The organism is Nocardioides sp. (assembly GCF_964228225.1).
Classification (GTDB): Bacteria; Actinomycetota; Actinomycetes; order Propionibacteriales; family Nocardioidaceae; genus Nocardioides.
The window spans coordinates 57550-109753 of sequence record NZ_CAXQZB010000052.1 but is presented as its reverse complement, the minus strand read 5'-3'; the positions used below and the strand labels follow the sequence as shown (position 1 = coordinate 109753).

49 protein-coding genes, 1 pseudogene and 1 riboswitch are annotated in these 52204 nt (G+C 72.6%); of the genes and pseudogenes, 9 read left to right on the top strand and 41 right to left on the bottom strand.

Annotated features, from left to right (window positions below; genetic code table 11):
- From ACERUJ_RS13625 to ACERUJ_RS13540, 18 genes and pseudogenes are all read right to left on the bottom strand, one after another.
- Positions 1-206, bottom strand: a pseudogene (locus ACERUJ_RS13625) (DNA-directed RNA polymerase subunit beta); the annotation flags it as partial.
- A gap of 115 nt (positions 207-321) precedes the next feature.
- Positions 322-3819 carry a DNA-directed RNA polymerase subunit beta gene (rpoB, locus tag ACERUJ_RS13620; RefSeq protein WP_370249173.1) on the bottom strand — a complete coding sequence of 1166 codons (3498 nt, stop codon included), beginning with the start codon at positions 3817-3819 and terminating at the stop codon, positions 322-324.
- A 313-nt stretch (positions 3820-4132) separates the two neighbouring features.
- On the bottom strand, positions 4133-5023 hold the full coding sequence (locus ACERUJ_RS13615) for a J domain-containing protein (protein ID WP_370249171.1): 891 nt from the start codon (positions 5021-5023) through the stop codon (positions 4133-4135).
- Complete coding sequence (locus ACERUJ_RS13610; protein ID WP_372715309.1) at positions 5020-5727, bottom strand: hypothetical protein; 708 nt, start codon at positions 5725-5727, stop codon at positions 5020-5022. Before ACERUJ_RS13610 ends, ACERUJ_RS13615 begins: the two co-directional genes overlap by 4 nt.
- A 44-nt stretch (positions 5728-5771) precedes the next feature.
- Complete coding sequence (locus ACERUJ_RS13605; RefSeq protein WP_370249168.1) at positions 5772-7058, bottom strand: MlaD family protein; 1287 nt, start codon at positions 7056-7058, stop codon at positions 5772-5774.
- On the bottom strand, positions 7055-8512 hold the full coding sequence (locus tag ACERUJ_RS13600) for an MCE family protein (protein WP_370249167.1): 1458 nt from the start codon (positions 8510-8512) through the stop codon (positions 7055-7057). Before ACERUJ_RS13600 ends, ACERUJ_RS13605 begins: the two co-directional genes overlap by 4 nt.
- Positions 8512-9684, bottom strand: a complete 1173-nt coding sequence (locus ACERUJ_RS13595; protein WP_370249164.1) for an MCE family protein — start codon at positions 9682-9684, stop codon at positions 8512-8514. Before ACERUJ_RS13595 ends, ACERUJ_RS13600 begins: the two co-directional genes overlap by 1 nt.
- Positions 9684-10679 (bottom strand): MCE family protein, encoded by a 996-nt coding sequence (locus ACERUJ_RS13590; RefSeq protein WP_370249162.1) that lies wholly within the window; start codon positions 10677-10679, stop codon positions 9684-9686. Before ACERUJ_RS13590 ends, ACERUJ_RS13595 begins: the two co-directional genes overlap by 1 nt.
- Before the next feature lies 1 nt (position 10680).
- The gene (locus ACERUJ_RS13585) at positions 10681-11745 is read right to left on the bottom strand and encodes an MCE family protein (protein ID WP_370249161.1); all 1065 of its coding nucleotides are present in this window, start codon (positions 11743-11745) and stop codon (positions 10681-10683) included.
- Entirely contained in the window at positions 11742-13037 is a 1296-nt protein-coding gene (locus ACERUJ_RS13580) for an MCE family protein (protein ID WP_370249160.1), read from the bottom strand. The genes ACERUJ_RS13585 and ACERUJ_RS13580 overlap by 4 nt, the downstream gene beginning before the upstream one ends.
- 7 nt (positions 13038-13044) lie before the next feature.
- Positions 13045-13872: an MlaE family ABC transporter permease gene (locus ACERUJ_RS13575; protein ID WP_370249158.1), complete on the bottom strand. Its 828-nt coding sequence runs from the start codon at positions 13870-13872 to the stop codon at positions 13045-13047.
- A 7-nt stretch (positions 13873-13879) separates the two neighbouring features.
- Complete coding sequence (locus ACERUJ_RS13570) at positions 13880-14659, bottom strand: MlaE family ABC transporter permease (protein WP_370249156.1); 780 nt, start codon at positions 14657-14659, stop codon at positions 13880-13882.
- 8 nt (positions 14660-14667) lie between these two features.
- Entirely contained in the window at positions 14668-15624 is a 957-nt protein-coding gene (locus tag ACERUJ_RS13565) for an ABC transporter ATP-binding protein (protein WP_370249155.1), read from the bottom strand.
- Between the two features lie 395 nt (positions 15625-16019).
- On the bottom strand, positions 16020-16412 hold the full coding sequence (gene rplL / locus ACERUJ_RS13560) for a 50S ribosomal protein L7/L12 (RefSeq protein WP_370249154.1): 393 nt from the start codon (positions 16410-16412) through the stop codon (positions 16020-16022).
- Between the two features lie 64 nt (positions 16413-16476).
- The gene (gene rplJ, locus ACERUJ_RS13555; RefSeq protein ID WP_370249152.1) at positions 16477-17160 is read right to left on the bottom strand and encodes a 50S ribosomal protein L10; all 684 of its coding nucleotides are present in this window, start codon (positions 17158-17160) and stop codon (positions 16477-16479) included.
- 268 nt (positions 17161-17428) lie between these two features.
- The gene (locus ACERUJ_RS13550) at positions 17429-18145 is read right to left on the bottom strand and encodes a GntR family transcriptional regulator (protein WP_370249149.1); all 717 of its coding nucleotides are present in this window, start codon (positions 18143-18145) and stop codon (positions 17429-17431) included.
- A 98-nt stretch (positions 18146-18243) separates the two neighbouring features.
- Positions 18244-20790 (bottom strand): ABC transporter permease, encoded by a 2547-nt coding sequence (locus ACERUJ_RS13545; RefSeq protein WP_370249148.1) that lies wholly within the window; start codon positions 20788-20790, stop codon positions 18244-18246.
- The gene (locus ACERUJ_RS13540) at positions 20787-21590 is read right to left on the bottom strand and encodes an ABC transporter ATP-binding protein (protein ID WP_370249146.1); all 804 of its coding nucleotides are present in this window, start codon (positions 21588-21590) and stop codon (positions 20787-20789) included. The genes ACERUJ_RS13545 and ACERUJ_RS13540 overlap by 4 nt, the downstream gene beginning before the upstream one ends.
- Before the next feature lie 180 nt (positions 21591-21770).
- Between ACERUJ_RS13540 and ACERUJ_RS13535 the strand changes: the two genes are divergently transcribed.
- The 4 genes from ACERUJ_RS13535 (at position 21771) to ACERUJ_RS13520 (ending at position 25341) form a co-directional block, all read left to right on the top strand.
- A complete protein-coding gene (locus tag ACERUJ_RS13535; RefSeq protein ID WP_370249145.1) occupies positions 21771-22229 on the top strand; it encodes an SRPBCC family protein in 459 nt (152 codons plus the stop codon).
- A gap of 55 nt (positions 22230-22284) precedes the next feature.
- A complete protein-coding gene (locus tag ACERUJ_RS13530) occupies positions 22285-22911 on the top strand; it encodes an alpha-ketoglutarate-dependent dioxygenase AlkB (RefSeq protein ID WP_370249143.1) in 627 nt (208 codons plus the stop codon).
- A gap of 63 nt (positions 22912-22974) precedes the next feature.
- Entirely contained in the window at positions 22975-23829 is an 855-nt protein-coding gene (locus ACERUJ_RS13525; RefSeq protein WP_370249141.1) for an aldo/keto reductase, read from the top strand.
- A gap of 150 nt (positions 23830-23979) precedes the next feature.
- Positions 23980-25341: an MFS transporter gene (locus ACERUJ_RS13520; protein WP_370249140.1), complete on the top strand. Its 1362-nt coding sequence runs from the start codon at positions 23980-23982 to the stop codon at positions 25339-25341.
- Here the strand turns inward: ACERUJ_RS13520 and ACERUJ_RS13515 are convergent.
- Positions 25331-25891: a LemA family protein gene (locus ACERUJ_RS13515; protein ID WP_370249139.1), complete on the bottom strand. Its 561-nt coding sequence runs from the start codon at positions 25889-25891 to the stop codon at positions 25331-25333. The genes ACERUJ_RS13520 and ACERUJ_RS13515 overlap by 11 nt on opposite strands.
- Positions 25892-25964: 73 nt before the next feature.
- Entirely contained in the window at positions 25965-27734 is a 1770-nt protein-coding gene (locus ACERUJ_RS13510; protein ID WP_370249137.1) for a DUF2207 domain-containing protein, read from the bottom strand.
- Positions 27735-27843: 109 nt separating this feature from the next.
- Between ACERUJ_RS13510 and ACERUJ_RS13505 the strand changes: the two genes are divergently transcribed.
- Positions 27844-28221, top strand: a complete 378-nt coding sequence (locus tag ACERUJ_RS13505; RefSeq protein ID WP_370249136.1) for a DUF3253 domain-containing protein — start codon at positions 27844-27846, stop codon at positions 28219-28221.
- A gap of 98 nt (positions 28222-28319) precedes the next feature.
- On the opposite strand, the gene ACERUJ_RS13500 is transcribed toward ACERUJ_RS13505, so the two are convergent.
- The 21 genes from ACERUJ_RS13500 to ACERUJ_RS13400 all read right to left on the bottom strand — a co-directional run bounded on the left by ACERUJ_RS13500 (position 28320) and on the right by ACERUJ_RS13400 (position 48286).
- On the bottom strand, positions 28320-29024 hold the full coding sequence (locus ACERUJ_RS13500; RefSeq protein ID WP_370249135.1) for an SRPBCC family protein: 705 nt from the start codon (positions 29022-29024) through the stop codon (positions 28320-28322).
- A 4-nt stretch (positions 29025-29028) separates the two neighbouring features.
- The gene (locus ACERUJ_RS13495; protein WP_370249134.1) at positions 29029-29883 is read right to left on the bottom strand and encodes a xanthine dehydrogenase family protein subunit M; all 855 of its coding nucleotides are present in this window, start codon (positions 29881-29883) and stop codon (positions 29029-29031) included.
- A complete protein-coding gene (locus ACERUJ_RS13490; protein ID WP_370249133.1) occupies positions 29880-32270 on the bottom strand; it encodes a xanthine dehydrogenase family protein molybdopterin-binding subunit in 2391 nt (796 codons plus the stop codon). Before ACERUJ_RS13490 ends, ACERUJ_RS13495 begins: the two co-directional genes overlap by 4 nt.
- Positions 32267-32737: a (2Fe-2S)-binding protein gene (locus tag ACERUJ_RS13485; RefSeq protein WP_370249131.1), complete on the bottom strand. Its 471-nt coding sequence runs from the start codon at positions 32735-32737 to the stop codon at positions 32267-32269. Before ACERUJ_RS13485 ends, ACERUJ_RS13490 begins: the two co-directional genes overlap by 4 nt.
- Positions 32738-33028: 291 nt before the next feature.
- On the bottom strand, positions 33029-34264 hold the full coding sequence (locus tag ACERUJ_RS13480) for a transcriptional regulator (RefSeq protein WP_370249129.1): 1236 nt from the start codon (positions 34262-34264) through the stop codon (positions 33029-33031).
- Between the two features lie 104 nt (positions 34265-34368).
- On the bottom strand, positions 34369-35490 hold the full coding sequence (locus ACERUJ_RS13475; protein WP_370249128.1) for an XdhC family protein: 1122 nt from the start codon (positions 35488-35490) through the stop codon (positions 34369-34371).
- The gene (locus ACERUJ_RS13470; RefSeq protein WP_370249127.1) at positions 35483-36640 is read right to left on the bottom strand and encodes a VWA domain-containing protein; all 1158 of its coding nucleotides are present in this window, start codon (positions 36638-36640) and stop codon (positions 35483-35485) included. Before ACERUJ_RS13470 ends, ACERUJ_RS13475 begins: the two co-directional genes overlap by 8 nt.
- Positions 36637-37542 carry an AAA family ATPase gene (locus ACERUJ_RS13465; RefSeq protein WP_370249126.1) on the bottom strand — a complete coding sequence of 302 codons (906 nt, stop codon included), beginning with the start codon at positions 37540-37542 and terminating at the stop codon, positions 36637-36639. The genes ACERUJ_RS13470 and ACERUJ_RS13465 overlap by 4 nt, the downstream gene beginning before the upstream one ends.
- 29 nt (positions 37543-37571) lie before the next feature.
- Positions 37572-38189: an NTP transferase domain-containing protein gene (locus ACERUJ_RS13460; protein ID WP_370249125.1), complete on the bottom strand. Its 618-nt coding sequence runs from the start codon at positions 38187-38189 to the stop codon at positions 37572-37574.
- 20 nt (positions 38190-38209) lie between these two features.
- On the bottom strand, positions 38210-38905 hold the full coding sequence (locus tag ACERUJ_RS13455; RefSeq protein WP_370249123.1) for a hypothetical protein: 696 nt from the start codon (positions 38903-38905) through the stop codon (positions 38210-38212).
- A complete protein-coding gene (locus ACERUJ_RS13450) occupies positions 38902-39456 on the bottom strand; it encodes an RNA polymerase sigma factor (RefSeq protein ID WP_370249121.1) in 555 nt (184 codons plus the stop codon). Before ACERUJ_RS13450 ends, ACERUJ_RS13455 begins: the two co-directional genes overlap by 4 nt.
- Before the next feature lie 148 nt (positions 39457-39604).
- Positions 39605-41230: a chaperonin GroEL gene (groL, locus tag ACERUJ_RS13445; protein WP_370249119.1), complete on the bottom strand. Its 1626-nt coding sequence runs from the start codon at positions 41228-41230 to the stop codon at positions 39605-39607.
- Positions 41231-41458: 228 nt separating this feature from the next.
- Entirely contained in the window at positions 41459-42358 is a 900-nt protein-coding gene (locus ACERUJ_RS13440; protein ID WP_370249116.1) for a RimK family alpha-L-glutamate ligase, read from the bottom strand.
- A gap of 29 nt (positions 42359-42387) precedes the next feature.
- A complete protein-coding gene (locus ACERUJ_RS13435) occupies positions 42388-42795 on the bottom strand; it encodes a hypothetical protein (RefSeq protein ID WP_370249115.1) in 408 nt (135 codons plus the stop codon).
- Complete coding sequence (locus ACERUJ_RS13430; protein WP_370249113.1) at positions 42792-43634, bottom strand: TylF/MycF family methyltransferase; 843 nt, start codon at positions 43632-43634, stop codon at positions 42792-42794. Before ACERUJ_RS13430 ends, ACERUJ_RS13435 begins: the two co-directional genes overlap by 4 nt.
- An 11-nt stretch (positions 43635-43645) precedes the next feature.
- On the bottom strand, positions 43646-44548 hold the full coding sequence (locus ACERUJ_RS13425) for an SGNH/GDSL hydrolase family protein (RefSeq protein ID WP_370249112.1): 903 nt from the start codon (positions 44546-44548) through the stop codon (positions 43646-43648).
- Positions 44549-44638: 90 nt separating this feature from the next.
- The gene (locus ACERUJ_RS13420; RefSeq protein WP_370249111.1) at positions 44639-44917 is read right to left on the bottom strand and encodes a MoaD/ThiS family protein; all 279 of its coding nucleotides are present in this window, start codon (positions 44915-44917) and stop codon (positions 44639-44641) included.
- Between the two features lie 62 nt (positions 44918-44979).
- Entirely contained in the window at positions 44980-46272 is a 1293-nt protein-coding gene (thrC, locus tag ACERUJ_RS13415; RefSeq protein ID WP_370249109.1) for a threonine synthase, read from the bottom strand.
- 11 nt (positions 46273-46283) lie between these two features.
- A riboswitch (SAM riboswitch) is annotated at positions 46284-46427 on the bottom strand.
- Between the two features lie 113 nt (positions 46428-46540).
- On the bottom strand, positions 46541-47389 hold the full coding sequence (gene otsB / locus ACERUJ_RS13410; protein WP_370249108.1) for a trehalose-phosphatase: 849 nt from the start codon (positions 47387-47389) through the stop codon (positions 46541-46543).
- Between the two features lie 59 nt (positions 47390-47448).
- Complete coding sequence (locus ACERUJ_RS13405; RefSeq protein ID WP_370249107.1) at positions 47449-47973, bottom strand: LytR C-terminal domain-containing protein; 525 nt, start codon at positions 47971-47973, stop codon at positions 47449-47451.
- A gap of 10 nt (positions 47974-47983) precedes the next feature.
- On the bottom strand, positions 47984-48286 hold the full coding sequence (locus tag ACERUJ_RS13400; protein WP_370249106.1) for a DUF3263 domain-containing protein: 303 nt from the start codon (positions 48284-48286) through the stop codon (positions 47984-47986).
- Between the two features lie 148 nt (positions 48287-48434).
- Between ACERUJ_RS13400 and ACERUJ_RS13395 the strand changes: the two genes are divergently transcribed.
- The 4 genes from ACERUJ_RS13395 to ACERUJ_RS13380 all read left to right on the top strand — a co-directional run bounded on the left by ACERUJ_RS13395 (position 48435) and on the right by ACERUJ_RS13380 (position 52182).
- Positions 48435-49877: a trehalose-6-phosphate synthase gene (locus ACERUJ_RS13395; RefSeq protein ID WP_370249105.1), complete on the top strand. Its 1443-nt coding sequence runs from the start codon at positions 48435-48437 to the stop codon at positions 49875-49877.
- Positions 49874-50572, top strand: a complete 699-nt coding sequence (locus tag ACERUJ_RS13390; RefSeq protein ID WP_370249103.1) for a M15 family metallopeptidase — start codon at positions 49874-49876, stop codon at positions 50570-50572. The genes ACERUJ_RS13395 and ACERUJ_RS13390 overlap by 4 nt, the downstream gene beginning before the upstream one ends.
- 104 nt (positions 50573-50676) lie before the next feature.
- On the top strand, positions 50677-51861 hold the full coding sequence (locus tag ACERUJ_RS13385) for an alpha/beta fold hydrolase (RefSeq protein ID WP_370249102.1): 1185 nt from the start codon (positions 50677-50679) through the stop codon (positions 51859-51861).
- 60 nt (positions 51862-51921) lie between these two features.
- A complete protein-coding gene (locus ACERUJ_RS13380; RefSeq protein WP_370249101.1) occupies positions 51922-52182 on the top strand; it encodes a hypothetical protein in 261 nt (86 codons plus the stop codon).
- Positions 52183-52204: the final 22 nt, after the last annotated feature.

The following is a 52204-nucleotide window of genomic DNA, read 5'->3' as shown; positions in this document are numbered from 1 at the left end:
CGCACGCGCTTGTACTTGCCGCAGTAGCACTCCCAGTCCCGGGTGGGACCGAAGATCTTCTCGCAGAAGAGGCCGTCACGCTCGGGCTTGAGCGTGCGGTAGTTGATGGTCTCCGGCTTCTTGACCTCGCCGTGGCTCCAGGTGCGGATGTCCTCCGCGGTGGCCAGGCCGATCTGAAGCTGGTCGAAGAAGTTCACGTCGAGCACGGTGGCTGCAACCCTTCGTAGTTACTCAAAGCAGATAAGAGATGGCGGAGGTCGATGCCCCCGGGACCCCGGCCGGCGCGGTGTGCACCGCGGCGCGGCCGGGATCGTGGGCGGGTCAGACCTCTTCGACCGAGCTGGGCTCGCGGCGGGAGAGATCGATGCCGAGCTCCTCGGCGGCGCGGAAGACGTCCTCCTCCGCGTCGCGCATCTCGATCGTGGTGCCGTCCTGCGAGAGCACCTCGACGTTGAGGCAGAGCGACTGCATCTCCTTGACGAGCACCTTGAACGACTCGGGGATGCCCGAGTCGGGGATGTTCTCGCCCTTGACGATGGCCTCGTAGACCTTGACACGACCGGGGACGTCGTCGGACTTGATGGTGAGCAGCTCCTGCAGCGCGTAGGCCGCGCCGTAGGCCTCCATCGCCCACACCTCCATCTCGCCGAACCGCTGGCCACCGAACTGGGCCTTACCGCCCAGCGGCTGCTGCGTGATCATCGAGTACGGGCCGGTCGAGCGCGCGTGGATCTTGTCGTCGACCAGGTGGTGCAGCTTGAGGATGTACATGTAGCCCACCGAGACCGGGTCCGGGAACGGCTCGCCGGAGCGGCCGTCGAAGAGCCGCGCCTTGCCGGTCTCGTCGATCATCCGCACGCCGTCGCGGTTGGGGATCGTGGCCCCGAGCAGACCGGTGATCTCGTCCTCGCGGGCACCGTCGAACACCGGGGTCGCGACCGGGGTGTTGGGCTCGGCGGTGTCGGCGTGGATCTTGATCAGCCGCTGCTTCCAGTCCGCGTCGTCGGGCGCACCGGAGAGGTTGAGGTCCCAGCCCTGCTTGGCCAGCCAGCCCAGGTGCAGCTCGAGGATCTGGCCGATGTTCATGCGTCGCGGGACACCGAGCGGGTTGAGGATCACGTCGACCGGGGTGCCGTCGTCCATGAACGGCATGTCCTCGATCGGCAGGATCTTGGCGATGACGCCCTTGTTGCCGTGGCGGCCGGCGAGCTTGTCGCCCACCGAGATCTTGCGCTTCTGCGCCACGTAGACGCGGACCAGCTGGTTCACGCCCGGGGGCAGCTCGTCGCCGTCCTCGCGGTCGAAGACCCGCACGCCGATGACGGTGCCGGACTCACCGTGGGGCACCTTCATCGAGGTGTCGCGGACCTCGCGCGCCTTCTCACCGAAGATCGCGCGCAGCAGCCGCTCCTCGGGGGTCAGCTCGGTCTCGCCCTTGGGCGTGACCTTGCCGACCAGGATGTCGCCCGTGGTGACCTCGGCGCCGATGCGGATGATGCCGCGCTCGTCGAGGTCGGCCAGCATCTCCTCGGAGACGTTGGGGATGTCGCGGGTGATCTCCTCCGGACCCAGCTTGGTGTCGCGGGCGTCGACCTCGTGCTCCTCGATGTGGATCGAGGTGAGGATGTCCTCCTGCACCAGGCGCTGGCTGAGGATGATCGCGTCCTCGTAGTTGTGGCCCTGCCACGGCATGAACGCGACGAGCAGGTTCGTGCCCAGCGCCATCTCGGCCTGGTCGGTGCACGGACCGTCGGCGATCGGGCTGCCGACCTCGACGCGGTCGCCCTCGACCACCAGCGGGCGCTGGTTGATGCAGGTGCCCTGGTTGGAGCGGCGGAACTTGGCCAGCTTGTAGGTGGTGTAGGTGCCGTCGTCGTTCATGGTCTCGACGAGGTCGGCGGAGACCTCCTTGACCACACCGGCGTGCTCGGCCACCACGACGTCGCCGGCGTCGACGGCGGCGCGGTACTCGATGCCGGTGCCGACCAGCGGGGCGTCGGACTTGATCAGCGGCACGGCCTGACGCTGCATGTTGGCGCCCATGAGCGCGCGGTTGGCGTCGTCGTGCTCGAGGAACGGGATCAGTGCGGTCGCGACCGACACCATCTGGCGCGGCGAGACGTCGATGTAGTCGACCTCGGCGGCCGCGACCTCGGAGACCTCGCCGTGGCGCTGGCGCACCAGCACGCGGTCGTCGACGAAGCGGCCGGCCTCGTCGAGGGTCGCGTTGGCCTGCGCGATGACGTAGCGGTCCTCGTCGTCGGCGGTGAGGTAGTCGATCTGGTCGGTGACCCGGCCGGCCTCGACCTTGCGGTACGGGGTCTCGATGAAGCCGAACGGGTTGATCCGGCCGAAGGAGGCCAGCGAGCCGATCAGACCGATGTTCGGGCCCTCGGGGGTCTCGATGGGGCACATGCGGCCGTAGTGCGACGGGTGGACGTCGCGGACCTCCATGCCGGCGCGGTCGCGGGACAGACCGCCGGGGCCGAGGGCGTTGAGACGACGCTTGTGCGTCAGGCCCGCGATCGGGTTGGTCTGGTCCATGAACTGGCTCAGCTGCGAGGTGCCGAAGAACTCCTTCAGCGCCGCGACGACGGGGCGGATGTTGATCAGCGACTGCGGGGTGATGGCCTCGACGTCCTGGGTGGTCATCCGCTCGCGGACCACGCGCTCCATGCGCGCCAGGCCGGTGCGCAGCTGGTTCTGGATCAGCTCGCCCACCGTGCGCATGCGCCGGTTGCCGAAGTGGTCGATGTCGTCGGCCGCGACCTCGAGCTCACCGTGGGGGGTCTCGATGCTGGCCCGGTCGTCGTGCAGCGCCACGATGTAGCGGATCGCGGCGACGATGTCGGCGATCGTGAGGGTCTGCTGGTCGAAGGCCTGCTCCGCGCCGAGCTTCTTGTTGATCTTGTAGCGACCGACCTTGGCGAGGTCGTAGCGCTTGGGGTTGAAGTAGTAGTTCTTCAACAGGGTGAGGGCGGCCTCGCGCGTGGGCGGCTCGCCGGGACGCAGCTTGCGGTAGATGTCGAGCAGCGCGTCGTCGGGACCCTGGGTGTGGTCCTTCTCCTCGGTGAGCTGGATGGACTCGAAGGAGCGGAGGTCGGCCATGACCGCCTCGTAGTCGTACTCCTCGCCGAGCTCCTCGGCCACGGCCTGGAGGGCCTTGAGCAGCACCGTGATGTTCTGCTTGCGCTTGCGGTCCAGGCGCACGCCGACCATGTCGCGCTTGTCGATCTCGAACTCGAGCCAGGCGCCGCGGCTGGGGATGATGCGAGCGGTGAAGACGTCCTTGTCGGACACCTTGTCCAGGCTGCGCTCGAAGTAGACGCCGGGGCTGCGGACCAGCTGGCTGACCACGACGCGCTCGGTGCCGTTGATGACGAAGGTGCCCTTGGGGGTCATGAGCGGGAAGTCGCCCATGAAGACCGTCTGGCCCTTGATCTCACCGGTGTCGTTGTTGGTGAACTCGGCGGAGACGTAGAGGGGCGCGGAGTAGGTGAAGTCCTTCTCCTTGCACTCCTCGATCGAGTACTTGGGGTCGTAGAAGACCGGGTTCTCGAACGAGAGCGACATCGTCTCGGAGAAGTCCTCGATCGGGGAGATCTCCTCGAAGATCTCCTGCAGACCGGACTTCGGCGAGACATCCTCGCCGGCGGTCTGACGCGCCGCGACCTCGGCCTTCCACGCCTCGTTGCCGATCAGCCAGTCGAAGCTGTCGGTCTGGAGGGAGAGGAGCTGGGGAACCTCGAGGGGCTCGGAGATCTTCGCGAACGAGATGCGGCGGTTGGTGGCGGAACTGGCGGAGCTGCGCGCGGCCAAGAGACGTCCTTCGACTTCAAACGCGGTGGAGAGCGTCTACCCACCCCGGCTTCGGCCACCGGGCAGGCCGAAGAGTATTTGAGGGCAAACGCAAAGCGCCACGTTACCCGACGCGGGCGCGCGCATCAACCCCGCGGCGCTGGTGTTCGCTGGACGTGTCGGAATCATGACCCTCGCGGGCGACAGGGTCAAGCACCGAGGGGTGCCCCCGCGGTGCGGCCCGCGCCACACCGCGTCCCGTCCCGGGGCCGTCGGACCGCCGTCGGACCCGCGTCGGACCCGCGTCGGACCCGGGGCCGGACCCGGGCCGGCGTCAGTCGGTGCAGGCCCCGCCGTCCTGGGTGACCAGGCAGCCGACCAGCCAGCGGTCGCCGCTGCGCACCATCTGCAGGGTCACGAAGTCCTTGTACTCCACCGTGCGGGTGGAGTTCTGGGTGGGCCGGTTCACGAACACCAGCACGTCGACGCGGTCCGGGCCGGTGCGCACGATCGAGGAGGCCACCAGGCGGGTGGTCACGATCGTCCTGCTCTGCGGTGCCAACTCGGTGATGTAGGCGTCGAAGTTGCGCGTGTACTCCTCGGCGTAGGCCGGGGTGAGGTAGGAGACGGCCGCGGCCCGCGAGGCGTCGAGGTCGCGGTAGTCGTAGGACAGCACCGGCACGACGGCGGCCTCGGCGGCCGCCCGTGCCGCGGTGACCTCGGCGGCGTCGGGCAGGGTCGAATCGGTCTCGGCGGTGTCGGGACGCAGGACCACCGCGACGACGGTGAAGGCGAGCAGCACCACCGCCACGGCGGCGGCGATCACGGCACGACGCGGGGCGGCCGGGGCCGCGTCCCCGGTCGGCTCCGCCGCCGGCTCATCGGTGGGCGGGGCGGGCTTGTCCAGCCGGATCGCCTCGGTCGGGGCCGGGTCGCCGGAGGCCGTGTCCGCGGCCGGCCCGGGCCCGGCGGCGAGCGGCACGTCGGCCGACGCCTCGGGTCCGGCGGGCTCGGCGGGCTCGGCGGGCTCGGCGGGGGTCAGGGTCGCGTCGTAGGCGGCGCGGGCCTCGGCGTCGAGCAGGACCTCGGCGGCCTGCGTGGCGAGCCGGAAGCGCCGGTCCGCGGGAGTGCGACCGGCCGTCTCGGCCTGCCAGGCGGCCTCGATCTCGGCGGTGGTGGCGCTCGGCGCGACCCCGAGGACGTCGTACCAGCTCGGGCCGTTCATCGGGCGCCTCCGGTGGCCTGGCCGCTCGGGCGCGGGGAGGCCGGGCCGCTCGGCTGGCCGGTGGGCTGCTGCGTCGACTGCGGCGTCGGCTGCGGCGTCGGCTGGGGGGTGGGCTGCGGGGTCGCGCCGCCGGTGCTCTCGGGCACGCCGGTGACGGGCACGAAGCCGTCGACCAGCCAGCTGCCGTCGGTGCGCACGAGGTCGACCTGCCAGCGGAACGGCGTCGGGTCGAACTCCACCCGGCCCTCCTGGCGGGAGTCGGGCACCGAGGCGGTGAGGGCTCCGGCCACGAGCACGGTCGCGGTATCGGCGTCGAGGCTCTGGGTGCCGGTGGCGAAGATCTTCACCGTGCGTCCGGCGCCGGCCTGCGCCACGCTCTGCTCCGCCAGGGGCAGGCCCTGGTTCTCGAAGTCGACGGCGAACTTGGGGGTGATCACCTCGCGGACCCGGTCGGCGTAGGCGGTCAGGGTGCCGTCCTCGCCGAGGTCCTCGGGGCCGTAGGTGTTGATGCGCAGCACGAACTGGTCGGCCTGGCGCATCACGGTCTCCCGCAGGGCGGGGTCGTCGGCGGTGCCGTCGGCGTCCGGGGAGACCCCGACCAGCGAGGCGACCCGGTCGACGGGACCGCCCGACGCCGTCGCCACGAGCACGCCCAGCACCACCAGGCAGGCCAGGGCCACGACGGCCGCGACCGCCGTGACCACCACCGGCCCGCGCGGGGCCGGGGACGCAGGACCGCCCGGTGCCGCTACTTCCCCGCCGTCAACGGCTCGAGGTACAGCCACGTCCATGCATCCTTCCCGAACGACCGGGGGGCCACGCTATCGGGAGCGTCCAAGCCGGCCGGCTGCTGGTCGTCACCCCAGGCGAGGTCGCCGGTCTCGGGGTCGTAGCTGGCCACGACCTGCTCGCCGTAGTCCGGGCCGACCCGCGGGATGTTCTGGGCACCGCGGGCGTTGGTGACCGCGGCGGGCTCCGTGCAGCGCGCGTCGAGGTTCATCGGCCGGTTGCTGCCGTCCGACGGCGGCCGCCGGTCGGTGCCCTTGTAGCCCTCGTAGCACACGGCCTTGTTCGTGATGATCATGCCGAAGTGCGCGTCGTAGAGACCCGTCACCGGGTCCTTGGAGACCACGCTGAAGCCGCCCTCGACCACGTAGGGGTAGATCACGAAGACCTGCTGGATGCCGGGCAGGTACTTCGTGACGACCTCACCGGTGGTGACCAGGTTGTTCAGCAGGGCGCTGAGGTCGACCTTGTTGTCCTCGAGGAAGCCGCGCAGCTGGTTGGCGGCGAAGGACCCGTTGTCGATGACGTTCTCGAGGTCGCCGTTCGCGCCGGCCAGGGTGTCGCTGAACAGCGAGAGCTGGTCGGCGAAGGTGCGCAGCGAGGACTCGCTGGCGATCTGGCCGTCGAGCACGACGTTGCCGTCCTGGATCAGCTTGGTGGTGATGTCGAGGTTGTCCGAGGCGGTCTCGACGAAGCTGCTCGTGGTGTCGAGGATCGTCTGCAGGTCGTCGCCGGTCCCGGCGAAGGCCTTGCCCAGCTCGTCGACGGTGGTCGCGAGGGCGTCCTTGTCCACCGAGCTGACGGTGTTCGACAGGTTCGTGAGCAGCGTGGTGGTGGGCAGCGGGGTCCGGGTGTTCTCGACCGGGATCTGCGACCCCTCCTCCAGCACCGGGCCGTCGGCGACCTGGGGCTGCAGCTCGACGAACTGCTCACCGACCGCCGAGCGGTTGCCGACCACCGCGAGGGTGTCGGCCGGGATGTCGTCGTGGCTGTTCTCGATCGCCAGCACGACGTCCACGCCGTCGGCGGTGAGGACCATGTCCGAGACCTGGCCGACCGCGACGCCGCGGTAGGTGACCTCGGCGCCGGTGAACACGCCGCCGGACTCGCTGAAGTGGGCCACCACCCGGTAGTCGGTGTCGAGGAAGAGCTTGTCGAGCCGCGCGTAGCGCGCGCCGACGTAGGTGACGCCGAGCAGGGTGATGACGACGAAGACCAGCAGCTGGATCTTGGTCCGACGGGTGATCATCGCAGCACCATCCCGGGGATCATCAGGCCCACGAGGGCCGGGTCGTAGAGGTCCATGAGCTCACCCACGGTGTAGCTGCGGGTGGTCGACGTGCCGGTGGCGGCCGCGCCGGTCGCGGGCCGGTTCAGCAGGCCGCCGAGGCCGCCCGTCAGTCCCCCGGTCAGGCCGCCGACGACGCCGCCGAGCCCCCCGGTGCCGCCCTGGCCGCCGGAGGCACCGAGCCGGCCGCACAGCAGCGGCAGGCGCGGGCTGATGTTGTCGCAGACCGAGCCGATGATGCCGGCCGGCAGCGCCTGGCAGGTGCGGAAGGAGGGGTTGTTCACGCACGCGGCGATCGCGTCCTGGGCGTCCTCGCACAGTCCGGTGACGTCGATGCTGCCCAACGGGCTGTCGGCGGGGATCGCCGAGAGCGGGTCGCACGGGATCCCGGGCAGGTCCGGCGGGTCGGTGAGGTCGATGTCGAGCTGCACCGAGAGGTTGGTGTAGTCGCCCATCTGGAGCCGGTCGGCGACCACCGGGTCGCGGCCGACCACCTCGTCCACGAAGGGGTAGGTGAGCGCGACGTTGAAGGAGTCCACGAGGTTCTGGCCGGAGTCGGCGAGCTGGGTGAGCACCGGCTCGAGCTGACGGATCGTCTCGATCGTCGACTCCTTGGAGCGCTCGATCACCCGGGTGCCGATGCCGCCGAGCTTCTCCAGCGCCTGCAGCATCTTCACCAGGTCGCCGCGCTGGGCGTCGAGGGAGTCCAGCGCGCTGGGCAGCTCGTCGAGGGCGTTCTCGATGCTGCCGATCTGTCCGCGAGCGGTGACGGCGAGCCGGTTGAGGGCCTCGATCGCGTTGACGATGTCGGCCTTGTTGCGGTCGAGCTGACCGGTGAACACGGCCAGCTGGTTGAGGGCCGACTTCGCGGCCTCCTCGCGGCCGCCGAGCGCCTTGTTGAGCTCCTGGGCGATCGTCTTGACCTTGGCGATGCCACCGCCGTTGAGCACCAGGCTCAGCGCGCTGAACACCTCCTCGACCTCCGGGTTGCGCCCGGTGCGCTCGATCGGGATCACGGCGTCGTCGGTCAGGCGCTCGGAGGACGCGCCGGTCTCCGGGGCGGACAGCGACACGAACTTCTCGCCGAGCAGGCTGGTCTGCCGGATGGTGGCGACGGCGTTGGCCGGCAGGTCGACGTCGTCGCGCAGGGTCAGCTCGACCTTGGCGGTGTAGCCGTCCAGCTCGACGTCGGTGACCTGGCCGACGCTGAGGTCGTCGACCTTGACCGAGCTCTTGGGCACCAGGTCCAGCACGTCGTTGAAGTAGACGGTGACGTTGATCGGGTCGTCGCCGACGTCGGTGCCGCCCGGCAGGGGAAGCTGGTAGACGTCGACGCCGCAGCCGCTGAACGCCAGGGTGCCGACGAGCAGGGCCAGGCCGGCCCGCACGCCGCGACCGGGGATCCGTGCGCGCATCACTTGCTCCTCCCGAGGATGCCGCCGAGGCTGGGATCGGACTCCGCGGTGACGGAGGTGCCGGTGCCGGGCCCGAACGGGCTGGTGCGCGGCAGGCCGAGGCTGTCGACGAGGTCGCACAGCCGGCCGTTGGGGTCGTTCGCCGCGAGCAGCGAGCACAGCAGGAGCGTCGGGTTGTTCGCGATCTCCTTCTCGAGGTTGCCGATGTTGGCGTTGGTGTCGAGGGTGCCGGTGTCGGGGTTGTAGGTCAGCGCGAGGTTGTTCAGCGCGACGGGGGCGGTCCTCAGCACCTCGGCGAGGTTGTCGCGCTGGCGCACGAGCACCTGCACGACGCGGTTGAGGCCGGTGATGTTCTTGCCCAGCAGGTCGCGGTTCTCGGCGACGAAGCCGCCCACCTCGTCCAGCGCGACACCGAGGTTGCGCAGGGCGGTGGCGAGGTCGTCGCGCTCGTCGGCGAGCAGCCCGGAGACGCGGCCGAGGGAGTCGTTGAACTGCTGCACGGTGTCGTCGTTGTCGGCCAGGGTGGTGATGAACTGCTGCAGCTCGGCGGTGGCGCCGAACAGCTCGTCCTTGTTGTCGTCGAGGGTCTGGCTCAACGTCGCGAAGTCACGCACGGTCTGGTTGAACTTCTCGCCCTGACCGCTGAAGTTGGCCGCCGTGACCTGCAGCAGGTCGGTGAGCGCGCCGGTGCGGTTCGCTCCGGTCGGGCCGAGCGCGACGGTGAGGCGGTCGAGGCTGGCGTAGATGTCGTCGAGCTCGAGCGGCACCTCGGTGCGGGCCATGTCGAGGCTGGCGTTGTCCTCCAGCTCCTCCCCCGACTTGTAGGCCGGGGTCAGCTGGATGTAGCGGTCGCCGACGATCGAGGGCGCGATGATCACCGCGGAGGCGCGGCTGGGGATCTTCACGTCGGCGTCGTAGGTCATCTCGACCCGGACCTTGTCGCCCTCGGGCACGACGGAGTCGACGGTGCCGATGCGCACTCCCAGCACCCGCACGTCGCTGCCCTCGTAGAGCGAGACGGTGCGCGGGAAGTAGGCCGTGAGCTTCTTCTGGCCGCCGTCGCCCCCGCCGAGCAGGACCACGGCCGCCCCGATCACCAGGGCGACGATCAGCAGGGGCGCCGCCACGCGGCGCAGCGTGCCGGTGAGCGCGTTCGTCGATGCGGTGGCCATCAGCCAGCTCCTCCGGTGAGGCTCGGGATCGGCGGCAGGTTCGAGATGTAGGTGTCGAACCACGGGCCCGTGCCGAGGGTGTTGGTGAACACCCGGTAGAACGGCGCCATCAGGCGCAGCGACCGGTCGAGGTTGTTCTCGTTCTTGTTCAGGACGTCCAGGACGCTCTTGAGGTCGGCCAGGGCCGGCTTGAGGTCCTCGCGGGAGTCGCGGGCGAACGCCGTGAGCTCGGTGGAGATCTCCGAGGTCGCGACCAGCAGCTGGTGCACCTGCTCGCGGCGCTGCAGCAGCGCCTCGAAGAGCACGTCGGCGTCCTTCATCAGCGAGATCAGGTCGGTGTCGCGGTCGTCGAGCACCGAGGTGACCCGCTTGAGGTTGACGAGCAGGGAGTTGATCTGGTCGTCGCGCGCCGCGAGGTTGCGCGAGAGCCGGGAGACCCCGTCCAGGGCGCCCCGGAACTCCTCGGGCGTGTTGCGCGACAGGTCGGCCAGCGTGGTGAGCGACCGGGCCAGCTGGTCGGTGTCGATGCCGGTGGCCGAGGACTCACCGATCGTGTCGGCGAGGCCCTCGAAGGCGTCGACGACGTCGAACGGCGAGGAGGTGCGCTCCACGGGGATGACGTCGTCGGGCTCGAGCTCGCCGTCGCCGGCGGGCTGCAGCGCCACGAACATCGCCCCGAGCAGGGTCTTGATCCGGATGGCGGCACCGGTCTGCGCGCCGAGGTCCTCGTCGTTCTCCATGCGGAACCCGACCCGCACGACGCCGTCGACCAGCTCGATCGTCTCGACCTTGCCGACCCGCACGCCGGCGACCCGGACCTCGTCGCCCGTCTTGAGGCCGCCGGCCTCGCTGAACTCGGCGTAGTAGACGTCGCCGCCGCCGATGATCGGCAGCTTGCCGGCCTGCAGGGCCACGGCGATCAGGAGCACCAGGGTGAGGATGCTCGCCGCCCCGATGATGATCGGGTTGCGCTCGCGGAAGGGCTTCATCGCCATCTCAACTCCTCGCCAGGTCGCATCGCTCGCCACCGATGAAGCCCGCGGGCGGCGCGATGTCCACGCGGCGGCCCGGGAGCTGGATGGTGCCCTTGAAGTCGCACAGGTAGAAGTTGAACCACGAGCCGTAGATCGCCGTGCGGCCGACCTTCTCGAGCTTGATGGGCAGCACCTGCAGCGCGCGGTCGATCTCGGCCTTGCCCTGGTCGAGGTTGCGCGCCAGGCGGCGCAGCTGGGCGATGTCGCGCACGAACGGCGCGCGGATGTTCTTCACCAGGTCGGCGGTCTGCACCGAGAGGTCGGTGATCTGGTCGAAGGAGTCCAGGATCGCCTCGCGGTCGTCCTTGAGACCGGACACCAGGTTCTTGAAGCTGATGATCAGCGCCGACAGCTCCTCGTCGCGGTCGCCGATGCGCTCCAGCACGACGTTGAGGTTGTCCAGCAGCTGACCGATCACGGCGTCGCGGTCGGCAAGGGTCGAGGTGACCGAGGCGGTGGAGGAGAGCAGGCTCTCCAGCGTGCCGCCCTCGCCCTGGAAGACCTGGACGACCTCGAAGGACAGCTTGTTGAGGTCGTCGGGGCTCAGCGCCTCGAACAGCGGCTTGAAGCCGTCGAAGAGCACGGTGAGGTCGAGCGCCGGCTGGGTCTGGCTCACCGGGATCGTCGCGTCGGCCGGCAGGACGTCGGTGTCGCCGATCCCCTGGGTGACCGAGAGGTAGCGCTGGCCCACGAGGTTGCGGTAGCGGATCGCGACCTGGCTGGCGCGGTCCAGCGTGGTGCCCTCCTGGACGGAGAAGGTGATCATCGCCTGCTTCACCGCGCTGTCGGCCTCGGCGTCGACGATCTCGATGTCCTGCACCGAGCCCACCTTCACGCCCGCGATGCGCACGTCGTCGCCCGGGAAGACGCCGGTGGCGTCGGTGAACACGGCCTTGTAGGAGCGGGTCGAGGCGAAGTTGAGGTTGCCGATGAGGATCACCAGCACCCCGGTGGCCATCGAGGTCACGAGGATGAAGATCAGCAGCCGGACGAGGTCGCCGGAGGTCTTCTTGTCGAGCAGCTTCATCGCAGGGTCACCTCCGCGCCGCGCGCCATCGGGCCGAGCAGGAGCGGACCGAGGTCGCCCACCTGCTCGGGGGTGATGCCGAGGGTCGGGGCGATCAGACTCCGGTACAGGTCGAACTCCTCGGGGCTGTTGGCGTAGCCGGCGCCCGAGGGCACGCTGGCGCCGAACTGCGGGGCGACCCGCTCGGTGCCCTTGCCGGTGGGGCTGTCGACGCCGTCGTCGAAGTTCGGCTGGCGCTTGACCGGGTTGGCCTGGCTCCACGGCGGGTTGGGCAGGTTCACGCACGACGGGCCGCGGTTCTCACCGATCCGCGGCTTGTCGGCCGGAGTGTAGGCCCGCGGCTGGCGCGGCAGGGTCTCGAGCACGATGTGCAGCTTGAAGTCGCGGAACGCCTCGGCCTGCAGCTTGCCGACCTTCACCAGGCCCTCGGTCAGGCAGGGGAAGATCGTGGAGTAGCGGGAGAACACCCGCAGCTGTGCGGTGGAGAGCTCACCCGCCCGCACCAGCGCCTCCTCGTTGTCGGTGAGGAAGATCCGGGCGGTGTCGGCCAGGCTCGCGACGTCGTCGTAGAGCCGGGTGACCTGGGAGGAGCGGTCCTCGAGGGTGCCGGTGGTGATCACGGTGTCGTCGAGGATGGAGGCGACCTCGGGCAGGATGTCGGAGTAGGTGTCGGACACCTCGGCGGTCTTGCGCAGGTCCTCCACCAGCTGCGGCAGCTGGGGGTTGAAGCGCTTGAGGTAGGAGTCGAGGGTCTCGATCGTCTCGCCGAGCTGCTCGCCGCGGCCGTCGAGGGCGGTGGCGATGGCGCTCAGGGTCATGTTGAGCTTCTCCGGCTGCACCGCGCGCAGCAGCGGCAGCAGGTCGGAGAGGACCTTCTCGACCTCGACCGGGAGCTCGGTGCGCTCGATGACCGCACCGGCCTGCAGGGTGCCCTCCGGGTCGCCCGGGATGACGAGGTCGACGTACTTCTCGCCGAACAGCGTCTTGGGCACGATCGACCCGGTGACGTTGGCCGGCACCTCCCCGATCTTGTCGGGGTACATCCCGAGCTCGAGGGCGACGCCGTCGGCGTTGGGGGTGAAGTCCAGGACCTCGCCCACGATCACACCGCGGATCTTGACGTCGGCGCGCTTGGGCAGCTGCAGACCGATGGAGCTGGTCTGCAGGGTCACCCGGTCGTAGTCGGTGAACTTCTTGGTGAAGATCGCATAGGTCAGGTAGACCGCCAGCAGCAGCAGGACGAGGAAGGCCACACCCAGTGTCTTGGTGGCTCCGAGGATCCGGTTCAGCACGTCGCGCTCACCCCGCCAGTCTCACGGTTGTCGTTGCTCCCCAGATGGCCATCGAGAGGAAGAGGTCGATCACGTTCACGGCCACGATGCTCGTGCGCACCGCGCGACCCACGGCCACGCCGACGCCGGCCGGACCACCGGAGGCGGTGAAGCCGTAGTAGCAGTGGATCAGGATCACCACGACCGCGAAGACCAGCACCTTGCCGAAGGACCACAGCACGTCGCCGGGGGGCAGGAAGGTGAAGAAGTAGTGGTTGTACGTGCCGGGTGACTGACCGTAGTACTTGGTGATGATCAGCTGGCTGGCGACGTAGGAGGACAGCAGGCCCACCACGTAGAGCGGGATGATCGCGATCAGGCCGCCGACGATGCGGGTGGTGACCAGGTAGGGCATCGAGGGGATGGCCATCACCTCGAGGGCGTCGACCTCCTCGGAGATCCGCATGGCGCCGAGCTGGGCGGTGAAGCCGCAGCCGACCGTGGCGGCCAGCGCGATACCGGCCACCAGCGGGGCGATCTCACGGGTGTTGAAGTAGGCCGAGACGAAGCCCGCCAGCGGTGCGGTGCCGAGCTGGTTCAGCGCGGCGTAGCCCGACAGGCCCACCTGGGCGCCGGTGAAGAAGGTCATGCCGACGATGACGCCGACGGTGCCGCCGATGACGGCGAGCGACCCGGAGCCGAGGGTGACCTCGGCGAGGATGCGCAGCACCTCCTTCGGGTAGCGCAGCACCGAGCGCGGCGTCGCGATGAGCGCACGCAGGTAGAAGGCGAGCTGGCTCCCGAGGTTGTCCAAGGAGTCCAACGGCCGCTGGGCGGCCGACTTGAGCATGCTCATCGACGCATCACACCTTCGGGGGGACGAGCTCGAGGTAGATGGTGCTGAGCGTGAAGTTGACGACGAACAGCAGCAGGAAGGTGATGACCACCGACTCGTTCACCGCATCGCCCACGCCCTTCGGGCCGCCGCCCGCGTTCATGCCCTTGTAGGAGGCCACGATCGCGGCGATCAGACCGAACACCAGCGCCTTGAGCAGGCCGATGTAGAGATCGGGGAGTTGTGCCAGCGCCGTGAAGGAGGCGATGTAGGCACCGGGGGTGCCGCCCTGGAGGACGACGTTGAAGACGTAGCCACCGGCCACGCCGACGACGCTCACCATGCCGTTGAGGAACACCGCGACGAGCATGCAGGCCAGCACGCGGGGCACGACGAGGCGCTGGATCGGGTCGATGCCCAGCACCATCATCGCGTCGAGCTCCTCGCGGATCTTGCGGGCGCCGAGGTCGGCCGCGATCGCGGACCCGCCGGCGCCGGCGATCAGCAGCGCCGTGGCGATCGGTGCGGCCTGTTGGACCACGGCGAGCACGGAGGCGGACCCGGTGAAGGACTGCGCGCCGAACTGCTTGATCAGGCCACCGACCTGCAGCGCGATGACCGCACCGAAGGGGATGGCGACCAGCGCGGTCGGGACGATCGTCACCGAGGCGATGAACCAGGCCTGCTGGATGAACTCGCGCAGCTGGAAGGGACGCCGGAACAGCCCGCGGGCGACGTCCAGTCCGAAGGCGAACAAGGTGCCCGCGGCCCCGATGGGAGCCAGGGCGCGGGTGGTGAGGGAGGACATCGGCGCGGTCAGGTCCCCGGGGTGAGCCCGGCGTTGGCCGAGGCGAAGGATCCCGGGGGCGGGGTGATGCCGTTCTCCCGGCACCACGCCCCCGGCTCACGCTGCGACCGACGCGGGATCCCGTTCGAGGGCTCCAGCTGCAACGGGATCGGCGGCAACGGCGGCAGCTCCTGCCCGCTCTCGGCCGCCAGCTCGTCGGCGTCCTTCTCCTCGCTCATGCCGATCGGACCGATCCGCTGCGCGTTCAGGAACTGACGCACCACCGGCTCCTCACTGGACAGCAGCATCTCCCGCGGACCGAACATCGCCAGGTGCTTGTGGTAGAGCAACCCGATGTTGTCCGGCACCGTCCGCGCCGTGTTGATGTCATGGGTCACGATCAGGAACGTCGCATCGATCTGCGCGTTCAGGTCCACGATCAGCTGGTTCAGGAACGCCGTGCGCACCGGGTCCAGACCCGAGTCCGGCTCGTCGAACAGCACGATCTCAGGGTCCAGGACGAGCGCGCGGGCGAGGCCGGCGCGCTTGCGCATCCCACCCGAGATCTCACCGGGCAGCTTGTCCTCCGCACCCAGCAGACCCACCAGGTCCATCTTCTCCATCACGATGTCGCGGATCTGCGACTCGGACTTCTTGGTGTGCTCACGCAGAGGGAACGCCACGTTGTCGTACAGGTTCATCGACCCGAACATCGCACCGTCCTGGAACAACACCCCGAACAGCTTGCGGATCTCGTACAGGTCCTTCTCCGAGCAGGAGGCGATGTCGACACCCTCGATCACCACCGACCCCCGGTCGGGCTTGAGCAGACCGATGATCGTCTTCAACAGCACCGACTTACCGGTACCCGAGGGGCCCAGCATCACGCAGATCTCACCCGCCGGAACCGTCAGGCTCACATCGCTCCAGATGAGCGACTTCCCGAACGACTTGGTGAGGCCCTCGATCGCGATCTCGACACCCATGTGGCTTTCCCCTTCTCGCACCGCTCGGGCTGTGGACCGCGCCCGTCGGCGCGCACACCCCACTGGTCAGTAACAACGGTCCTGACGCGGTGAGGTTACGCAACTTTGTGCCCGGCGTCACGCGGACGACGGATGGCGATACCGACCCGTGACCAGCGGATGCGCCCGCGCCCGCTCTCCCCCGTTCGGGGGATCTCCTCTCCCGAAGCGGCCCCCGGTGCAGCGCCCTGTTCGACGCAGGGCGACCAGGAGGCCACCGGGGTGGTGTCGGCGGCCGCGCGGGGCGGCGTCGCGCCCCGGGAGACACCCCGCGAACGCGACGAGGCGGTCGCCCCCACCGTGGGGACGACCGCCTCGATCGGGTGCAGGCCGCGACGGGCGCGGCCTGCGAGGGGTCACTTGAGGGTGACGGTGGCGCCGGCGCCCTCGAGGGCCTCCTTGGCCTTGTCCGCGGCCTCCTTGTTGACCTTCTCGAGGATGGCCTTGGGAGCGGCCTCGACCAGCTCCTTGGCCTCCTTCAGGCCGAGCGAGGTGAGGGCGCGCACCTCCTTGATGACGTTGATCTTCTTGTCACCAGCGGACTCGAGGATGACGTCGAACTCGTCCTGGGCAGCGGCCTCCTCGGCGCCACCGGCGGCACCGCCGGCAGCGGGGGCGGCGGCGACGGCCACGGGAGCGGCGGCGGTGACGCCGAAGGTCTCCTCGAACTGCTTCACGAACTCCGAGAGCTCGATGAGGGTCATCTCCTTGAACGCGTCGAGGAGCTCGTCGGTGCTGAGCTTCGCCATGAGGGCGATCCTTTCGTGTGTCGGTCCGGGACGGACCGGGGTTTCAGGTGGTGTGGCGCCTGGATCAGGCGTCGGTGGCCTCGGCCTCGGGCGCGGCGTCGGCGGCGGCCTCCTCGGCGGGCTCGTCGCTGGCGGCGGGCTCGTCGGCGGGGGTCACCTCCTCGGCAGCGGCCTCGGCGGGCGCCTCCTCGGCGGCGGCCGGAGCACCGGCACCACCTGCGAGGATCGAGGGGTCCTCCTCGGCCTTGGCCTGCAGCGCACCCGCGAGACGGGCGGCCTGGGCCAGCGGCGCGTTGAGGAGGTAGACGGCCTGGCTGAGCGAAGCGAGCATCGCGCCCGCCAGCTTGCCGAGCAGGACCTCACGCGACTCGAGGTCGGCGAGCTTGCCGATCTCCGCCGCGTCGAGGATCTGGCCGTCCAGAACGCCACCCTTGATGACCAGGGTGGGGTGGGCCTTGGCAAAGTCACGCAGACCCTTCGCGGCCTCGACGACGTCGCCCGAGATGAAGGCGATCGCGGTCGGACCGGTCAGAAGATCGTCGAAGCCCTCGATCCCCGCCTCCTTGGCGGCGATCTTGGCCAGCGTGTTCTTGACCACGGCGTAGCTGGCGTTCTCTCCGAGGGAGCGGCGCAGGGTCTGCAGCTCCTTCACGGTGAGACCGCGGTACTCGGTCAGCACGGCGCCGACGGCGTCACTGAAGGACTCAGTGATCTCCGCGACGGCGGCCTGCTTGTCTGCCCGCGCCATGGGTCTCCTTCCGGACGTAGGAGACCGCCGCGCCCGTCCCGGTGCCGGACATGCGAAACGCCCTGGGCGCAGGCCGCAGGGCGTGGACGGATCGGGATCCGCGATGCTCTGTCACCTGCGCTGGTCGTCCGCGTGAGCGGCGCCTTCGGTCTCGGCTCGGGAGCCTCGACGACCGGCGGTCTCTGGTTTCAGTGGCCAAGACTAGGTGCGCGGCGGGCGGGCACCAAATCGGGGCCCGGACAGGGCATGGCCGGGGCTCACACGGGGCTCAGACGGGGTCGCCGAGCTGCACCCACAGCGTGAAGCGGTCGGCGCGGTACACGCTGCGCGAGACCTCCACCACCGCCTCGCCGGCCAGCGCGCGCCGCGAGTGGCGCAGCACGACGGCGTCGAGGCCGACCTCGAGCAGCGCGGCCTCCTCCGGCGTGACGCGGTCGGCGGCCACGGAGTCCTCGGCCCAGGTCGGACGCAGCGACCGGGCGGCCAGGGCGTCGTAGAGGCTGGTGGGCATGCCCTGCTGCAGGAAGCCCGGCAGCATCACCTCGTTGAGGTAGGCGTCCTCCAGGCACACCGGCGTGCCGTCGCCGCGGCGCAGCCGGCGCCAGTGGATGACGGCGTCGCCCTCGGTGAGGTTGAGCGCGCGCGCGACGCCGGGACCGGCCTGCTCGCGCCGGGCCAGCAGGGTCTGGGACTCGGCGAGCATCCCGCGCCGGGTCATCTCCTCGGTGAAGCTGGTGATGCGCGAGGGGGCCAGGCGCGGGCGGGACACGAAGGTGCCGCGGCCCGGGATGCGCTCGAGCAGGCCCTCGGACACCAGCGCGTCGAGGGCCTGGCGCACGGTCATCCGCGCCACCCCGAAGCGCTGCACGAGCTCGCGCTCGGACGGGGCCGGCGAGCCGGGCGCTCCCCCGGAGACCAGGCTGCGCACGTACTCACGGATCTGGACGTGCTTGAGCGAACGCCCGGTCGCGATCACGTCCTCCACCCCTCCAGGGTAGGGAGCGCGGGCGGCACCGTCCGCCGATTCACCCAATCCGGACCGTCCGCGCCCCGTCACGCCTGCACGCGTTCCTCCACGCCCGCTCACTCGCTGGCGATCGCCCCCAACACGTCCAGCCGGCCGGCCCGTCGGGCGGGCAGGGCGGCGGCCAGGACGCCGACCAGCACCGCGAGCACGAGGAAGATCGCGAACTGCCCTCCCGGGACCGCGATCACCTCCAGCCCCTCGTCGCGCACCGCGCGCATCAGTGCCAGGCCGAAGCCGGTGCCCAGCACGAGGCCGAGCAGCGCCCCCAGCACCGAGATCGCGACCGACTCCAGCGCGATCATCCGACGCAGCTGCGCCCGGCTGAGCCCCAGGGCGCGCAGCATCCCGATCTCGCGGGTGCGCTCGACCACCGAGAGCGCCAGGGTGTTGACGATGCCGAGCACGGCGATCACCAGGGCCAGCCCGAGCAGGGCGTAGATGATGAGCACGAACTGGTCGATCGGCTCGCGCTGCTCGGCCGCGAACGCCGCCTGGTCCTTGACGGTGACGATGGGCAGCTGGGCCACGACGTCCTCGAGCCCGGCCTGCAGCGTCGTGCGGTCGGCACCGGGTGAGGCGAAGACGACCACGAGGTTGTCCGAGGGCGCATAGCCGCCGGCGTCGAGGTCGGCGATCGTGGCGACCAGCGGGAAGAACACCAGCGGGTTCTCCTCGTAGATCCCGACGACGCGCAGGTCGAGCTCGCCGGTGGGCACGTCCAGCACGACGTCGTCGCCCACCGCGAGGCCCCGGTCCTCGGCGTAGCCCTGCGAGACCAGCAGCGTGCCGGGGCGCAGGTCGTCGGCACCCTGCAGGATCCGCAGCCCGAAGTCGGCGACGTCGTCGGGGGCGATGCCCGCGATGCCCTGCGCGTCGTCGTCGGCGGTGCGCACGAACTGGTAGCGCTGGCGGGCCACGGAGGCCACGCCGTCGAGGTCGGCGACGCGGTCGGCGATCGCGGGGCTGAACCCGGTGCCGAAGACGTTGTTGATCACGAAGTCGCCCACGAAGTTCTCCTCCACCGACGCATCGACCGAGGCCTTGGCCGACGCCCCGACGATCGCCATCGTGCAGGCCAGGGTGAGGCCGATCATCAGGGCGGAGGCGGTGGCGGCGGTGCGGCGCGGGTTGCGGCGGGTGTTCTCCCCCGCGAGCCGGCCCACCGTGCCGAACACCCGGCGGTACAGCGCCGTGGCCGTCGCGAGCACCGGCGCTGCGAGCACGGGGGCGGCGGCGGCCACGCCCAGCAGCACCGCGAGCACCCCGCCGCCGACGTACCAGACGGGGGTGTCGACCTCCACGACGTCGCCGAGGCCGACGACGAGGAGCACCAGGCCCAGCGCCCCCAGCACCGCACCGACCAGCACCCGGGTGCGCAGCGCCGACTCGGGCAGGGCGACGTCGTCGCGCAGCGCCTGCACCGGCGCGATGCGGGTGCTGCGCAGCGCCGGACCCGCGGCCGCCACCATCGTGACCAGCACGCCCACGGCGTAGGCGGCCACGACGGCGTTCACCGGGAACACCAGCGACTGGCCGGAGAGATCGAGGCCGAAGGTGGCGAACAGCGCCCGCAGCCCGAGGGCCAGCAGGTAGCCGAGCCCGAGGCCGAGGGTGGCGCCGAGCGCGCCGACCACGAACGCCTCCAGCTGCACCGAGGTGAGCACCTGGCGCCGCGAGGCGCCCAGGGCGCGCAGCAGCGCGAGCTCGCGGCTGCGCTGGGCCACGAGCATCGAGAAGGTGTTGACGATGAGGAAGGAGCCCACCACCAGGGCGATCCCGGCGAACACGAGCAGGAACGTGGTGAGGAAGCCGATCGCGTCGAGCAGCTGGTCGGCCTGCCGGTCGGCGGCGGTGTCGCCGGTGACGGCCTCCACGCCCGCGGGCAGCAGCGGAGCCACGGCGTCGCGCAGCTGCTCCTGCGAGACCCCGTCCTCCGCGGTGACCCAGAGGTCGTTGAAGGCGTCCTCGCCGTCGGTGAACAGCTGCTGGGCGGTGGGGGTGTCGAAGGCGACGAACGTGGCGCCGTTGAGCGACCCGCCGTCGGGGAAGCCGAGCAGGCCCACGAGGGTGCGGGTGACCCGGCTCTCGGTGCCGCGGGGCAGCAGCAGCACGACGTCGTCGCCCACCTCGTAGCCGCCCTTGCGCGCGGCAGAGGAGTCCATCACGACCTCGTCGGGCCCGCTCGGGGCGCGGCCCGCCACGAGGGTCAGGCCGTCGCCGCCGGCGGCCGGGGCGTCGGTGTAGTTGCCGCCCAGCCCCGGCGGGCCGGCGGTGCTGACGACCTTGCCGTCCTCCCCGATGACGTAGAGGCCCTGCACCGAGACGTTGCCGTCGACCCGCGCCACGCCGGGGGCCGCCGCGAGGGTGTCGACCAGGGAGGCCGGCACGGTGACGTCGGTGAAGCCGGCGGCGTCGTCGGCGCCCTCGGGTGCCACGACGACGTCGCCCACGGTGGAGGCGAACAGCGCGGTGAAGCTGCGGTTCAGGGTGCTGGAGAAGATCAGGGTGCCGACGACGAACGCGACGCCGAGCACGATCGCGAAGGTGCTCATGAACAGCCGCACCTTGCGGGCCCGCAGACTGGCCAGCGCGGCGCGGATCACGGGGCGTCGCCCTCGCGCGGCGCGCCCGGGGCCACCGGGTCGGGCCCGGCGACGCGGGCCATGGTGGCCAGCACGGTGTCGCGGTCGGGGTGGCGCAGCTCCTCCACGACCCGGCCGTCGGCGAGGAAGACGACGCGGTCGGTGGCGGCCGCGGCCACGGGGTCGTGGGTGACCATCACGACCGTCTGGCCGTGCTCGTCGACGGCCTGGCGCAGCAGCGCGAGCACTTCGGCGCCCGACCGGGAGTCGAGGTTGCCGGTGGGCTCGTCGGCGAACACGATCTGGGGCCGGCTCACCAGGGCGCGCGCCACGGCCACCCGCTGCTGCTGGCCCCCGGAGAGCTCGCTGGGCTTGTGGCCCAGCCGCGACCGCAGGCCCACGGTGTCGACGACGAGGTCGAACCACGCGCGGTCGGGTCGGCGGCCGGCGATCGAGAGCGGCAGCAGGATGTTCTCCTCCGCACTCAGGGTCGTGACGAGGTTGAAGGACTGGAAGACGAACCCGATCCGGTCGCGCCGGATCCGGGTCAGCGCCTTGTCGTCGAGACCGGCCAGGGAGGTCTCGCCGAGCAGCACCTCCCCGGCGTCGGGGCGGTCCAGGGCGGCCAGGACGTGCATCAGGGTCGACTTGCCCGAGCCCGAGGGGCCCATCACGGCGGTGAACTCGCCGGCGAGCAGGTCGAGGGTGACGTCGTCGAGGGCCCGCACCACGGCCTCGCCGCGGCCGTAGGTCTTGGAGAGTCCGACGACGCGGGCGGCGAGGGCGGCGTCGCGTCCCGGGGCGGCAGGGGAGCTGGTCATGGCCACAGCCTCCCCGACGACCGGTGACGCGCGCCACGGGGATGACCCTGGGATCGGACCCTGGGATCCGACCCTGGGATCCCACGCGGGGATCGGACCCGGGGCGTGTGACCGATCCCTCGGGCGGTGGTCCACGCCGGGGTGGCGCGGGGCCGACCGGTGGCTGCCTAGATTGAGGGCATGCAGGTCGAGCGCAGCTTCGTCGTCCCCGTCGCCCCCGAGGTGGTGTTCGACTACCTCGCCGACTTCACCGCCACCGAGTCGTGGGACCCCGGCACGGTCTCCACGGTGCGCACCTCCGGCGACGGCGGCCTGGGCACCACCTACACCAACGTCTCGCGGTTCCTCGGCCGGAAGGTGACGGTGCGCTACACCTGCATCACCTTCGACCGGCCCTCCCACGTGGTCTTCCGTGGCCGCAACGGTCGCGCCACCGCCACCGACGACCTCTCCTTCGCCCCCGCCGAGACCGACGACGGCGTGCCCGGCACCCGGATCACCTACCGGGCCACCTTCGACTTCGGTCAGCCGTTGAACCTGCTCGTGCCGCCGCTCATGCGCGGCCGGGTGGAGGCGCTCGCCGACGAGACCGTCGAGGCGCTCACCACCGCACTCCTCGCCCTGCCCGTCACGCACTGACCCTCTCCGGCGTTTCCTCGAACATCCGTTCGATCCACCGGCTACGGTGGACGCCATGGACTTCCAGTCGACGCTCTTCGCCGATGCCGGGAGCGGTGTCGCCCCGGCACCCCTCGACGTCGCCGGGATCGTGCGGCACCCCCTGGCGCACGGCGCCTGGGTGGACGTCGCACGCGGCTGGCTGGGCGAGCCCGACGACGTCTTCGCCACCCTGGTGCGCGAGGTGCCGTGGCGCACCGAGCGGCGCCGGATGTACGACCGGATGGTCGACGTGCCGCGGTTGCAGCACACCTACATGGTGGGCGACCCCCTCCCCCACGAGGGCCTGGTCGCGGCCCGGGAGGCGCTGTCGATGCACTACCTGCCCGAGCTGGGCGAGCCGTTCCGCACCGCCGGATGCTGCTACTACCGCGACGGCCGCGACTCGGTGGCCTGGCACGGCGACACCGTGGGCCGTGGCGCCACCCACGACACGATGGTGGCCATCGTGAGCCTCGGCGACCCGCGCCGCCTCGCGCTGCGTCCGCGCGGCGGCGGCGAGGGCCTGTCCTTCGAGATGGGCCACGGCGACCTGCTCGTGATGGGCGGCAGCTGCCAGCGCACCTGGGAGCACGCGGTGCCCAAGGTCGCCCACGCCGGCCCCCGCCTCTCGGTGCAGTTCCGCCCGCTCAACGTCTTCTGATCCCCACGCGGCCCCCCACGCGGGTGGCCGGACCCGGGGGCGGACGGCGCTAGCGTCGGGACCATGAACGCGAGCGCCTCCGGCACCTTCCTCCTGGGCGGCGACCTGCCCGTCGTCCGACTCGGCTACGGCACCATGCAGCTCACCGGGCCGGGCGTGTGGGGCCCGCCCCGCGACCACGACGAGGCGATCCGGGTGCTGCGGCGCTCGGTCGAGCTCGGCACGACCTTCTTCGACACCGCCGACTCCTACGGCCCGGTCGTGGCCGAGGAGCTGCTGCGCGAGGCCCTGCACCCCTACGCCGACGACGTCGTCATCGCCACCAAGGCCGGCCTGACCCGGCAGGGCCCCGGGACGTGGACCCCCGTCGGCGTGCCGGCCTACCTGCGCCAGCAGTGCGAGCTGTCGCTGCGCCGGCTCGGGGTCGAGCGCATCGACCTGTTCCAGCTGCACCGCATCGACCCCGCCGTGCCCCTGGCCGACCAGGTGGGCGAGCTGAAGGCGCTGCAGGAGGAGGGCAAGATCCGCCACATCGGGCTCTCCGAGGTCGACGTCGACCAGCTGCGCGCCGCCCAGGAGGTCGCCACGATCGTGAGCGTGCAGAACCTGTACAACCTGGCCCGGCGCGACGCCGAACCGCTGCTGGAGGTCTGCGAGGCCGAGGGCATCGGGTTCATCCCGTGGTTCCCCCTCGCCACCGGGGCGCTCTCCGCCGACGACGGGCCGCTGGGCCAGGCCTCGCGCGACCACGGCGGGGCGACGCCGTCGCAGCTGGCGCTGGCCTGGCTGCTGCAGCGCTCGCCGGTGATGCTGCCCATCCCCGGCACCTCCTCGGTGGCGCACCTGGAGCAGAACGTCGCCGCCGCCGACCTCACCCTCACCGACACCGAGTTCGCCGCCCTCAGCGACCTCGCCTGACTCCCGCGGGGTCCCCGCGGGTGGTCGTCGTACCAACCGTTCCTGCTGTTTCCGGCGCGAAGAACAGCAGGGACGGTTGGTACGACGCTCCCGCCGGGGCCGCCCGATACCGGGTGGCCCGCCTGGGCCCGGGTGTGTGAGGGTCGAGGGATGGGTGGGGAGCAACGGAGCTTCTGGTCGCAGCTGCCGCGAGAGGGTCGGCTGCTGCTGTCGATCGTGGCCGTCGAGTTCATCGGGACCGGCCTGGTGCTGCCGTTCGCGGTGGTCTACCTCCACGAGGTGCGCGGCTTCGCGCTCAGCGACGTCGGGCTGCTGCTCGCGCTCTCACCGCTGGCCGGGGTGCTCGTCACCGCGCCGGCCGGCTGGCTGATCGACGTCGTCGGGCCGCGGCGGGTCACGATGAGCGTGGCCGCCACACTGGTGGTCAGCAACGTCGTGCTGGCCTACGCCGACACCCTGGCGCTGGCCGCCGTGGCCGTGGCCCTGCAGGGCGCCGCGTTCGGGGCGTCCTTCCCGTCCTTCCAGAGCCTGATCGCCGGTCTGGTGCCCCCGCAGCTGCGCACCCGCTACTTCGGTGTGAACTTCATGCTGCTCAACCTCGGCATCGGGATCGGCGGCATCGTCGGCGGCTTCGTGGTGGACGTCGACGACGTGCGCACCTTCCAGGCGATCTACCTCGCCGACGCCCTCAGCTACGTGCCGGTGCTGCTCGTGCTGCTGATCCCGCTGCGCCACATCGGCCGGCCGCTGCCGCGCCACCACGACGACGCCGGCCGGGCGGCGTCGGCGCAGGGCTACCTGGCCGTGCTGCGGGCCCCGGCCGTCGCACCGCTGATGGTGCTCACCATGGTGGGGTCCTTCGTCGGCTACTCCCAGCTCAACACCGGCATGCCGGCCTTCGCCCGCGCGCTGGGCGAGGTGTCCACCCGCGGGCTCGGGTTCGCCTTCGCCGCCAACACCCTGGTGATCGTGGTGCTGCAGCTGCTCGTGCTGCGCCGCATCGACGGCCTGCGCCGTACCCGGGTGATCGCGGTGATGGCCGTGGTGTGGTCGGGCTCGTGGCTGCTGCTCGGCGCCGCCGCGCTCGTGCCGGGCACGGTGGCGGCCACCCTGTTCGTGGCCGGGTGCGCCTCGGTGTTCGCCCTCGGCGAGACGATGCTCCAGCCCACGATCCCGGCGCTGGTCAACGACCTGGCCCCGGACCACCTGCGGGGGCGCTACAACGCCGTGAGCTCGGCGGCCTTCAGCCTGCCCGGCGTCGTCGCCCCGGCGACCGCGGGCTTCCTGATCGACCACGACCTGGGGGCGGTCTACATCGGCGTGCTGGTGGTCGGCGCGCTGCTGATCGCCGTGCTGGCGGTCGGGCTGGTCGAGCCACGCCTGCCCGCCGGCACCAACCGCACCACCCTGCCCGGCGCTGCGGCCGACGACGCCGAGGACGCCGGAGGGCCGGCCGCGATCGATCAGCTCGGCGGGGCCACCGCGACGGTCACCGACCCGCTCAGAAGCTGACGGTCGGCGGGGTCGCGTGCCCCTCCGGGGCGTCGTAGAACGGGCGCTTCGAGACCCCCGCGATGCCCACGAACAGCAGCCAGGGCAGCGTCGCGACGAGCTTGTTGAGCGTGGCCGCGGCGTCGTTGTAGTACTGGCGGGCGAAGGCGATCTGGTTCTCGGTCTCGGTCAGCTGGCGCTGGAGCTCGAGGAAGTTCTGGTCGGCCTTGAGGTCGGGGTAGGCCTCGGCCACGGCGTTGAGGCGCACCAGCGAGCCCTGCAGGGCGGCGTCGGCGGCGGCCGTGGCGGCGACGTCGGACCCGGCGGCGGCCTGCTGCACCTGGGCGCGGGCGCGGGTGACCTCCTCGAGGACGCCCTTCTCGTGGGCGGCGTAGCCCTTGACGGTCTCGACGAGGTTGGGGATGAGGTCGTTGCGGCGGGTCAGCTGCACGTCGATGCCGCCGAGCGCCTCCTGCGCGCCGACGTCGGAGGTGCGCAGCTTGTTGAAGCCGACGACGCCGACGCCGATCAGCACGACGAGGACGGCGATCACGATCAGGGCGATCAGCATGGGGACTCCTGGCGGTGACGGGGCTGGAACGGGTTGTGGGACGGGCCGAGCGGTCGGGGACGGGCGGAGGGGGTCACCAGGACCCACCACCGCCGCCACCACCGCCACCACCGCCGCTGAAGCCGCCCCGACCACCGGAGGACTTCGACTGCGTGGCGTCGTAGGCCGAGATGGCGCTGTCGAGGGAGGAGGAGAAGTCGGCGGTGGCGTCGCGCACCGCGGAGCCCACCGAGCCGCCGGCGCCGAAGTAGCCCGGCATCGGGGCGCTGCGACCGGTCTCGGTCTCGAACTTGGCCACCCACGCGTCGGCGCAGTCGAAGGCCACGGCCCACGGCAGGTAGGCGGTGAACAGCTCCTCGCGCCCGGAGAAGTCGAAGCGCTCCTTGGCCGACGGCGTGGACAGGACGCGGTGGAAGCCACCGATCTGCGACCACAGGGCACGGCCCTGCGGATCGGTGCGCCGGGTGGAGGCGCCCGTGGCGAGCAGGCCCAGGCCGCCGAGGAGGAAGCCGCCGGGCACGAGCGCCAGCGCCGTCATGTCGAACGGGTTGCTGATGGCCAGCGCGGCCGCGCCCAGGCCCGCGACGAGGGTGAGCAGCGCCAGCGCCCGGCCGCCGGGGATGTCGGCGAGGTTGCCCGACACCCGGGCCCAGGCCTTGGTGCGGGCGTGGGAGGCGGCGATCTCGGTCTTCATCCGCTCCCCCACCGACACCGAGTCGCGGTCGAGCACGAAGGTGGTGCCGGGCCCGGCGAGCAGGTGCGCGACGTCGGCCGTCACGGGGTCGAGACCGGCCCAGCCCTCCGGGCCCCGCGCGTCGGTGATGCGCCATCCCGACGCGTCGCGGTCCAGCCTCACCGCGCCGCGCTCGGCGGCGTGCATGAGGGAGGCGAGGTAGTGGCGCCGCTGGGTGCTCTCGGTGAGCAGGTAGGCCGCCTGGGCGGGGCCCAGCCCCGCGGGCGGGGTGTAGAGCAGCGGGAAGCCCGGGGCGCGCTCGCGCGCCCGGCGGGCGGCCAGCACCCCGAGCAGCAGCGCCACCAGCGCGGCCCCGACGACGCCGACCAGCAGCGGCACGCTGCGTCCCAGCACGGCGTTCCAGCGGGTCGTCCACGGCAGCGTCTCGGGTGCGGGCACCGCGAGGTCGAGTCGGGTGCGCAGCGTGACGGGGGTGTGGTTGGCCAGCCGGCCGGTCGTGACGGTGAGGGTGGTGGTGCCGGCACCGGCGACGTCGCACGGCTCGAGCACGGCCCCCAGACCGATGCCGCACTGCACGTCCTGTGCGGGCGCGGGCAGGTTCACCGTGAGGCGGGTGCGAGTGATGTCCTGCTGCCAGCCGGCCGGCACGAGGTCCCAGTAGAAGGTCGAGGAGTCACCGCCGGCGTCGGGGGTCACCGCACCCGGCACCTCGTAGGTGAGGACGTAGGTGTGCACCCCCGGGCTCACGAACACGTCGGGGTCGCCGATCTTGGCGACCGTGAAGCGGCCCTGCTCGGTGGTGCTGAGCTCCACCGGCACGGGACCGCCGTCCAGGGTCACCTCGACGTCGTCGATCGAGCGCAGCACGTGGGGGTCGGCGACGTCGGCGAGGTCCCAGAACCGGAAGATGCCGTGGCGCGGGGTGTAGGTCGGGAACTCCACCGCCAGCCGCTCGGTGACGGCGAGGTCGCCGTCGCGCTGCACGTCGAAGGTGGCGTCGTAGTCGGTGATCGTGGTGGGGTCGACGGGGCCGTCACCGGCCGCACTGCTCGCCGCCTCCCCGGCGTCGCCCTGCCACAGCAGCACGGGCCAGCACAGCGCGGCGGCCAGCGCGAGGAGGGCGAGGAGCGTGAGCAGGACCTTCTTCACGTCGCACGACACTAGGGGCACGGCCCCACCGGCGGTGGGAACCCGGGGCGGGCGCGCCCGGTGTCGCCCTGCCTTTCGGGTGGGGCGGGCGGGGAGGAGGATCGAGGACGTGAGCCAGCCCCCGGACAAGGTCTGCGTCGCCTGCGGGCGACGGATCGAGTGGCGCGCGAAGTGGAAGCGCGACTGGGACCAGGTCAAGTACTGCTCCCAGTCCTGCCGGCGCCACGGCGTCGACCCCACCGACGAGCGCCTGGAGCAGGCCATCCGCGACCTGCTCGCCGGGCGCGCCCGCTCCCACACCATCTGCCCCTCCGAGGCCGCCCGGCTCGTGGGCGGGGAGGACGAGGACCGGTGGCGCGCGCTGATGGAGCCCGCCCGCCGCGCCGCCCGCCGCCTCGTCGCGGCGGGCGAGGTGGAGATCACCCAGAAGGGCCGCGTCGTCGACCCCTCCACCGCCCGCGGACCGATCCGGATCCGGCGGGCCTGAGCGGTCGGTCCGAGCGGTCGGCCGAAGCGATCGGCCTGACGACGGATCGGGCCGGCCCCGAGAAGGGCCGGCCCGATCGTCGGTGGTGCGAGGGTCGCTCAGTCGCCTCGCGAGCCCAGCCACCGCAGCAGCAGGACCACCACGACCAGGGCGCCCAGGCCCTGCTTCCAGTAGCCCTTGAGCAGCACCGGCAGCACGGCGGCCCCGAGGTCGAGGCTGTCGTCACCGCCCGCCGGGGGCGGGGTGGCGGCCACCGGTCGGGGCGCCGCCGGCGGGGCCGACGCCGTGCCGGCCGCCACCGCGTGCGCGGCCGCCGCCGCCACCGGCGTCGGCTCCGACTCGGCCGCGGGAGCCTCCGGGGCCGAGAGCCGCTGCTCCAGGCACGCGACGAACTGCCCGAGCAGCTTGTCGGAGACGTCCTGCATCACCCCGCGCCCGAACTGGGCCGGCTTGCCGGTGATCGCGAGGTCGGTGAGCACCTCGACGTCGGTGGCGCCGCCGGCGCCCTCGCTCATCGAGAGGCGCACCGTGGCCCCGGCCGTGCCGTTGCCGCGCTTGTCCTTGCCCTTGGCGTCGACGACGAAGCGGTGGGCCGCGTCGTCCTTCTCCACGAAGGTGCCGGAGCCGGCGTAGACCAGCGCGATCGGACCGAGCTTGACCTTCACCGACCCAGCGAAGGAGTCGCCGTCGGCCTCGGTGACCTGGGCTCCGGGGAAGCACTCGGCCAGCGCCGCGATGTCCCCGAAGGCCTCCCAGGTCTCCTCGACCCCGGTGGGCACGGTGAAGCGGTGGGTCAGGTCCACGCGCTCACGCCCCCGCCGCGGCGAGCACGGCCCGCCGGGTGAGCACCGTGGCGAGGTGGCGCCGGTAGTCGGCGTCGCCGTTGAGGTCGGTGGGCGGGTTGGTGCCCTCCGCCGCGGCGGCCGCGGCCGCGCGCACCGCCTCGTCGGTGGCCGGCTGACCCGCGAGCGCCGCCTCGACCGCGCGGGCGCGCAGCGGGGTGGAACCCATGTTGGTCAGGCCCACCCGGGCCTCGGCGATGACGCCGCCCTCGGTGCGCACCGTGGCCGCGATGGCCACGATCGGCCACTGGTGGGCGACGCGCACGAACTTCTCGTAGTGCGCACCCCAGCCGGTGTGCTTGGGCAGCCGCACCTCGGTGAGGATCTCGTCCTCCCCGACGGCGGTCTCGAAGAGGTCGACGAAGAAGTCGTCGGCCGCCACGGTGCGGGTGCCGCTCGGCCCGGCGATCACGAACTGGGCGCCGAGTGCGAGCGCAGGCGCACCGAGGTCGCCGGCCGGGTCGGCGTGGGCGAGCGCGCCGCCGAAGGTGCCGCGGTGGCGCACCTGCGCGTCGGCGAGGTGCACCACGGCCCGGCTCACCAGCGCGGCGTGCTCGGCCACGAGCGGGTCCTTGCCCACCACCGAGTGGGGGGTCATGGCGCCGACCACGATGGCGTCGCCGTCGTCGCGCACCCCCCGCAGCGACTCGATGCGCCCGAGGTCGATGACGACCTCGGGGGCGTTGAGGCGCATCCGCAGGACCGGCAGGAGGCTCTGGCCGCCGGCCAGGATCTTGGCGTCGTCGCCGTGCCGGGCCAGCGCGGCCACGGCCTCCTCGACCGTGGTGGGGGCGAGGTAGTCGAACGCGGCGGGGATCATGCCCGGCCTCCTTCCTGGATGGCGCGCCACACCCGCTGCGGGGTGCAGGGCATCGTGATGTCGTCGACGCCGAGGTGGCGCACGGCGTCGACGATCGCGTTGACCACCGCCGGGGTGGAGGCGATCGTGCCGGCCTCGCCGACGCCCTTGGTGCCGAGGGTGTTGGTGATCGACGGGGTGGTGGTGTGGTCGATCTCGAAGGAGATCGTGTCGGCGGCGGTGGGCAGGAGGTAGTCGGTGAACGTGCCCGACACCAGCGTGCCGGCGTCGTCGTAGACCGCCTCCTCCCACAGCGCCTGGGCGATGCCCTGTACCAGACCGCCGTGCACCTGGCCGGACACGATGAGCGGGTTGATGACGTTGCCGATGTCGTCGACGCACACGTACTTGCGCATCGAGACCGCGCCGGTCTCGGTGTCGACCTCCATCGCGCACAGGTGGGTGCCGTGCGGGTAGTTGAAGTTGATGGGGTCGTAGGTGGCGTCGGCGTCGAGCGAGGGCTCCATGCCGTCGGGCAGGTTGTGGGCGGCGAACACCGCGGTGGCGAGCTCCTGGACGGAGATGCCGGCGTCGGTGCCCTTGACGCTGAACCGGCCCGCGCTGAACTCGAGGTCCTCGACGCTGGCCTCGAGCAGGTGGGCCGCGACGGGCCGGGCCTTCTCGATGACCTTGTCGGTGGCCTTCACCAGCGCCTCACCGCCGACGACGAGCGAGCGGGAGCCGTAGGTGTCCAGGCCCTTGTGGGCGATCTGGGTGTCGCCGTGGAGCACCTCGACGTCCTCGAACGGGACGCCGAGCCGGTCGGCCACGATCTGGCTGAACGCCGTCTCGTGGCCCTGACCGTGGGCGCTGGCACCGGTGACGACCTCGACCTTGCCGGTGGCGAGCATCCGCACGCTGGCGTGCTCCCACCCGCCGGCGCCGTAGTCGAGCGAGCCGAGCACCCGGCTCGGCGCGAGGCCGCACATCTCGGTGAACGTCGAGATGCCGATGCCGAGCTGGACGGTGTCGCCGGCCTCGCGGCGGCGCTGCTGCTCCGCGCGCAGCTCGTCGTAGCCGAACATCTCCTTGGCCTTGGCGGTGGCGAGCTCGTAGTTGCCGGTGTCGTACTCCAGACCGGCGACGGTGGTGAAGGGGAACTCGTCGTGCTTGATCCAGTTGCGCTCCCGGATCTCCAGCGGGTCGACGCCGAGCTCCTCGGCCAGCTCCGACATCAGCCGCTCGATGGCGAAGGTCGCCTCGGGGCGGCCCGCGCCGCGGTAGGCGTCGGTCCAGGTGGTGTTGGTGAGCACCGTCTGGCAGGCGAAGTGGTAGGCCGGGAACTTGTAGATGGCGTTGAACATGAACGCCCCGAGCACCGGCACGCCACCGCCGACGATCGCGACGTAGGCGCCGAGGTCGGCGAGCAGCTCGACCTTGAGGCCGGTGACCTGACCGTCCTTGGTGGCGGCGAGGGTGAGCTTCTGGATCTGGTCGCGGCCGTGGTGGGCGCTGACCAGGCTCTCGCTGCGGGTCTCGGTGTACTTGACCGGCTTGTCGAGGTGGCGGGCCACCGCGAAGGCGATCATCTCCTCCGGCGTCTGCTGCAGCTTGCCGCCGAAGCCGCCGCCGACGTCGGGGGCGATCACGCGGATCTTCGACTCCGGCACGCCGGTGGTGGCGGCCAGCGCGAAGCGCAGGATGTGCGGGATCTGGGTGGCCGACCAGATGGTGATCTGCTCCCCCGTGGGGTCGACGACCACCGAGCGGGGCTCCATGAACGCGGGGATCAGCCGCTGCTGGCGGTACTCGCGCTCGATCACCACGCCGCTCTCGCGGGCGGTGGCGATGGCCTCCTCGACGTCGCCGCCGGTGCCGGCGGCGGCGGAGTCGAAGACCCACAGCGCCGACTTGTTGGTGCCGAGCTCGGGGTGGGCCAGCACCTCGTCCTTGATGGCCTCCTTGAGGCCGACCACGGCCGGCAGCTCCTCGTACTCGACGTCGACGAGCTCGGCGGCGTCGCGGGCCTCCGCGGCGCTGCGGGCCACCACGCACGCGACGATCTCGCCGGCGAACGCCACCCGGTCGACGGCCATCGGCAGGTGCACCGGGGCCACCTGGTCGGGGGTGATCGGCCAGGCGTTGATGCACGCGCCCTGGCTCTCGCCGAGGTCGGCGGCGGTGATGACCGCGACGACGTTGGTGGCCTCGGCCGCGGCCGAGGTGTCGATGCTGGTGATACGGGCGTGGGCGAACGGGCTGCGCACCATCGCCAGGTGCAGCATCCCGGGGACGGTGAGGTTGTCGGTCCAGCGGGTGCGGCCGGTGATCAGCCGCGCGTCCTCCTTGCGCCGCCGGTCGCGCCCGATCTCCTGGGCGACGTCGGGGCGGTCCTCCAGCGCGGTCACTGGGCACCACCCGCGGCGGCCGCGTGCTGCACGGCCTTGACGATGTTGTGGTAGCCCGTGCAGCGGCACAGGTTGCCCTCGAGCCCGAGCCGGATCTCCTCCTCCGAGGGGTTCGGGTTCTCCTTGAGCAGGTCGGCGCTCTGCATGATCATCCCCGGCGTGCAGAAGCCGCACTGCAGGCCGTGGCACTCCCGGAACGCCTCCTGCACCGGGTGCAGCTGGCCGTTGCTGGCCAGGCCCTCGATGGTGGTGACCTCCGCGCCGTCGGCCTGCACCGCCAGGACGTTGCAGGACTTCACGCTGGTGCCGTTCAGGTGCACGGTGCACGCCCCGCAGTTGGAGGTGTCGCAACCGATGACCGTGCCGGTCTTGCCGAGCTTCTCGCGCAGGTACTGCACGAGCAGCGTGCGTGCCTCCACGTCGTCGGAGACCTTCGCCCCGTCGACCGTGAGACTGATCCGAACCATGAGCGCTCCTTCATCGTCGATGAGCTGATCCCCCACACGGCCCGGCGGCGATACCGCCCCGGGTGTCAGGCGTGTGGTGTGGCTCACAGTACGGCCGGCCCGGTTGGCCGATGGTTGGAGCGCCCTCCGCTCCCGCGGCCCCGGCCGCGCAGCAGTCCCCCGCCGATCTCCCACGGCGTCGAACCAGGCGCCGGGGAGCCTCCGGCAGGTGCGAGAGAACGTCAGGTACCTGACGAATTGTCGGCGGCGCCGACGGGCCAGCTCAGGGGGTGCGGGTCAGGGGGTGGCGGGTCAGCGGGTGGCGGCGGCGAGGCGACCGAGCAGCAGGGGGCGGGCCGGGTGGGTGCTGCCCTCCAGCGCGGCGAGGGCCCGCTCGAGCACCTCGACGTCGTAGGGGGCGCGCTCGGCGTAGGCCAGCACGGCGTCGGGGTCGGGGTCGGCGAGCAGCGCCTCGCGCACCGCGACCGCCACGACCTCGCCGAGCTCGGCGAGCGCCGGGGAGTTCGTGCCGGGCAGCAGGTCGCCGCCGTAGGCCTCGACGGCGGCGGCGACGTGTCCGCGGCGCAGCAGGGTGAGCACGTGCTCGACGTCGGTCTCGACCGGCATCGTGAGCCGGTAGGGACGCGAGGCGAGCTGGCCGCCGAGGGCGGCGCGCAGGTGGGAGACCTCGGCCTTGAGCGTGGAGAAGGTGACGGCCTGGTCGCCGTACACCAGGGCGTGCAGCTGCTCCAGCGAGAGTCCGCCGGGGTGCAGGGCCAGCAGGGCGAGGATCTCGGTCTGGCGCCGGTTGAGCAGCAGGCGGGCGCCGTCGAGCCGGATCTCGGCGGTGCCGAGCAGGCTGAGGACGAGGCCGGGGTCGGCGGTGAGGTCCTCGACCAGCGGGCCGGCGGTGGGCTGGTGGCGGCTGTGCGGCAGGGCGGTCTCGATGAGCCGCGCCATCACCCGGGCGGTCGCGAGCCCGATGGGGTGGGTGCGGTCCCAGGTGGTGGAGAGGTCGATGACGCCGAGCCGGCGACCGGTGACCGGGTCGTGCAGGGGCGCGGCCCAGCAGACCCAGTTGTGCACGATCGGGGCGTAGTGCTCGGCGCTGAACACCATCGAGGGCTGCCCGAGCCGGCTGGCGAGGTCGAGGGCGTTGGTGCCCACCGAGGTGTCGTCCCAGCGGGCACCGGCCACGAAGTTCACGGTCTCGGCCTTGCGACGCATCACGCGGCCGCCGTAGGTCCACAGGATGCGGGTCTCGGCGTCGGTGACGGCCAGCACGAGGTCGCCGTCCTCGGCGGTGCGCCGCAGCTCCTCCTCCACCCGCTCCACCGCCACCTGCAGCGGGGAGTCGCGCCACATGCTGGTGGTCTCGCCCTCGTCGGCCAGCGGCGCCTCGGTGACGTCGGTGCCCACCGCCTGTTCCGAGCGGCTCCAGCTGGCGAGGATCTCGGGGCGCACCCGGTCGGCGGCGAGGTCGCCGTGCTCGACGAAGGTGGTCCAGGCGTGCAGGCAGTCCTGGCGGCGCTGGAGCAGGTCGCTCATGCGCTCCACCGTAGCGCGCAGGGTGACGCGCATCACTCCCTCGTTCGGGCGACTCCCGAGCAGCACCCGCCCCAGCCCGGCTCGGCCGCGGCCGGGCCCCGCCCTCAGCCGTGGATGCGGCCGGTGCGGTCGGCGAGCGGCTGGCCGCTGCCGCCCCAGCGGCCGGCGATGATCTCGGCGGCGATGGAGACGGCGGTCTCCTCCGGGGTGCGGGCACCGAGGTCGAGGCCGATCGGGCTGTGCAGCCGGGCGAGCTCGGCGTCGGTGAGCCCCTTCTCGCGCAGCCGGGCCAGGCGGTCGTCGTGGGTGCGCCGGCTGCCCATGGCGCCGACGTAGGCCACCTCCGGCAGCCGGAGGGCGACCTCCAGCAGCGGGACGTCGAACTTGGGGTCGTGGGTGAGCACCGTGATGACGGTGCGCTGGTCCAGGGCCCCGGCGTCGAGCTCGGCCTGCAGGTAGCGGTGGGGCCAGTCGACGACGACGCGGTCGGCGTCGGGGAACCGGGACGCGGTGGCGAACACCGGCCGGGCGTCGCACACGGTCACGTCGTAGCCGAGGAAGCCACCCACGCGCGCCACGGCCGCGGCGAAGTCGATGGCGCCGAAGACCAGCAGCCGCGGCTTGGGGGCGAAGGCCCACACGAAGACCCGCATGCCCTCGCCGCGCCGCTCGCCGTCGGTGCCGTAGGTCAGGGTGGCGCTGGTGCCGGTGCCGAGCAGGCCGACGGCGTCGTCGGTGACGGCGTCGACCATCCGGTCGCTCCACCCGGCGGGCGCGTCGGCGTCCTGGTCGGGACGGATCACCAGCCGCGAGCCGAGCACGGAGGCGTCGGGGTGCTCGATCACGGTGGCCAGCGCCACCGCCCGGCCGGCGTCGATGTCGTCGGCGACGGCACCGAACTCGGGGAAGGTCTCCCGGGAGACCGTCTCGACGAACACGTCGAGGATGCCGCCGCAGGTCAGGCCCACGGCGAAGGCGTCGTCGTCGGAGACGCCGTAGCGCTGCAGCACCGGCACGCCGTCGGCCACCACGCTCTGCGCCAGCTCGTAGACCGCGCCCTCGACGCACCCGCCGGACACCGAGCCGACGGCGGCGCCGTCGGGCCCGACCAGCATCGAGGCCCCCGGCGGTCGGGGCGCGGAGCGGAAGGTGGCCACCACGGTGCCCACCCCGACCGTCTCGCCCTTCTCCCACCAGGTGCGCAGTTCACCCAGCACCTCACGCACGTGAGATCACCTCGATCAGCTCCTCGTAGGTCGCCAGGGTGTGCCCGGCGACGAAATCGTCCACGTACGGCAGCACCGCCACGATGCCGCCCTGCACTGGTTCGTAGCCGTCCTTGCCCCGGTGGGGGTTCACCCAGACCAGTCGGTGGGCCACCGAGCGCAGGCGTCGCACCTGCTCCCCCAGCAGCGCGGCGTCGCCACGCTCCCACCCGTCGCTGAACACCACGATCACCGCCCCGCGGCCCAGACCGCGCCGGCCCCACCGGTCGTGGAACGCCGCCAGGGTCTCCCCCAGCCGGGTGCCGCCGGACCAGTCGGGCACGGCCTCGCCGGCCGCCACCAGGGCACGCTCGGCGTCGCGGGTGCGCAGGGCTCGGGTGAGGTGGGTGAGCCGGGTGCCGACCGAGAACGTCTCGACCGTCCCGCCCTGGCGCACGGCGGCCTGGGTGAGCACGTGGGCCAGGCGCAGCAGGACGTCGGCGTAGGGCGTCATCGAGCCCGAGACGTCGAGCAGCAGCACGACGCGCCGCGGCCGGGTGGTGCGGTGCCGGTGCTCGAGGCGGGCCGGCTCGCCGAACCGGCGCAGCGAGCCGCGCAGGGTGCGCCGGGCGTCGAGGTCGCCGCGCCGCCACGGCTCGTGGCGCCAGGTGCGGCGCAGCGGCACCCGGGGCCGCAGGCCGGCGAAGAGGGACTCGAGCCGGGCCTTCTCCGCGGCCGTCATCCCCGCGACGTCGCGGTGGCGCAGCACCTCCACCTCGCTCGCCCGCGCCCGGACGACGTCGTCGTCGCGGCCCTGCGCACCGCTGCCGGCGTCGTCCTCGCTCAGCGACTCCAGCGCCCGGCTGGGGCTGGGCGGCGCCGGCCGCGGACGCGGCAGCTCCCCCCGGGGGTCGAAGTACTCGGCGAAGACCTGCTCGAAGCGGAGCAGGTCCTCGGGGCCGGCGCACAGCGCGGCGCGGCCGGCGATGCGCACCAGCGCGCGGTCGCCGAGGTCGAGCCGGGCCACGGCGTCGAGGAAGGTGTGGGCCCGGTCGGCGGTGACCGGCACCCCGGCGGCCCGCAGCGCGCGGGTGAACCCGAGCAGCACCTCCTCCGGCGGCCGGAGCGCGGCGAGGACGGGGTCCGGGTCCGGACCTGCCGGAGCGCTCACGTGCGCAGCATCCGGTCCAGGGCGTGACGCACCTTCTCGGCGTCCTCGCGGTACTTCACCAGCGCGCCGAGGGTGCGGGCGGCGGTCTCGAGGTCGAGGTCGGCGGCCCCCAGGTGCACCAGCGCGCTGGCCCAGTCCAGCGTCTCGGCGACCCCCGGCGGCTTCTCCAGCCCGCCCTCGTGGCGCAGCTGCTGCACGACGCCGACGACCTGCTCGGCCAGCCGCGCGCTCACCTGCGGGGCGCGCGAGCGCACGATCGCGACCTCGCGGGCCAGGCTCGGGTGGTCGATCCAGTGGTAGAGGCAGCGCCGCTTGAGGGCGTCGTGCAGCTCGCGGGTGCGGTTGGAGGTCAGCACGACCACCGGCGGCACGTCGGCACGCACGGTGCCGAGCTCGGGGATGGTGACCTGGAAGGTGGACAGCACCTCGAGCAGGAAGGCCTCGAACTCGTCGTCGGCGCGGTCGATCTCGTCCACGAGCAGCACCGCCGGGGTCGCGCCGCCGTGCCGCAGCGCGGCCAGCACCGGCCGGGCCAGCAGGAAGCGCTCGTCGTAGAGCCCCTGCTCGGCCTGGACCAGGTCGACGCCGCCCGCCCCGCCGGACAGCCCGCCCGCGGCCTCGAGGGTGCGCAGGTGCAGCACCTGGCGCGGGAAGTCCCAGTCGTAGAGCGCCTGGCTGGCGTCGATCCCCTCGTAGCACTGCAGCCGGATCAGCGGCGCGTCGAGCACCTGGGCCAGCGCCTCCGCGAGCGCGGTCTTGCCGGTGCCCGGCTCGCCCTCGAGCAGGATCGGGCGCTGCATGGCGAAGGCGAGGTAGGCGACGGTGGCGAGGTCGTCGTCGCAGAGGTAGCCGGTGGTCGCGAGCCGGTCGGCCAGGTCCTGGGGCTGCTCGGGGGTCCACACCCGACCCAGCGTAGGAGGTGTGGCGTTGGTCACCGGTTGGGCGACCGTCCCCCGAGCCCGTCGGGACGGTCCACGTCGTGGCCGCTCGCGAGGTCGCCGCACTCCACCGCCACGCACCCGTGGGCGGCGAGGTAGTGCTTGGCCCCGGTGTCGCCGGTGCTCGCGGCCACGACCGGCGCCCAGTGCGCGCGGCCCAGCACGACGGGGTGCCCGGGACGGCCCTTGAAGACGGCCCGCGCGAGGTCGTCCGGTCCCGGCGCGGCCGCCCGCACCCGGCGCACCACCTCCGGGGTGAGGTCGGGCAGGTCCACCAGGGTGACGACAGCGGTGTCGGCCCCGGCGCCGGCCCCCGACTCCCGCGCGGCGAGGGCCCGCAGCCCCGCCCGCAGCGAGGCCGCCAGGCCGTCGTGCCAGTCCTCGGCGACGACGACGGCGGCACCGGGCGGCACCAGCGCCCGGGCCTCCTCGGCCCGGGCGCCCAGCACGACGGTGACCTCGCGGCACCCGGCCTCGTGCAGCAGGGCGAGCCCGCGACGCAGCCACGAGGTGCCGTCGGGATCGTGCACCAGCGCCTTGGGCCGGCCCATCCGGGTGCCGGCACCGGCGGCGAGCAGCAGCCCGTGGGCCGCGCCCGGGCCCGTGCTCACGGGCGTGGTCGGGGGCGTGCTCAGGAGAACGCCGCCTCGTAGACCGCCTCGAGGTCGGCGCTCCAGGGCGCGGTGAACCCGCAGGCCGTGACGGCACCGCCCGTGGCGGAGACGAGGTACCGCTCGCCGGGCACGAACTCCACGCTCATCTCGCTCATCCGGCCGGCCGCCGGCGGGGCGGCGATGACCACGAGGTCGGTGGGCGCACCGGCGAACCAGCGGCTCGGGGTGAGGGTGACGGTGTCGTCGGACACCTCGGTGGCCACGGCGTCGACCACGACCTCCTGGGCGGCCACCACCTGCGGGTTCGACTCCGGCGGCAGGCACTTGGCGCTGACGCCGCCGGCGTCGGTGAGGTCGGTGACGGTGGGGGCGACGGCCGCCGCCCCGGCGTCGTCGCCCGAGGTGGTGGCGCTCTCGGCGGCGGTGCGGTCGGGGGCCGTGTCGTCGGAGCCGCCGGCGAGCACGAGGCCCCCACCGACGGCGATCACGGCGACGGCCGCCGCGGCGGCGAGGAGCGGGGTACGGCGGGAGCGGGTCATGTCGACCTCCTGGACGGTCGCCCGGAGCCGGGCGCGATGGGCGGGGGTGAGCGGAGGGAGGTCGGCCGCGGGGTCGTGGGCGCGCAGCAGCGCGGCCAGGTCCCGGTCCTGCGGGTGCTCGGCCTCGGCGGGTCCCGACGGGTCGAGCGGGTCGAGCGGTTCCTCAGCGGTCACGGCTGCCTCCTTCCACCGGGTTCGTGTCCGGTCTCGGTGCGGATCTGTCGCCAGTGCTCGCGGAATCCGGCGCGGGCGCGCTGGAGTCGCAGCGAGGCGGCGTTGGGGGTGATGCCCAGGACCGTGGCGATCTCCCCGGCCCCCAGCTCCTCCCAGGCCCACAGCCGCAGCACCTCCGCCTGGGCCGGGGGCAGCAGGCCGAGCACGGCCGCCACGTGATCGGCGGGGTCGCCGGGGTCGCCGGGCCCGACCACCGCCCCGGGGGCGGCGTCGCTCGCCCGCAGACCGAGCAGCCGCCCCCGCAACCGCTCCCGCCGCTCCTGGGAGCGTCGGGCGTTGGCCAGGCAGCCGCGCGCGACGCCGTAGGCGTAGGGCAGCAGGTCCGCGTCGGTCGTGGCCGGCAGCTCGTCGCGACGCCGCCACAGCACGAGCAGGGTGTCGGCCAGCACGTCGTCGACGGTGTCGGGATCGCAGCGACGACGCAGGAAGCGGCGGACGGGCTCGATCACGCCGCCCAGGCGCGCCTCGAAGTCCCCCTCCGCCTCGCGCACGGCCCCACGGTGCCACACCGGGCCACACCGGGCCGCGAGGACGCCGCAGGACGGGCGGGAGGACGTCGGACCCGGGAACGCCGACAGGCCCCGCTCCGACCGGGGTCGGAGCGGGGCCTGCGGATGGATCAGACGTGCGGGGCGGGACTCAGAAGTCCATGCCGCCCATGCCACCGGTCGGGTCGCCACCAGCGGCGGCCTTCTCCGGCTTGTCGGCCACGACGGCCTCGGTGGTGAGGAACAGCGCGGCGATCGACGCGGCGTTCTGCAGCGCCGAGCGGGTGACCTTGGCGGGGTCGATGATACCGGCGGCGATCATGTCGACGTACTCGCCGGTGGCGGCGTTGAGACCGTGACCGGCCTGCAGGCCGCGCACCTTCTCCGCCACGACGCCGCCCTCGAGGCCGGCGTTGACCGCGATCTGCTTGAGCGGGGCCTCGGTGGCCAGCTTCACGATCGCGGCACCGGTGGCCTCGTCGCCCTCGAGCTCGAGCTTGGCGAACGCGGCGTCGGAGGCCTGGACCAGCGCCACGCCACCGCCGGCGACGATGCCCTCCTCGACCGCGGCCTTGGCGTTGCGGACGGCGTCCTCGATGCGGTGCTTGCGCTCCTTGAGCTCGACCTCGGTGGCCGCGCCGACCTTGATGACGGCCACGCCGCCGGCCAGCTTGGCGAGGCGCTCCTGCAGCTTCTCGCGGTCGTAGTCGGAGTCGCTCTTCTCGATCTCGGCACGGATCTGGTTGACCCGGCCCTTGATCTGCTCCTCGTCGCCCGCACCCTCGACGATGGTGGTCTCGTCCTTGGTGATGACGACCTTGCGGGCCTGGCCGAGCAGCTCGATGCCGGCGTTCTCCAGCTTCAGGCCGACCTCCTCGGAGATCACCTGGCCGCCGGTGAGGATCGCGATGTCCTGCAGCATGGCCTTGCGGCGGTCACCGAAGCCCGGGGCCTTGACGGCGGCGGACTTGAAGGTGCCGCGGATCTTGTTCACGACCAGGGTGGACAGCGCCTCGCCGTCGACGTCCTCGGCGATGATCAGCAGCGGCTTGCCGGACTGCATGACCTTCTCCAGCACGGGCAGCAGGTCCTTGACGTTGCTGACCTTGGAGTTGGCGATGAGCAGGTAGGGGTCCTCCAGGACCGTCTCCATGCGCTCGGGGTCGGTGACGAAGTAGGCCGAGATGTAGCCCTTGTCGAACCGCATGCCCTCGGTGAGCTCGAGGTCGAGGCCGAAGGTGTTGGACTCCTCGACGGTGATGACGCCCTCGGTGCCGGCCTTGTCCATCGCCTCGGCGATGAGCTCGCCCACGGTGGTGTCGGCGGCGGAGATCGAGGCGGTGGAGGCGATCTGCTCCTTGGTCTCGACGTCCTTGGCCATCGCGAGCAGCTGCTCGGAGACGGCGGCGACGGCGGCCTCGATGCCCCGCTTGAGGCCCATCGGGTTGGCGCCGGCGGCGACGTTGCGCAGGCCCTCGCGGACCATGGCCTGGGCGAGGACGGTCGCGGTGGTGGTGCCGTCACCCGCGACGTCGTCGGTCTTCTTCGCGACCTCCTTGACCAGCTCGGCGCCGATCTTCTCGTAGGGGTCCTCGAGCTCGATCTCCTTGGCGATGCTCACACCGTCGTTGGTGATGGTGGGCGCACCCCACTTCTTCTCCAGCACGACGTTGCGGCCCTTGGGACCGAGGGTGACCTTGACGGCGTCGGCGAGGGTGTTCATCCCGCGCTCGAGACCGCGCCGGGCCTCCTCGTTGAAAGCAATCAGCTTCGGCATGACTCCTGCGATTCCTTACGCGTAAGAGTTCGGGTGGGTCCGGGGCGGTGGGCTGCCCGCGACGGCCGACCCGCGCGAACGGGCGATCCCTTCTCGCCCGGCGCCCGGGCCTCAGCTGGCACCGATCCGGTTGGCACTCTCGCGAGGAGAGTGCCACTCAATGTTTAGCACTCGCCCCTGGAGAGTGCAAACGCCTCCCGAGGGCGGTCCCCCGTGCGGGGGCGCCGCTCAGCCGCCGACGGCCGCGAGGTGCTCGGCGACGACGTCGGCGAACCGGGTCGCGTTGCCCGGCAGGTGGTCGAGGTACAGGCCCGGCTCGGTGAGCTCGATCTCGCTCACGCACCAGCGTCCCTCGTGGTGCAGCAGGTCGACCCGGGCGTAGGGCAGGCCGGCGCCGAGCAGCTCGGTGGTGGCCGCCACGGCGTCGACGGCCAGCAGCGCCAGCTCGGGGTCGGCCGACACGACGCGGGTCGTGCCGCCGCGGTGCTCGTGCACCCGCACGTCGTGGGGCGGGGCCACCTTCGCCACCTGGGCGCCGGGGTGGCCGCCGAGCACGAACACCGACCGCTCGCCGGTGTCGAAGACCGAGGGCACCAGCGGCTGGACCAACCAGTGGTTGAGGTCGGTGAGCAGCTCGGCGGGCAGCGGGCCCTCGCCGTCGTGCACGACCACGAGGCCGTCGCCGCCCGCGCCGAGGCGGGGCTTGACGACCGCGCTGCCCACGCGGGTGATGGCCGCGCGCAGGGCGACGGCGTCCTCGGGGGCCTCGGTGGGGATCACCGGCACCCGCCCCTGCGCGGCGAGGTCGAGCAGGTAGCGCTTGTCGGTGTTCCACCGGAACACCCGCTCCCCCTGCAGCAACCGCGGACCGAGTCGACGCGCCCAGGCCAGGAAGTCGGGCATCCGGTGCTGGATGTCCCAGGTGGAGCGCACGGCCACGAGGTCGGCGGACTCCCAGTCGACCGACGGGTCGTCCCACACCGCCCACCGGGCGGCGATGCCGTGGGCTGCGAAGGCCGGGGCGAGCAGCTCGCCCCCGGGCTCGCCGTCGGGCCAGGCCGCGCAGGTGGCGAGCAGGAGCAGCGGTCCGGTGGTGCGGGAGTGGTCGGCGCCCGAGATGCCGCTCACGGTTCCTCCTGATGAGTGCTGGTGCCGGGTCAGCCCCGGCGCTTGAGCCGGCCGGGGAGGGCGGTGAGCACGCGGCCCGCCCGCCAGGTCGTGCTGGCCCGCAGCGCGGCGACCTCGGCCTCCGCGGCGCGGGCGCGCTCGCGGGCGCCGGCGAGGCGGCGCTCGGCCTGGGCGGCGGCCTTGGTGGCGGCGGCCGCGCGGGCCTCGGCGTCCTTGGCGCGCTGCTGGGCCTCGCGCAGGTCCTTGGCCATGCTGCGGTGCAGCTGCCGGGTGACCTTCACCGAGAACCGGCGCTCGTCGACCAGCAGCTTCTCCAGCCGCTTGATCTTCAGCTGCGGGCTCTCCTCGAAGTCCGCGGCGCGCAGGGCGGCGAAGTCGCGGAAGCTCTGCCCCGGCTCGGGGGCCCCGGCAGCGGAGGGGGTGACGGCCTCGGTCACGACTTCCTCCAGTAGACCCCGGCCCAGTCGATCTCGTGGATCTCGTCGGTGATCCCGCGGGCCTCGCGGAAGTCGTGGATGGCCTGTGCGCAGCCCTTCACGGCCCCGTAGTCGTCGACGATGATGTAGCCGCCCACGGGCACCTTGTCGTAGAGCGGCTCGAGGGCGTCGACGGTGGAGGCGTACATGTCGCCGTCCAGGCGCAGCACCGCGATCTGCTCGACCGGGGCGGTGGGCAGGGTGTCGGAGAACCAGCCCTTGAGGAACTTCACCTGGTCGTCGAGCAGCTCGTAGCGCGCGAAGTTCTCCTGCACCTGCTCCACCGAGATGGCCAGGTCGATCTTGGTGTGGTGCTGGTCGCCGGCGTCGGCCTCGAACCGGCCGTCGGGGGCGGGCAGGCCCTGGAAGGAGTCGGCCACCCAGACCGTGCGGTCGGTGACGCCGTGCGCCGCCAGCACCGCGCGGGCGTAGATGCAGGTGCCGCCGCGCCACGCACCGGTCTCGATGAAGTCGCCGGGCACGCCGTCGGCGATCACCGACTCCAGGCACTGCCGGACGTTGGCGAGCCGCTTGAGCCCCACCATCGTCTCGGCGTCGGCCGGCCAGTCGCGCCCGTTCGCGCGGCGCTCGGCGTCGAACTCACCGCTCTCGACGATGCGCACGTCGCGGTCGCGCGTGGCGATGCGCAGCAGGTTCCAGAGGTAGCCCTCGTAGGAGCGGCCGGGGAACTTCACCGTGACGTTGCGACCCTCGAACCCGTACCGGGTCAGCATCTTCGCCATGGTGGTCAGGTACAGGTCGACGGCGGGGCCGGTGGCCAGGCTCGCGGGAGAACTCACGGGTCCCGACCCTAGCGGACGACGCCGCCCTCCCCGCGCTCCGCGCGCGGCACGGTCGATGCCCGCCCGGGTGTCAGGGGCCGGTGGTGGCCGGGCGGCACCGCCTGCTGCTCGCCCAGCGCGACCAGGACCGAGGGCACGAGCGCGGCAGCGGTGCGCCGGTAGCCCTGGGCGCTGGGATGGAACCGGTCGAGGCTGAACATCCCCTCGGGATCGGTGAGGAAGAAGGGCCCCACCACGCGTGCCAGCGACACCGCGTGGGCCCCGCAGTCCACGGCGGTGCGGGTCTGCGCGGCCGCCAGCTGCCGCGAGACCCGGGCCCCGAGGGCGCGCAGCGGCTGGGGAACCGGCCGGATGGCGCCGAGGTCGGGACAGGTGCCCACCACGGTGGGCACCCCGGCCTCGCGCAGCCGCTCCAGGACCTCGCGGAGGTGGGCCACCGACTCCTCCACGGCCACCCGGTGGATCACGTCGTTGCCGCCCACCACGAGCACCGCGACGTCGGGCCGGTAGTCGGCCGGGAGGCCGTCGAGCTGGGCGGCCACCATGCTCGTCTCCGCGCCCACGACCGCCGCCATCGTCAGCCGCACCGGACGACGCAGCGCCTTGCCGAGCCCCTTGGCGAGTCGCCCGCCCAGGGTGTCCTTGCGGTGCTCGGCGCCCAGCCCGGCGGCCACGGAGTCGCCGATCACGAGCAGGTCCAGCGCCGTCCCGCCGTAGCGGCGTCGCCAGACGCGGTTGGCGTCCGGCGTCGTCGGGGTCTCACCCCACGGCTTGCCGATCGCGCCGCGCGCCTGGGCCGCCTGCCGGTGCAGCGCCGCCCGGGCGGCGACGCCCAGCAGCCCCGCCGCCGCGCCCAGCGTCACGACCGACACCAGCGCCCGCGGGGCGTGATCCGCTCTGCGTCTGCTCACGCCCCCGTTTGAAGCAGGCCGGGGTGACCGGCCGGCGTCAGGCCGGCGTCCCGGAGGCGACCGGCGACCGACCGGCGACCGACCGGGGGCTCAGCAGCCGCCGGCGACGGCGGGGATGACCGAGATCTGGGTGCCGGCCGGGGTGGGGGTGGCGAGGTTGTCGAGGAAGCGGACGTCGTCGTTGTCGACGTAGACGTTCACGAACCGGCGCAGCTTGCCGTCCTCGTCCAGGATCCGCGCCTGGATGCCGGGGTAGGTGGCGTCGAGGTCGGCCAGCACGTCGCCCAGGGTGGCGCCGGTGGCGCTGACCTCGGACTCCCCGCCGGTGTAGGTGCGCAGGATGGTCGGGATGCGGACGGAGACGCTCACAGGGGTTCCTCGTTCGTGCAGGGATGGGGCGGCGGGTGGGACAGCCGGGTCGCGGGGCAGGCTCAGGCGATGCCCGAGGCCTTGAAGGCCGCGTAGGTCGGCGGGATCGTGGCGGCCGCACCGACGACGCCGGACACGGCGTCGAGGGTCTTCAGGCCGTGACCGGTGTTGATGACGACGGTCTCCAGGGAGGTGTCGAGCTGGCCGGTCTCGACGAGCTTCTTGAGCACCGCCACGGTGGTGCCGCCGGCGGTCTCGGTGAAGATCCCCTCGGTGCGGGCGAGCAGCACGATGCCGTCGCGCACCTCCTCGTCGGTGACGTCCTCCACCGCACCGCCGGTCTCGCGGCAGATGTCGAGCACGTAGATGCCGTCGGCGGGGTTGCCGATGGCCAGGCTCTTGGCGATGGTGTCGGGCTTGACGGGGCGGATCGCGTCGACGCCGGCCTTGTAGGCCACCGAGACCGGCGAGCAGCCCGTGGCCTGCGCGCCGTAGATCCGGTAGGGCTTGTCCTCGACCAGGCCGAGCTTGATCAGCTCGCCGAACGCCTTGTGCACCTTGGTGAGCTGGGAGCCCGACGCGACCGGGATCACGACCTGGTCCGGCAGCCGCCAGCCGAGCTGCTCGGCGATCTCGTAGCCCAGGGTCTTGGAGCCCTCGGCGTAGTAGGGCCGGACGTTGACGTTCACGAACGCCCAGCCGTCCTCCTCGCCCGCGATCTCGGAGGCCAGCTTGTTGACGTCGTCGTAGTTGCCGTCGACGGCCACGAGGTTCTCGGTGAAGATCGCGGAGCTCACCTGCTTGGGCTGCTCGAGGTTGCTCGGGATGAACACCACGGTCTTGATGCCGGCGCGGGCACCGGCGGCGGCCACGGCGTTGGCGAGGTTGCCCGTGCTGGGGCAGGCGAAGACCTTGGCGTCCAGCTCGCGCGCCGCGCTCAGGGCGCAGGCCACGACGCGGTCCTTGAAGGAGTTGGTGGGGTTGGTGGAGTCGTCCTTGACCCACAGCTTGGTGAGGCCCAGCTCGGCGGCGAGGTTGCGGGCCTCGAGCAGCCGGGTGAAGCCGGGCTCGGTGTTGGGGCTGGACTCGATGTCGGTGGGCACGGGCAGCAGCGCCTTGTAGCGCCAGATGTTGGCCGGGCCGGCCTCGATCTCCTCACGGGTGAGCGTCGGGTAGGCGTAGGCGACCTCGAGGGGGCCGAAACACTCCGGACAGGCGTAGAAGGGGCCCAGGGCCACGGCGGTGCCGCACTCGCGGCACTGCAGGTGGGTGGCGTTGCCGAAGGCTCCCTCGCGGGGGCCGGACCCACCGGGCTCGCGGGTGGCGTCGGACTGCTCGACGGTGACGGCGCTCATGACTCTCCTCCTTCTCATCTTCCCCGGCGCGACGGTCGCACCGAGCGGAATTGGCACCGTTTCCACGTACCGTCCCCGGATGTGCCGGGAGGCGGAGGCGCGTGGCGGTTGCCGGGACTTCGCAGGGCCGTTCCCTCAGTCCCTCTGGATGAGCTGTTCCTCACTGTACGGGCGCCGCCCCGCCCGTGCCGCATCGAGGTCCGCGATGCGGAACGCCGTCTCACCATCCGGCGGGGCGACCCGAGGGCCTGCCGGCCCGGGCCCCGTCTCAGGCCGGGGCGGCGGCCTGGGCGGCCTGGGCGTCGTCGGCGAGGCGTCGGAGCAGCGCGACGACGCCGGTGGGGCCGGGGACGCTGAGGTCGGCGAGGTCGCGCAGCGCGCTCTCCTCCCCCGAGGCGGAGAACACGAGCAGCGTGGGGGCGCCGGTGTCGGCGAGGGCGCGCACGGCGTGGAAGGCCTCGAGGTCGCCGAGGTCGTCGCCGGCGTAGAGCAGACCGTCGAGGTCGAGGTCGGCCATCAGGGTGCGCACCGCGACCCCCTTGTCCATCCCCGGGGACCGCACCTCCAGCACCTGCCGGCCCGGCTCGACGACCAGGCCGTAGCGGTCGGCGAGCTCCTGCACCGGGCCGCGCAGCCGCTCGAACGCGGCGGCGGCGTCGGGCAGGCGGCGGGTGTGGATCGCCACCGCGAGGCCCTTGTCCTCCAGGTGCGCCCCGGCGGCGTCGTGGGTGCGCAGCAGGCGGGGCAGCTCGCGCTCGAAGCTGGCCAGCCCCGCGGGCGGACGCGGGCTGACGATGCGCGGCTGGGAGGAGCTCCACCGCTCGTTGCCGTACTGGCCGAAGACGAGCAGCGGGGTGCCGACGGCAGCCGCCCGGTGGGCCAGCTGCTCCAGACCGCCCAGGTCGAGGGCCTGCCGGGCCGGGCGCCCGGTGATCACCGCGAGCGCGGCGACGTGCGGGGCCAGGGCCAGGAACGCCTCGACGGCGTCGGGGTGGATGTGGGCCGCGGCCGGGTCGTCGACGATCGGGGCGATCGTGCCGTCGAAGTCGACGGCGACCGCGCAGCGCGCGGCGGCGCGCACGAAGGCGTCGTAGCGAGCGGCGGCGGGAGCGTCCACGACCACCGAGTCAACCACGCCCGGACCCACCCGCGGAGGGTCCGCAGGCCGACTGCGACCTAGATCTCGCCCGTGAGGATGAGCGTGAGGCGGTCGAACTTCATCGGCGCGACGGCCGGCTGGATGCGGTCGACGCCGAGGTCGCGGGCCAGCTGCCGGGCCTCGCGCTTGAGCCGGTCGGGGTAGTACACGGTGGTGGCCGGGATCGTGCCGTACCAGTTGTCGGTGCCGACGACCTGCCACCCGGCGGCGCCGACGGTGGTGCCGACCTCGCCGGCCAGGCCGGAGATCGCGGTGTTGTTGTAGACCTCGACGAACACCTGGGAGCGGTCGACGTCGGGCTTGGGTTCGCGCGTGGGCTCGGGCGTCGCGCTCGGTGTGGGCGCGGGGGTGGCGTCGGCCTCGGCGCCGGTGGTCTGCTCGGCACGGGCCGGGGCGGCGATGTCGCGCGGGGCGGGGTCCTCGCCCCGGGTGAGCACGAAGGCCAGGCCCGCCATCAGCACCGCGACGGCGCTGAGCAGCACCAGTCCGGACGGGGCCACCTGCGGCATCAGGCCGCGCTCGGGGCGGCTGCGCTCGCTCATCGCGACCGGCTCAGATCTCGAAGCCGAGCCGTCGCGCCGAGCGCTGGCGCTGGCGCTGGGACCGCAGGCGCCGCAGCCGGCGCACCAGCAGCGGGTCGGCCTCGAGGGCCTCGGGGCGGTCGATGAGGGCGTTGAGCACCTGGTAGTAGCGGGTGCTGGACATGTCGAACTTCTCGCGCACGGCCGACTCCTTGGCGCCGGCGTACTTCCACCACTGGCGCTCGAAGGCCAGGATCTCGACGTCGCGCTGGCTCAGCGACGTCGTGGGGCCGGCCGGGCTCGGCGAAGCGTCGTGCTGCGGCTGGGCGTCCATGCGGGCCATGGTAGACGGGGAATCACACGGCTGTCATTCGCCACTCCGGTCGGGGACGGGTGGGACGGCGCCCCGCCCGGGGAGCCTCACCCCGCCGCGCCGTCCGCACCCGCGGCGCCGGTGCCGCGGGTGCGACTAGGGTGCCGGTGTGTCCGCGGATCTCGTGATCGTCGCCAACCGTCTGCCGGTGGACCGCGTCACCGGTCCCGACGGGCAGGTGGGGTGGCGCCGGTCGCCGGGCGGGCTCGTGAGCGCCATCGAGCCGGTGATGCGCGCCGGCAGCGGGGTCTGGATCGGCTGGCCCGGCGGCGCCAGCGACGAGGCGCCGGCGCTGAGCACCGAACCCTTCGAGGTCGACGGCATGCGGCTCGCGCCCGTGGGGCTCACCCGGGCCGAGATCACCGAGTTCTACGAGGGCTTCTCCAACGGCACCCTGTGGCCGATCTACCACGACCTCGTGGCCAAGCCGGAGTTCCACCGCGAGTGGTGGGACTCCTACGTCGCGGTCAACAACCGCTTCGCCGAGCGGGCCGCCGAGCTCGCCGCCGAGGGCGCCACCGTGTGGGTGCACGACTACCAGCTGCAGCTGGTGCCGCAGCTGCTGCGCGCCCTGCGGCCCGACCTGCGCATCGGCTTCTACCTCCACATCCCCTTCCCGCCGCCGGAGCTGTTCCAGCAGCTGCCCTGGCGCCGCCAGCTGCTCGAGGGCCTGCTCGGCGCCGACCTGGTCGGCTTCCAGCTGCCCGGCGGCGCGGCCAACTTCGTGCGCCTGGTGCGCCAGCGCGTCGGCCACAAGACCCATCGCGACCTGGTCTACCTCCCCGACGGCCGCACGGTGCGGGCCGAGCCCTTCCCGATCTCCATCGACGCCGCGGGCTTCGAGGCGTTGGCCACCGACGCCGGCGTCGTCGCGCGGTCGCTCGAGATCCGCCGTGCGCTGGGCGAGCCGCGCCGGATCTTCCTCGGCATCGACCGGCTCGACTACACCAAGGGCATCTACGCCCGGCTCCGCGCGTTCGCCGAGCTGGTGGAGGAGGGCCACATCGACGTCGAGGACGCCGTGTTCGTGCAGGTGGCGGTGCCCAGCCGCGAGCAGGTGGAGCAGTACCGGCTGCTGCGCGACGACATCGACCGGCTCGTGGGTCGCATCAACGGCGACCTGGGCCGCATCGGCCGTCCCGCGATCTCCTACCTGCACGCGTCCTACCCGCGCGAGGAGATGGCGGCGCTCTACCGCGCCGCCGACGTCATGGTCGTGACCCCCTACCGCGACGGCATGAACCTGGTGGCCAAGGAGTACGTCGCCTGCCGAGTGGGTGAGGACGGCGCGCTGGTGCTCTCGGAGTTCGCCGGCGCCGCCGATGAGCTGCGCCAGGCGTGGCTGGTCAACCCCTACGACATCAACGGCATGAAGGCCGCACTGCTGGAGGCCTACAACGCCGACGGCAAGGAGCTCGGACGCCGGATGCGGGCGATGCGCCGCACCATCCGCCAGCACGACGTCAAGGCGTGGGCCGACTCCTTCCTCTCGGTGCTGGGCGAGGTGTCGAACCCGCACGACAAGTCGGTGCGCCCGGCCCGCCGCTCGTGACCGGCCCCGGCTCCGACGCCGGCCCTGGCGCCGGCCCCGGCGCGACCCCGCCCGTCGTGCTGCTCACCGACGCGCGCGTCGTCGCCGTGCCCGTGCACGAGGACGCCACCGCGCTGGTGGACTCCGCCGGCGTGCTCCCCTTCGACGGCCGCGAGGACGACGGCACCGGCGCGGGGCGCTGGCTGCGGCGCACCGTGCTGGAGCGCCTCGCCGACGCCGCCGCGGCCCTGCCGGGCGACCTGCGCCTGGTGCTCAACGAGGGCTACCGCCGCCCGGAGCGGCAGCGCGCGGCGTTCGACCGCTATCGCGCCACCCTCGCCGCGGCCCACCCCGAGCTGGACGCCGCCGTGCTGCGCGTGCTCGCCAGCCGCTACATCTCCCCGCCCGAGCTGGCGCCGCACACGGCGGGCGCGGCCGCCGACGTGCTCCTGACCACCCCCGAGGGCGTCGAGCTCGACCTCGGCTGCCCCATCGACGCGACCCCGGAGCAGTCGGGGGGGCGCTGCTACACCGACCACCCCGACGTCGTCGGGGAGGCGTTGCTGCTGCGCCGCGAGCTGGTGCGGGCGCTGCACGGCGTCGGGCTGGTGAACTACCCCACCGAGTGGTGGCACTGGTCCTTCGGCGACCGGTACTGGGCGTGGACCACCGGCGCGGCCGCGGCCGTGCACGGGCCGGTCCCGCCGCCGACCTGACGCCGACCTGACCGGCCTTCCCCCGCACAGGTGTGATGCGGGCGTCACCGACCATGTGACGGCGGCCCTGTGAGGATCACCTCATCTCGGCGATACTGACCTGCGTGGACCTCATCCCGAAGCCCGACCAGGTCGTGGCGGCCGCTGGCAACCTGGCGCACAAGGTGCTCTACGGCGGCCTCGCCGACCTGCGGCCGATGCCGCGCACCCTGATCGACGAGGGCACGCTGCGCGAGGTCTACCACTACCGCCCCTCGGCCACGGCCCAGGAGAGCGGCGACCCCGTGCTGCTCGTGACCCCGCTCGCCGCACCCGCGATCTGCTACGACCTGCGGCGCGGCTGCTCGCTGGTCGAGCACCTGGTCACCGAGGGGCGGCCCACCTACCTGCTCGAGTACGGCGAGGTCTCGTTCAAGGACCGCAACCTCGGCATGGAGCACTGGATCGAGGAGGTCGTGCCCACCGCGATCCGCGAGACCTCCGCCCACGCCGGCGGCCGTCAGGTGCACGTCGTCGGCTGGTCCCTGGGCGGCATCTTCAGCCTGCTCACCGCGGCCTCCGACGCCGACCTGCCGATCGCCTCGCTCACCATCGTGGGCTCCCCCGTCGACGTCAGCCTGGTGCCGCTGGTGGCGCCGCTGCGCCCCCTGCTGAACTGGATCGACGGCCGGGGCCCGATCACCGGCGGCTACCGCATGCTCGGCGGCGCCCCGAAGCCGCTGGTGAAGTGGGCCTTCCAGCTCTCCTCGTTCCAGAAGCTGGTCACCAAGCCGGTCGCCAAGGTCGCCCACTTCGACGACGCCGACTTCCTCGCCCAGCTCGAGGCGGTCGACCGGTTCACCGCCAACATGATCGCCTACCCCGGCCGCACCTTCGGCCAGCTCTACCACCGCTTCGTCAAGGGCAACGCGATGGTGAACGGCACCTTCGAGGTGGGCGGCCGCGAGCTCGCGCTCGCCGACATCGGGGTGCCGGTGCTGGTCTTCGGCGGCGCCAACGACGGCATCGCCCCGGTGCCGGCCGTCCGCGCGCTCGTGCCGCTGCTCACCGGCTCCCCCGACGTGCGTTTCGAGGTCGTGCCCGGCGGCCACCTCGGCATGCTCACCGGCCGCGCCGCGCGCGGCACCACCTGGGTGGTGCTCGACGAGTGGATCGACCAGTGGTCCAGCGACCGGGCCGAGGCGGCCACCGCCCAGGCCGCGGAGCCCGCCCCGTCCGCCGGGACCCCGGCCATCGGCACCGGCGCCCGCCGTCACGGCTCGAAGTCCTCCCGCGCCCTGGCCAAGTAGCACCCGACCCCCTCGGCGCGCCGCTTGCTCGGGCCGTCGCGCTCCAGCAGGGTGCTCGGCATGGCGATCGGAGCGGACGAGTACAGCCCGGGCGGCGGCCACGCGATCCTGGGCACCGTGCTGATCCTGGCCGGCTACGGCACGCGGCTCGCGGCTGAGGACGACGCCGACGCGGACGCCCTGCTCCTGCTGGCCGCCGGGCTGCTCGTCCTCGGCGTGCTGCTGCTCCTCACCGCCGCGGTGGCCAACGGCATCGCGCTCGCCGAGCGGCACCGCCGCGCGGCCGCGAGCCCCCCGCCCGGCCCCACCGACGGCCGCTGAGGCTCACCGTCTCCCGTTGTCA

Bases quoted from the DNA above. Each gene is read 5' to 3' on its own strand.
- ACERUJ_RS13615 (WP_370249171.1), bottom strand. From the start codon at position 5,023: ATGAACGGCCCGAGCTGGTACGACGTCCTCGGGGTCGCGCCGAGCGCC.
- ACERUJ_RS13605 (WP_370249168.1), bottom strand. From the start codon at position 7,058: ATGATCACCCGTCGGACCAAGATCCAGCTGCTGGTCTTCGTCGTCATC.
- ACERUJ_RS13600 (WP_370249167.1), bottom strand. From the start codon at position 8,512: ATGCGCGCACGGATCCCCGGTCGCGGCGTGCGGGCCGGCCTGGCCCTG.
- ACERUJ_RS13595 (WP_370249164.1), bottom strand. From the start codon at position 9,684: ATGGCCACCGCATCGACGAACGCGCTCACCGGCACGCTGCGCCGCGTG.
- ACERUJ_RS13590 (WP_370249162.1), bottom strand. From the start codon at position 10,679: ATGGCGATGAAGCCCTTCCGCGAGCGCAACCCGATCATCATCGGGGCG.
- ACERUJ_RS13585 (WP_370249161.1), bottom strand. From the start codon at position 11,745: ATGAAGCTGCTCGACAAGAAGACCTCCGGCGACCTCGTCCGGCTGCTG.
- ACERUJ_RS13575 (WP_370249158.1), bottom strand. From the start codon at position 13,872: ATGAGCATGCTCAAGTCGGCCGCCCAGCGGCCGTTGGACTCCTTGGAC.
- ACERUJ_RS13570 (WP_370249156.1), bottom strand. From the start codon at position 14,659: ATGTCCTCCCTCACCACCCGCGCCCTGGCTCCCATCGGGGCCGCGGGC.
- ACERUJ_RS13565 (WP_370249155.1), bottom strand. From the start codon at position 15,624: ATGGGTGTCGAGATCGCGATCGAGGGCCTCACCAAGTCGTTCGGGAAG.
- rplL (WP_370249154.1), bottom strand. From the start codon at position 16,412: ATGGCGAAGCTCAGCACCGACGAGCTCCTCGACGCGTTCAAGGAGATG.
- rplJ (WP_370249152.1), bottom strand. From the start codon at position 17,160: ATGGCGCGGGCAGACAAGCAGGCCGCCGTCGCGGAGATCACTGAGTCC.
- ACERUJ_RS13540 (WP_370249146.1), bottom strand. From the start codon at position 21,590: ATGACCAGCTCCCCTGCCGCCCCGGGACGCGACGCCGCCCTCGCCGCC.
- ACERUJ_RS13535 (WP_370249145.1), top strand. From the start codon at position 21,771: ATGCAGGTCGAGCGCAGCTTCGTCGTCCCCGTCGCCCCCGAGGTGGTG.
- ACERUJ_RS13530 (WP_370249143.1), top strand. From the start codon at position 22,285: ATGGACTTCCAGTCGACGCTCTTCGCCGATGCCGGGAGCGGTGTCGCC.
- ACERUJ_RS13525 (WP_370249141.1), top strand. From the start codon at position 22,975: ATGAACGCGAGCGCCTCCGGCACCTTCCTCCTGGGCGGCGACCTGCCC.
- ACERUJ_RS13520 (WP_370249140.1), top strand. From the start codon at position 23,980: ATGGGTGGGGAGCAACGGAGCTTCTGGTCGCAGCTGCCGCGAGAGGGT.
- ACERUJ_RS13515 (WP_370249139.1), bottom strand. From the start codon at position 25,891: ATGCTGATCGCCCTGATCGTGATCGCCGTCCTCGTCGTGCTGATCGGC.
- ACERUJ_RS13495 (WP_370249134.1), bottom strand. From the start codon at position 29,883: ATGATCCCCGCCGCGTTCGACTACCTCGCCCCCACCACGGTCGAGGAG.
- ACERUJ_RS13485 (WP_370249131.1), bottom strand. From the start codon at position 32,737: ATGGTTCGGATCAGTCTCACGGTCGACGGGGCGAAGGTCTCCGACGAC.
- ACERUJ_RS13480 (WP_370249129.1), bottom strand. From the start codon at position 34,264: ATGAGCGACCTGCTCCAGCGCCGCCAGGACTGCCTGCACGCCTGGACC.
- groL (WP_370249119.1), bottom strand. From the start codon at position 41,230: ATGCCGAAGCTGATTGCTTTCAACGAGGAGGCCCGGCGCGGTCTCGAG.
- thrC (WP_370249109.1), bottom strand. From the start codon at position 46,272: ATGAGCGCCGTCACCGTCGAGCAGTCCGACGCCACCCGCGAGCCCGGT.
- ACERUJ_RS13405 (WP_370249107.1), bottom strand. From the start codon at position 47,973: ATGAGCGAGCGCAGCCGCCCCGAGCGCGGCCTGATGCCGCAGGTGGCC.
- ACERUJ_RS13400 (WP_370249106.1), bottom strand. From the start codon at position 48,286: ATGGACGCCCAGCCGCAGCACGACGCTTCGCCGAGCCCGGCCGGCCCC.
- ACERUJ_RS13380 (WP_370249101.1), top strand. From the start codon at position 51,922: ATGGCGATCGGAGCGGACGAGTACAGCCCGGGCGGCGGCCACGCGATC.